The following is a 56,497-nucleotide window of genomic DNA, read 5'->3' on the forward strand; positions in this document are numbered from 1 at the left end:
GATCACCCTACGGCCACGTTCCCGGGCCAGCCTGCCTGCGACCTGTTCGGGTGACCAACCGCGGCTCAAGCCTGCCAAGACCTCGCGGCGCAAGCTGGCGTCCCACTCGAGGCGAGAGCCCTTCCAGCGCCGCGCCCGGGTCTGCTGCTGAGCATAGCTTGGCTTGTAGCCGACTTGCCTGCCACGGTTCCGCCTCAGCTCCCGAGAGATCGTTGATGGCGGCCGATCCAAAGCTGCCGCGATTTGCCCGACCGAGCCGCCATTGGCCGAAAGGCGGGCAATCTCGCATCGATCGTCAAGAGAGAGCTGTTTGTAAGTCCGCCCCATGGCAACACCTCCAGATGGAAGTGTTGCACTTCGTTTGTGAACTCAGGGGACCCATTACCCCAGGGAGGAGTCGTGGCGCGAGGTGACGGCCACAGTCTTCGCCAAACCGCGCCCGGCGGTAATGGGTCCTGGATCGGCGCTCACTTCGTTCGCTGGTCCAGGACGACGCTAAGGCCTGCACTAGATCTTGAGTTCGCTTCCCGTCACGCGGCGATATGCTTCCAGATACCGCTTGCTGGTCGCGTCCACCACGCTTGCGGGCAAAGGCGGCGGCGGGGCGTCGCCGTTCCAGCGGCCGGCGCGGCGCTCGACATCGAGATAGTCGCGCAAGGGCTGCTTGTCGAAGCTCGCCTGCGGCTGGCCGGGTTTGTAGGCATCGACGGCCCAGAAGCGCGAACTATCCGGCGTCATGACTTCGTCGATCAGGATGATGCGGCCGTCCTTGTCGCGGCCGAATTCGAACTTGGTGTCGGCGATGATGATGCCCTGTTCGCGGGCGAGCTCCTCGCCGAGCGTGTAGATCGCGCGCGTCATGCTCTCGAGCGTGTAGGCCGTCTCGTCGCCGACGACCTCGCGCATTTTTGCGATGGTAATGTTCTCGTCATGGCCGGTCTCGGCCTTGGTCGCCGGGCTGAAGATCGAGGGCTCCAGCTTCTCGCTCTCGACAAGTCCCGCCTTCAGCTTCTCGCCGGCCAGCGTTCCGCTTGCTGCATATTCCTTCCAGGCCGAGCCCGAGAGATAACCGCGGATCACGCATTCGATCGGAAACACCGTGGTCCGGCGGCACAGCATGGCGCGGCCGAGAATTTCGGCGCGATGCGGCTTCAAGGCCGGCACGGCGGCGATGATCTCGTCGGTGTCGGCGCTGATCATGTGATGCGGCACCACGCCTTCGAGCTCGTTGAACCAGAAGGCGCTGATTTGCGTCAGCACCGCGCCCTTCATCGGGATGGTCTCGCCCATCACGACATCGAAGGCGCTGATGCGGTCCGTGGTGACGAGCAGCAGGCGGTCGTCGTCGACGGCGTAGATATCGCGCACCTTGCCGCGCCCGATCTTGGGCAGGGGCAGGTCGCTGGAGAGCATGGTGGTCATCGGCAGAACTTTCGGAGCAAGGCCTTGCGACGGGACATCCGGCCGCGCCTGATCGCGCGACCGGAAACCGGGATAGCCTATTCCGGCAGCGGAATGAACTCATGTTCCTGCGGAACCGCAGCGAAGCGGCCGGTTTTCCAGTCCTGCTTGGCCTGCTCGATCCGCTCCTTGCTGGAGGAGACGAAATTCCACCAGATGTGGCGCGGGCCCTCCAGCGCGTCGCCGCCCAGAAACATCATCCGCGTGGCTTTGAGCGCCTTCACCGTGATGCGGTCGCCCGGCCGGAAGATCAGGAGCCGCGGCCCCTCGTAGCGCTCGTTCGCGATCTCGACCTCGCCGTCGACGACATAGATGGCGCGCTCCTCGTGATCGGGGTCGAGCGGCACGATTGCGCCCGCGACCGCGGTGACCTCGGTGTAGAACCAGGGCGAGACCATCGAAACAGGGGAAGTGACGCCGAAGGCCGAGCCCGCAATCACCTTCGCGGTGAAGTCGCGCTCGGAGACCATCGGCAGGTCACCCGCGCCGTAGTGCTGAAACGACGGTGCGATCTCTTCCGATCCCGCCGGCAGCGCGATCCAGCTTTGCAGGCCCAGCATCTTCTGCCCCGAGGCGCGCTGCACATCCGGCGTGCGCTCGGAATGCGCGATGCCACGGCCTGCCGTCATCAAATTCATCGCGCCGGGCTGGATCTCCTGGATGTTGCCCTCGCTGTCACGATGCATGATCGCGCCGTCGAACAGATAGGTGACGGTGGCAAGCCCGATATGCGGGTGCGGCCGCACGTCCATGCCCTTGCCTGAGACGAACTGCACCGGCCCGAAATGGTCGAAGAAGATGAAGGGGCCGACCATCTGCCGCTTGCCGTGCGGCAACGCGCGGCGTACCGCGAAGCCGTCGCCGAGATCGCGCGTGCGCGGCACGATGACGAGATCGAGCGCATCGCAGGACATGGGATCGCCGAGCACGGGATCGTTCGAGGGTTGCCAGCTCATGGTAAAACTCCGTCTAAATTGCTTGGGCTCGATACTAGCAGGATTCCGCGCCAGCGTCGCGGCTAAGCCCGCTGTCATGCCCCGCGAAGGCGGGGCATCCAGTACGCGGCGGCCTATCCGTTCAATCATGGCCGTCTCGGAGTACTGGATCGTCCGGTCAAGCCGGGCGATGACAGAGTGCGCGCGGCGAGCGATGGTGCTTGAAAAAACAGGCGCTACGAAGGATGTTCGGCCGATGTCAACCGCGACCCATCGCAGCACCCGATGACCCCAGCCGCAACCGAACTCGCCTTTCGCGCCGCCGCCGTGGCGCTGCTGCTGGTGCTGGCAGCGTCATTGCTCTCGGATTTCCGCAATGTGCTGGCAGCCCGGCTCGGTGCGGCCTTTGCGCTCGGCTCGGCCGCGCATGCTGTGAGCTATTCTGTCGGAACATCATCGCTGGTACCGGCATGGCATGCGCCGCTGATCGCGTTGTCGACCGGCAATATCGTGGTGTTCTGGCTGTTCACGCGGGCGCTGTTCGACGATGAGTTTCGCCTGCGCCGGTGGCACGGATTGACCTGGGGGCTGGTGACAGCCTTCAGCTTCGTCAGCTGTCTCTGGATCGCACCCGGCGGACATGTCCGGGTCGCCGTCACCGCGGTGAACCTGATCGTGCTCGGCTTCATTGCGCTCGCGATCGTGCAGACGATCGGCTCATGGTCGGCCGATCTGGTCGAGCGCCGCCGCCGCGTCCGTGTCTTCATCGTCTGTGCTGCCGCGCTCTATGGCGGATTGAACGCGCTGCTCCAGATCCTCGCCGGCAGCGACGTCGGCGATGTTGCCAACACCGTCAATACCGGCGTGCTCGCCAGCATCGTCGCGGCCATCGCCTATGCGATGATGCGCGTCGATGGCGCCGACCTGTTTCCGGCTGCCGCGGAGGCTGCGCCCGCGATCGCGGCGAGCCAGCCTATCATCGGCGAGGATGCCGCCGACCAAAAGCTCATCGACGCCCTGATGCGGCTGATGGCGGACGAACGGATCTATCGCCAGGAGAACATCAGCATCGGCGTGCTGGCGGGCCGGCTGAAAATTCCCGAATACCGGCTGCGCCGGCTGATCAACCAGGGGCTCGGCTACCGCAATTTCAATGTGTTCCTGAACAGCCACCGGATCGAGGAGGCCAAGGCCGCGCTGGCCGATCCCGCCCAGGCCGAGGTCCCGGTCATCACCATCGCGATGGACTCCGGCTTCCAGTCGCTCGGTCCCTTCAACCGCGCCTTCAAGGCCGTGACCGGCGTGACGCCGACGGAATATCGTCGGCTCAAGATGAATGCTATTCAATCTATAGCGCACTGAAATATCTAGCTTATTTCAGAATCGGCGAGCGTCTCGCTGCTTTCGGCTCTGCCGTTTTCCAAATCCGGCGAGCGGGCATCGCGTGAATGCCGCTTCGTCTCCGGCACGCGCCTCAAGCCGGAGCAAGCCCGTGACCCGCCGCCGCAAGATCGTCCTTCTCATCACCACCGTCGCCTTTGCCGGCCTCGCGCTCGGCGCGGTTCGCGCCCATGACCTGCCCAAGGTCGCCACCGGCTTCATCGCCGACGTGCTCTGCTCGGAGACGTTTGTCTCGGGCCTCGATATCAGGCGCAACCTGACCGAGACCGCCGATGCGATGCCGGGCGCCGGTCTGCTCACCTGGGCGATGGACTATCAGGTCGATCGCGCGCGCAAGGACGTCACGGTGACGCTGTTCGGCATTGGCCGCAGCCATGCCATCTATCGCGAGGGCCTCGGCTGCACACTCGAGCACGGTGCTGAGATCGCCGACGTCAGGCTGCCGCCTGGTGACAGGCAGCCGGCGTTGCTGCCCGAGATCGCCGGCCCCGCGGTCGTGTCGCCGCAAAGCCCGGAACTGTCAGCCGCGCTCGATCGCGCCTTCGCCGAGCCGACATCGCCGCCATTCCGCCGCACCCGCGCAATTGTCGTCATGAAGTCGGGCCGCATCATCGCGGAGCGCTATGCGGACGGCATCGGACCGGAGACGCCGCTGCTCGGCTTCTCCATGACCAAGTCCGTGATCTCGGCTCTCACCGGGATCCTCGTGCGCCAGGGCCGACTGAAGCTCGACGGGCCCGCACCGGTCGCCGCCTGGACAAATCCGGACGATCCGCGTCACGCCATCACCGTCGATCAATTGCTGCGCCACACCGCGGGCCTGGCACTCGGCAGCTCGCTTCAGGCCTCGCTTGGCTCCGCCTTCGAGCCGGTCAATCGCATGAAATTCGTGGAGGCCGACATGGCCGCCTATGCAGCGAGCATGCCGCTTGCGACCGCGCCGGGCACCGTGTGGAATTATCACGATGCCAACACCATCATGCTCGCGCATCTGATCCGCAATGCCGCCGGCGGCAATCCCGAAGGAGCGCTTGCCTTCGCGCGCCGCGAATTGTTCGCGCCGCTTGGCATGCGACACGTCACGCTCCAGCTCGACGGCGCCGGCACGATCGAGGGGTCGAGCGAGATGCTCGCATCCGCGCGCGACTGGGCACGCTTCGGCCAACTCTATCTCAACGATGGCGTCGCCGGCGGCCGACGCATCCTGCCCGAGGGCTGGGTGAATTACTCGGCGTCGGCGACGCCCAATGCCTGGGTCGGTATCGGCGCCGGATTCTGGACCAACCAGGGCGACAGCTTTGGCGCGACCTTTCGCGTCGATCACGGCTGGCCGCGCGATGCCTTCTTCGCCAAGGGCACGATCGGGCAGTATACGATCGTGATTCCGTCGGAACGACTCGTGATCGTGCGGCTCGGCCGTTCGCCGAACTCACCGCCGGAAGCGGACGGTGTGTTTGATCTGGTGCGGGATGTGATTGCGGCAACGCGCGCTAAAGGGAAGGTGGCGGGGATGGATTGAGGTGCTTTACCTTCCCAGCTCCGTCGCCTTTGCCACGCGATCGAACCGCTCCAGCGTCATGATCGCGTCCGCGAATTTCTCCGCGCGCGCATTCAGCACCGGGCGTGCCAGCGTCAAGAATTTTTGCTGCATCGCCTGTGCATCCGGGAACGAGGTCGGCTCTCCCGAGGGATCGGCGTAGAGCCGCTCATGCACGCCGTCGTCCGTCGTGATACTCACGCGCGCGCCAAAGGGGTGGGTGCGGCCGATTTCGAGGCGATCGTCCTGCACTACGTCGAACTTGTCGGCGAGTGCGTCGATGGCGGCGTCGCCAAGACGATTGTAGTCGTCCCAGCCAAATGAGCCCTGGTCGAGCGCGAGCGCGCCGGTGAAGAACATCGAGAACTGGCCGCCGACGATCGAGGTCGGGTGGCGCTTGGTCGCGGCGTCGCCGGTGAGCGTGATGCCGTTGCGATGCAGGCCGATTTCGACCCGCTTGACCTGATCGGGCGTCAGATTGTGCTCGCGCCGCATTGCGATCAGCGCGTCGATCGCGGCGTGAGTGTAGCGGCAGCTCGGATACGGTTTGACGCCGATCTTCATGGTCTCGTAGGTCTTGCCGAGCTCGGCGACCGCCTTGTCGGGATGCGCATCGTCGGTGTAGCCGGCGAGCAGGCCATGTTTGCCCTCCACGGATTCCGTCGCCCCGACGAAGTCGTTGCGCGCCAGCGTCGCGGCGATCACGCCATTCATCGCGGCGGCTCCGACCTGGTAGCGCTTGTTCCAGGCGCCATTGACCAGGAATTGCAGCGAGCCCGCGGCCTGGCTGCCGGCGACGCCGAAGGCGGCGATGAGCTGTTGCTCGGACAGGCCGAACAGTTTTCCGGCGGCCGCTGCTGCGCCATAGGTGCCAGCGGTGGCGGTCGGATGGAAGCCGCGCGCATAATGCGAGGTCGGGTCGAGCGCGTTGCCGAGCCGGCAGCAGACCTCATAGCCCGCAACGATCGCGGTCAGCACGTCGCGGCCCGACGCGCCGACCATCTCGCCGATGGCGAAGGCGGCCGGAACGACCGGCGCGCTCGGGTGCAGCGAGGAGTCCGCATGGGTGTCGTCGAAGTCGAGGGAATGGCCGAGCGCGCCGTTGAGCAGCGCCGCGACCGCCGGCGTCCAGGTCTTGCTGTCGCCGAACACGGTGGATTCGCCGCTGGTGTCGAGCGCGAGCGCCTCCAGCATCTTCAGGATCGAGGGGGTCGATTCCGCTTCGCTGCGGGCGCGGATGGCGCTGCCGAGGAAGTCCAGCGTCAGCACCTTTGCGCGATCCAGCACTTCCGCCGGAATATCCCCGTATTTCAGATTGAAGACATAGGCAGCGAGCGTTGCGGTTTCGTGGGCCATCGTGTTTCCTCGTTTTGGCGCGCAAGTTAGGCGGGCTGATTTGGCCTTTCAAGCGGCCATGGGCTGCGGGCATCAGCTATGCTTTTGGCAGGCTCCAAGAGGATCGGGATATTCCACGATGGGACTTCCAAAAGATGTGTTCGACCGGGTCCGGGCGCGGCGAACGCAACTGGGCCTGGCGATCCGGGTCACGGTCGCGGCCACCGCGGCCTACGCGATCGCCACCGCGCTGCATCTGCTGCTGCCGCTCTGGGCGGTGCTGACCTCGCTGATCGTGACCCAGTTGAGCGTCGGGCGCTCGCTGAAGGCGACGCGCGATTACGTGCTCGGCACCATCGGCGGCGCCATCTATGGGGGCGCCATCGCGATCCTGATCCCTTATTCGACCGAGGCCGGCCTGTTGGGCCTGCTGGTGCTGGCGGTCGCGCCACTCGCCTTCGTCGCCGCGATCAACCCGAGCCTCAATGCAGCGACGGTCACCGCCATCATCGTGCTGCTGGTTCCGACGATGCATCATTCCGATCCCATGACATCGGCAATCGATCGGGTCAGCGAGGTCGGGGTCGGCGCAATCACGGGATTGCTGGTCTCGTTCCTGGTGCTGCCCTCGCGCGCGGTGCGCCAGATCCGCGCCAGCGCGGCAAGGCTGCTCGAGCTGATCGCGGACGCCTTCACCGAGCTGCTCGCGGGTCTCACGCGCGGCCGCGACAACGATGCGCTGCACCGGATCCAGGACGGCATCGGCACCGCGATGGTGGGCATGAATGCGATCGGTGCCGAAGCCGAGCGCGAGCGGGCCGCGCGCCTGTCAAGCGGGCCCGACACCGGTCCCTTGCTGCGAACGATCCTACGGCTGCGCCACGACGTCGTGATGATCGGCCGCTCGACCGTGGTGCCGTTGCCGGCCGAGGTGCAGATGCGGCTCGCCGCGCCGCTGGCGGAGGTCAGTGCGGCGATCGTGCGCTTTCTGCGCTCGGCGGCCGAAGCGTTGCGGGCTGGTGCCGGCGCGCCGCCGATTCATCCCGTGCACGTCGCGCTCCAGCATTACGCCGAGGCGGTTGCCGCCGTTCGCCAGGACGGCCTGATCCGCGGCCAGCCGAGCGACACCGCCGAGCGCTTCTTCGCGATCGGCTTCTCGCTGGAGCAGATGCACCAGAATCTCTGCGATCTCGATCGCGTCGTCGGCGAGTGGTCGGAAGCCTCGTCGGACAAGTCAGCGCGCTTGGCCGAGTGAGCTAGCGCCGCATCAGGTCCTTGCCCTGCATGCGCCAGACCAGCAAATCGATGCGGTCCTGGCCGAAGAACGGCTCGTTGTCGAACACGAAGGTCGGCACGCCCCAATGGCCGGAGGCGGCGTGGTCCTTCTCGTTCTCCGTGATCACCTGCTCGTAGCGATCAGGGTCCGCGGTGATTGCGGCATCCATCGCGGCGAGATCGAAGCCGGCCTTTTCGGCGCCGCGCCCGAGATGATCGCCTTCGTTCCAGCCCGACACCGAGCCGTCCCACAGCACGCGGGCGATTGCATCGGTGAATGCGAGCGAGCGTCCCTCGAGCTGCGCCATGGCACCAAGCCGGGTCAGACGGTGGATGTAGGGCTGCTCCGCCGCGACCTCGAACGTCACCTTGTCCTGCACGATCGGATCGGGCCTGGGAAAGCGGAACGGAATGCCTTCGTGCTGCGCCACGCGCGTGCTGTCGAGCACCACATAGCGAATGAAGTTCGGGCTGGCCTTCTTGAAAAACCCGGGCACACGGACTGCGAGCGGATAGACCGGCCGCAAATTCACCGTCAGATCGTAGGTTTCGACCAGGTTGAGCGTTTTCGGCAACGCCAGATAGCTGAACGGGCTGCGAAAGGAGTAGAAGAGGTCGACGGAGAGCGTCATCGGGCCGGCTCCGCGAGCCGCCCCATCATGCTGCGGGCGACGAGCTTGTGGAAGGGCGTGATGAACGCGAGATAGGCGCGGCCCAGCCGATTGTTGGTCCGCACCAGCGTCGTCAGGGTGACGTGGCGCAGCACCGCTTCGCCGGCGACATCGACCACGATGCGGAAGTCGAGATGATAATCATTGAAGCCGGCGACCAGCTGCTCCGGCGTTTCGCTCAGCACCGGAAACAAGCCGATCAGGCCGCCCGGCGCTGGTGCGCCTTCACCCGATGTCTTCAATCCAAAGGGCCTCACGAGGATGTTGCGCAGGCGTGTCAGTGCACCGATCCAGCGCGGTCCGTGCAACAGCATCCTGGTGCAGGCCTCGCGGGCATTCACCGGTGCTGTGCCGATCTCCACGCGAAAGGCGTCGATGAATTGCGCACCGGCCAGCAGCGTGCCGGCGTCGACATCGGGGATGACTTCGCGGACGGTCCCGTTCATCCCGCCAGTTTGCGCGTCAGCATCCGGAAGCGCAAGATCAGAAGTCCGGCATAGACGAACGATCCGATCGACAGTCCGATCCAGACACCGACCGCGCCGAAATCAGCGTGAAAAGCGAGCAACCAGGCGATGGGAAAGCCCACGCACCAGTAGCCGATCGCGGCGAATACCAACGTCATTCTGGTGTCATTGATGCCGCGCAGTGCGCCGCCCATGATGGTCTGGATGGCATCGGCGATGAAGAAGGTCGCGCCGACCAGCAGCAGCGTTGCAGTCAGCTCGACGGTCGCCATGCTCGCCTCGCCGCTGCCGAAGAACAGCCGTCCGAGCTCATAGCGGCCGAGAATGATTGCGACGGTGAGGGCCGAGACGAACGCGATCCCGATCACGGCTGCCACGAGACCTGCGCGCCTCACCGCAGCCGGGTCGCCCCGGCCGAAGGCGTGGCCGACCCGCACCGTGGCTGCCATGCCGATGCCGAGCGGGACCATGAACAGCACGGCGGTGACCTGGAGCGCGATCTGATGCGCCGCGAGCGCCGTGGTCGAGATCAACCCCATCAGCAGCGCCGCCGAAGAGAAGAGGCCATATTCCAGCAGCAGTGAGAACGAGATCGGGGCGCCGATCGCGATGAGCTTGTGCATCAGGGGCCAGTCGATCCGCCAGAGATGGGCAAGCGGACGATAATCCGCGAACGGCTTGCGCAGCCCCGCAATGGCGAGCGTGGCGACGAACGTGCCGAGATTGACGATGGTGGTCGCAAGCCCTGCGCCGAACAGACCGAGCTCCGGCAGGCCGAACAGGCCGTGGATCAGGGCGTAGACCAGCGCGGCATTGACGGGGATCGCCGCGAGCGTGATCCACAGCGGGGCCTGCGGCCGGTTCACCGCGCTCATCATGCTGCGCAGCGCGATGAACCCGAGCGCCGGCGCGATGCCCCAGGCCAGCCCATTCAGATAGCGCTGGGCGAGCGCGGCCGAGTGCGGCGCCTGACCGAGTGCGACCAGGATGTGCTCGCCATAGAGCGGCGAGGCCATCATCGGCAGCGAGATCAGCAACGCGACCCACAAGCCGACGCGCAGAGAGCGGCGGATGCGCCTGACATCGCCGGCGCCGAAGGCTTGCGCGACCAGCGGCGACACCGCCGCCATCAATCCGAGCCCGAAGGTGAAGCTGACGAAATAGACCGTGTGCGCCAGCGCTGCTGCTGCGACCGCGCTCTCGCCGAGCCGCCCGATCAGCGCGAGATCGGTCGTGATCATCGCGATCTGCCCGAGCTGCGTCAGCATCATCGGCACGGCCAGCCGCAGCGTCGCGACGAATTCGTCGGCGAGAGGATTTGGCGGCACGCCGGCTTGCGGCTGCGAACGAGGCTGGACGGTGTCGAGCATGGCCGGGTCAATAGCACAGCCGGGCGACGAAAACATGGCTTGGTCTTCTCCCTCTCCCCTTGCGGGAGAGGGTGGCTCGCCGCAGCAGCGGCGAGACGGGTGAGGGGGATCTCTCCGCGTACGGCCCTCAAGCAGCAGGACTCGCTGAAGCAACCCCTCATCCGGCGCTATAGCCGATGCGAAGCTTCGGCGTTCTCAAAAACGGCGGCCGAAGGCCGCCTACGCCACCTTCTCCCACAAGGGGAGAAGGGAAGAAGCGCCTCAGCCCTTCCGTTCAGGCACGCGCCTGATCTTCGCGCCGAGCGCGTTGAGGCGCTCGTCGATGCGCTCGTAGCCGCGCTCGATCTGGTCGGCGTTGTTGATCGTGGAGGTGCCCTCGGCGCAGACGGCCGCGAGCAGCATGGCCATGCCGGCGCGAATGTCGGGCGAGATCATCGATGCACCGCGCAGGCGGCTGGGGCCGGCGATGATGGCGCGATGGGGGTCACAGAGCACGATACGCGCGCCCATCGCGATCAGCTTGTCGACGAAGAACATCCGCGATTCGAACATCTTCTCGAACATCAGGATCACGCCCTCGCATTGCGTGGCGGTGACGATCGCGATCGACATCAGATCGGCCGGGAAGGCCGGCCAGGGCTGGTCTTCCAGCTTCGGCACGTGGCCGCCAAAATCGTCCTGGATCTTCAGCGTCTGGTTTGATGGCACGATGAGATCGTCGCCCTCGATGCGGCAGACGATGCCGAGCCGTTCGAATCCCATGCGGATCGAGCGCAGATGCTCGACGCCCGCGCGCACGATGCGAAGCGGCGACCGCGTCACGGCCGCGAGTCCGATCAGCGAGCCGACCTCGATATGGTCGGGCTGGATCCGGTAGGTCGCGCCGCCCAGCGTCGCCGGACCGTGCACGATCATGGTGTTGGTGCCGATGCCCTCGATCCCTGCGCCGAGCGCGACCAGGAAGTTGGCGAGGTCCTGCACATGCGGCTCGGACGCGGCGTTGCGCAAATAGGTGGTGCCTTGGGCGGCGACGGCTGCGACCAGCGCGTTCTCGGTCGCGGTCACGCTGGGCTCGTCCAGGAACACGTCGGCGCCGGTCAGTTTCGAAGCGCGGAATTCGAGCCGGTCGGTCGCGGTGACCTTGGCTCCCAACTGCTCGAGTGCGAGCACATGCGTGTCGAGCCTTCGGCGGCCGATGACGTCGCCGCCGGGCGGCGGTAGCATCACTTCGCCGCAGCGGGCGAGCAGGGGGCCGGCGAGCAGGATCGAGGCGCGGATGCGCACGCACAGATCAGGATCGAGATCGGCGGCGCGGATGCTCTTGGCGTGAATATGAAGCGTGTTGCGGGCGGTCCATTCCGCCGCCGCGCCGACCGAGCGGATCAGCTCGACCAGCGTCTCGGTGTCGCGGATCCGCGGCACGTTCTCCAGCGTCACCGGATGCTCGGTGAGCAGGGCTGCCGCGATGATCGGCAGGGCCGCATTCTTGTTGCCGGAAGGCTCGATCGAGCCCGAGAGCCGGTGACCGCCCTCGACAATGTACTGGATGGGCGCCACGGGGTCTCTCGCTGTCGTGTTGGGTGGGCGGGTTTTCGAGGCGGAAACTACCGAGAATTGAGCGCGGGAGCAATTCTGCACTTGTCGCGAGGGCGGGGGAGGTTCAGCCGTGTCTCTACGTCATGGCCGGGCTTGTCCCGGCCATCCACGCCTTTGCCAGATGCACGGAGAACCTAGATGCCCGGGACAAGTCGGGGGCATGACGACCGTCCAAGCCATCCGATCTCAGATATCGATCGTCGCGCTCAGCGAATGTTCCTGGATGAAGTCGCGGCGCGGCTCGACCACGTCGCCCATCAGCTTGGTGAAGATGTCGTCGGCCTCGTCGACCTCCTTGACCTTCACCTGGAGCAGTGATCGCGCATTGACGTCCAGCGTCGTCTGCCAGAGTTGCTCCGGATTCATCTCGCCCAGCCCTTTGTAGCGCTGCAGCGAGACGCCCTTGCGGCCGGCGTCGGTGACGGCTTCGAACAGATCGACCGGGCCGTAGACCATGTGCTCGGTGTCCTTGCGCCGCAGCTTGCCGGGGCGGGCATAAACGTCCTGGAGCTTGACGGTGTACTCGTCGAGCTTGCGGGCTTCGACCGAGCCCAGGAACGCGTCATCGATGAGGGCGACGTCCTTGACGCCGCGCACGGTGCGCTCGAACTGGAAACCATGGCCTTCGACGTATTGACCGATCCAGCCGCGCTCGACCTCGTCGGCGAGCGTGTCGAGGCGGGCGGCGATGTATTGGGCTGCCGCGGCGGCTTTCTCCGGATCGCCGTAGATCGCCTTGTTGAGCACGCCGGTGATGGCGGCCTGCTCGATCACCTTGCGATTGTAGCGGGTGTGCAGGCTGCGCAGGACGCCGCGGACGGCGCGGGCGTCATCGACCAGCGAGCGCAGGTCGCGGCCGGTGCGATCGCCGCCGGTGCCGGGAATATAGACGCAATCGTCCAGCCCGGTATCGATCAGATAATCTTCCAGCGCCCGCTCGTCCTTCAGATATTGCTCGGACTTGCCGCGGTTGACCTTATAGAGCGGCGGCTGGGCGATATAGAGATAGCCGCCGTCGATGATCTCGCGCATCTGCCGGTAGAAGAAAGTGAGCAGCAGCGTGCGGATGTGGGCGCCGTCGACGTCGGCGTCCGTCATCACGATGATCTTGTGATAGCGCAGCTTCTCGATCGAGAATTCGTCGCTGATGCCGGTGCCGAGCGCGGTGATCAGCGTGCCGATCTGCTCGCTGTGCAGCATCTTGTCGGGACGCACGCGTTCGACATTGAGGATCTTGCCGCGCAGCGGCAGCACGGCCTGGAATTCGCGGTTGCGGCCCTGCTTGGCGCTGCCGCCTGCCGAGTCACCCTCGACGATGAAGAGCTCGGATTTCGCCGGGTCCTTCTCCTGGCAGTCGGCGAGCTTGCCGGGCAGCGAAGAGACCGAGAGCGGGCTCTTGCGCGTCAGCTCGCGCGCCTTTCGCGCGGCTTCGCGGGCAGCCGCCGCCTGGATCACCTTGCCGACGATCATCTTGGCTTCGGAAGGGTGCTCCTCGAACCAGGCCTGCAGCGCCTCGTTGAGCACGTTCTCGACCACGGGGCGCACTTCCGAGGACACCAGCTTGTCCTTGGTCTGCGACGAAAATTTTGGGTCCGGCACCTTCACCGACAGCACCGCAGTGAGGCCTTCGCGGCAGTCGTCGCCGGTGAGCGCGATCTTTTCCTTTTTCGCGTTGGCCTCGGCATAGCCGTTGACCTGGCGCGTCAGCGCGCCGCGGAAGCCGGCGAGATGGGTGCCGCCGTCGCGCTGCGGGATGTTGTTGGTGAAGCACAGCACGTTCTCGTGGTAGCTGTCGTTCCACCACAACGCGGCCTCGACACCGATGCCGTTGGATTCCGCGCGCACCATGATCGGCGCCGGAACGATCGCCTTCTTGTTGCGGTCGAGATATTTGACGAATTCCTCGACGCCGCCGGAATAGTGCATCTCCTCGCGCTTCTCGACGGCGTGACGCATGTCGGAGAGGGCGATGTTGACGCCGGAATTGAGGAAGGCGAGCTCGCGCAGCCGGTGCTCCAGCGTGGCGAAATCATACTCGATGTTCTTGAAGGTTTCCGTCGAAGCCTGGAACGTCACCTCAGTGCCGCGCCTGCCGGGCGCGTCGCCGACCACCTTGAGCGGCGCGACCGCATCGCCATGGGCGAATTCGATGTAGTGTTCCTTGTTGTCGCGCCAGATGCGCAAGCCGAGCTTGCTTGACAGCGCGTTGACGACGGAGACGCCGACGCCGTGCAGACCGCCGGAAACCTTGTAGGAATTCTGGTCGAACTTACCGCCGGCATGGAGCTGGGTCATGATGACCTCGGCTGCCGAGATGCCTTCGCCCTTGTGGATGTCGACGGGAATGCCGCGGCCGTCGTCGCGCACGGTGACGGAATTGTCGGCGTTGAGGATCACGTCCACGCGCGTGGCGTGGCCCGCGAGCGCCTCGTCGATCGCGTTATCCACGACCTCGTACACCATGTGATGCAGGCCCGAGCCGTCATCGGTGTCGCCGATATACATGCCGGGACGCTTGCGGACGGCGTCGAGACCCTTGAGCACGCGGATCGATTCCGCCCCGTAATCGCTCGGATTTGAGGGTTCGTTTTCGGCAGGCGTCTGCCGAGCAGGTTCTGTCATGAGAGGCCTTCGAGATGTCGCCCGAATCAGCGGCGCAAAAGGCGCTGATATGCGGGCTATTTGTGCCACGAAAGACGGATTGCGCCTAGCGCAAAGTATCCCCCGGCAAGTCTTTGATTAAATAGAATTTTTTGGCCGATTTTCAAGGCCTTCGAAGCCCGATTCGGCGGCTTGGAAAAAGCGCGATTCGGGAAGCCGTTTCGGGCCGTGGAAGGCGTGGATTTTGCGGGGACGAGGGCGTTCCGAGGCGCCTGGAACGCCCCGGAACGGCCTTGCAGCTCAATACATCTGAAGCGGCAGCACATCTCCGTTTGGCCCCACCAGGAGGCCCCAGGCATCGCCGGCGGCCACTGTGAGAATCTCGGTGCGAGCGGGGCGTCCCGGCAGACGCAGCGCGTACTGGTACTTGCCTGGCGGCAGATCGAGCATCGGGCCTTTCGGCGATTGCGGACCGCCGGCGCCGGCCGCGATCTTTACGGTCTGATTGTTGATCGTCAGCGATGCTTCTTTCGGCCCAATATTGCCGAGCATCAGCCTGGCCTGTCCGGCCTTCGGCATGATGTCGGCCTTGGCCGCGGCCTGCGGATTTCGCTGCATCAGGCTGACCGTGGTCTCGTCTCGGGCGCGGCCAAGCTTCAGCACGGCCGGCCCCTGCGGCGAGGTGAACGCGAGCTCCGCCCGCTCGGCCGTCACGATCGCGCCGTCGGCCTTCTCTTGCCAGCCCCGATTGGTCAGCTCCGCGCGATAGAAGGCGAGGACCTCGCCAAGCTCGGCGGGGATGCTGGCTTCGAGCTCGGTCCGGAACGACTGGTCGCTGCCGGGAAATTTCGTGGAGCTGATGCCGGTCGAGCTGTGCTGCGTCGGCACCGGCAGGGCCGAATCGGGATCGGGCGTGAGCGGCTCCTTCGATTTGGTCTGGACCGCCTTGGCTTGGGTCGATTTGGCCTCGACGGGCTTCGCCGCGGCGACGACCAGACCGGAGCCGTTGGCGCTAACGTTCACCTTCGGTCCCATCTGCATCACGGTCATCGAGATCGACTTGCCGCTCTTTGCGAACTCCATCACCGCCATGTTGGGCTGATTGATGACGGAGGGCTGCTCTTTCCAGCCCGCTGGCTTGAGCGATGCGCGATAGAACGCAGTGAGCGCCTTCACGCTCGAGGTCGAGGAGAACTCGAGCCTGCCCTCGTCGCTCTCGAACTTCACACCCTCGGCGTTTTCAGGCAGCGGCACCGGAATCTTGCTGTCGGCCTGCGCGTTGAGCGGCGCGTCGGACAATGCGGCCGCCTGCACCTTGCGCCTGGCTTCGTCGGCGGTGATGAGCTGCTTGGCCGCACCTAACGCATCCCCAAGGAACTTGTCGTCCGCCTCTTTCTTCGCCTTGGCACGGGCGGCAAGCGCGGAGTCCTTCACCTGCGCGGTCAGGCTGACCATGGTGAAATCATATTTGCGGCCAAGCCGCAGCACGCCGGTTTCCTCCGCCGAAGAGATCTTGATCGCGACCTCGTCACCGGGTGCGAGCTGCGCGCTTCCGTCCTCCTGCCAGCCGCGCGCGGCGAACTCGCGGTGATAGAAGGCGAGCACGGCCGGCAGCTCGGCCATCGCGGCGGCCGACATTTCGCGCTTGTTGTCGCTCGCGCCGCCGAGCCCCCTGGCCGTCTTGGTCGGGCTCGGCCGCGGCAGGCCGGCCAGATCGCTATCGGCTTTGAGCTCGCTCGGCAGCGCGAAGGGGGCGACCCGGATATCGACATTGGTGCGGCCATCGTCGCGGCGCGTCAGCGTCAGCATCACGGGCTTCTGCTGATAGAAGCCGGTCTCCTTGCTATCGGCATGCGCGTAGAACGCGCGCAGGCCGTTGGGAACGGTTTCATTCAGGCTGGTGGTCCAGCGTGCGGCGGTTTCCGGCGTGAGCTTCTGCCAGCCGATCGCAGCCATCTGGCTGCTGTAGAAATCCGACGTTGCATCGAGCGGCGTCGGCGCGATGCAGCCGAGATAGGGCCGGGTCCCGTCGAACACGATGTCACTTGCGCCTTCCGGAAATGGCACGTTCCCGTAGATCCGGTCGGTGGTGTAGTAAACCACGGACTGGTCTGGCCGGCCGAGCGCCTGCGTGAAATGAACGGAAAGGCCCTGTCGTCCCTTCCTGAACTTCAGCAGGCTGCTTTTCTCCTCAAGCGGCATCACATAGGGCACCCATCCGTTGTCGCGCAGGAGCTTTTGGACCGCGGGCAGCGTCACGGCCTGCCGCATCGGTACGCGATATTCGACGCTATAGGGATCGGGGCGCGAAATGTCTTCCACCGCACCTTCGAGCTGGGGCAGCGCGTGGACGTCGACGATGCCCTCGTCGGCGCCGGCCGCGATCGAGCAGCTCGCCATCAGGAAGAGACCGCATGCAAGCAGCTGCCATCGTGCCGGGACTTGCATCCCGCGCGGGATCATCGCCATCGTTACGTCTCCAGGATGCCGCGCGGCGCTTGGGCGCGCGCGATTGCAACGGCTGCGACACCGTCGGCGGGGCCTCAGACCAGAAGTCGCGGCAGGAACCGGGCAGGTTCAAAGATTCGGACGGCTCAATACAGCTGGAGCGGCGACCATGCCTCGCCGTCGCGCCCGACGGTGAGCTCCCAGGCGTCGCCGGCCGCGACGGTGAGGATGTTGCTGTGGGCCGGACGGCCGGGCACGCCCAGTTCGTAGGAATATCTGCCGGGCGCCAGATCCAGCGAGACGGCGTTAGCGCCGGCGGAGCGCTTGATGATCTGCGCGTTGATCCCGAGCACGGCTTCCGTCTCGCCGATGTTGCTGAACACCAGCTTCGCCTGGCCCGGCTCGGGCATGACGTTCGCCCGGGTTGCAGTATCCGAGTTCTTCTGCACGAGATGAACCAAGGTGCTGCTGCCCTTGCGGCCGAGCTCCAGCATCGCCGGACCGAGCGGAGATGCGAACGCGAGCTGGACGTGATCGGCGGAGACGACGGCGCCATCGTGCTGCTCCTGCCACCCGAGCTTTCCGAGCTCCCTGCGGTAGAAGGCTAGGACGTCGCCGAGTTCGGCGGGCACGGTGGCTTCGAGCTTGACCCGAAGCGGCGCTTCGACGCCCCGCATCAGGGTGGTGTGGATTCCTCGAAAGCTGTAGCGGGTCGGTGCGAGCAGCCTGGCATCGGGATCCGGCGTGAGATCGGCGGAAAACAGCGCCGCGAGATGCGGCATCCCGGCGCCGCCGCTTGCCGCCAGCATGCATGTCGCGAGCAGGACGAGGCCGCACGCAAACGCCCGCCATCGTGCCGGAGCTTGCGCCCCGGACCTTGCCGTCCGCATCTCACTCTCCAGGGGTCTCGCGCGGCATGTCATTGCGCGATTGCAAAACGGCTGCGACGCCGTCGGCGCGGCCTCCGGCAACTAGTCGCGGCAGAAATGGGGCCGGTTCAACGGCGGCGACTAGCGCCGGGCCGATACCTGGCCGCTTTCGACGTCAAAGATCTCGCCCCCGGCGCCGATCTCGGCGAAGGCGGCAGGGTCTGCGCCGGTCAACCACACCTGCGCGCCGAGCTTGCGCAGCTCGTCGAACAGCGCCGCGCGCCTGCCGGGATCCAGATGCGCGACGACCTCGTCGAGCAGCAGCAGCGGCACGATGCCGGTCATCTCGGCGACCAGGCTCGCATGCGCCAGCACCAGCCCGATCAGCAACGCCTTCTGCTCGCCGGTCGAGGCATCGCGCGCCGGCATGCTTTTCGGCGCGTAGATCACCTGCAGATCGGTGAGATGCGGTCCATCCGTGGTACGGCCGGCGATGGCGTCACGCGGACGGTTGTCGCGCAGGATCTGGCGGTAGCGGTCCTCGACCGACGTCGCGGTCTCCGTCAGCAGCGCGTTCTCCATCCAGCCGTCGAGCGCGATCTGCGCCGAGGGGAAGGCGGAGGCCTGCGCGCGTGCATTCAGCATGCCGGTGAGACGCGCCGCCGTCTGGCCGCGGGTTGCGGCGACCGCGACCGCAAGCTCCGCGGTCTCGCGCTCGATCGCGTCACACCAATGGTCGTCGTAATTGCGCGTCTCGAGCAGGCGGTTGCGCGAACGCAGCGAACGTTCGAGCGCGGAGATGCGGCTGGAATGGTCGCTGTCGATGGCGAGCACCAGGCGGTCGAAGAAGCGCCGCCGCTCGGACGCCGCTCCCATGAACAGCCCGTCCATCGCCGGCGTCAGCCATACCATGCGGATGTGGTCGCCGAACGCCGCCGCCGAATTGACCGGTTCGCGGTCGATGCGGCAGCGCCGGCTCACCGGGCTATCTGCGCGCGGCGGATCGATGCCGGTGCCGAGCGTGGCAAGGCCCAGCGCGCCCTCGACCTGTGCCGACACCGCCCAGGAGCCGTCGCCCTGGTTGTCGGCGACGTCGTCCAGCGTCGCGCGCCGCAGGCCGCGTCCCGGCGACAGGAACGAGATCGCCTCGATGCAATTGGTCTTGCCCGCTCCGTTCGGCCCGACCAGGACCACCATGTCGGCCGCCGTCTCGAGCCCCGCCGCCCGGTAATTACGAAAATGCGTCAGCGTCAGGCGATGAATGCGGGAGGGGGTCATCAGATCTTTGTCGTGGCCGCGATTCTTCCCCTCTCCCCTTGTGGGAGAGGGTGGCGCCTCACAAAGTGAGGCGACGGGTGAGGGGTATCTTACCGCTCGGCGAGCTTTGCAAGGATGTCCTCCAATACAGAAGTGGGTCGCTGGAGCACGTCGTTGTTCCAGTAGCGCGCGATGACAAAGCCTTCGGCGAGAGAGCTGCGTCACGCGCTGCATCGCGTCGTGATTCTCCGTGCTGACCGCCGTCGATCTCGATCACCAGGCGCTTCTCAAAGCAGACGAAGTCGAGAATGTAGGTGTTGAACGGGACCTGCCGGCGAAACTTGAAAGCGGAGAGTTGCCGGTGCCTGAGCAGGCGCCACATTGCCGCTTCCGCATCCGTCGGTTCGTGCCGCATATTCTTCGCGAATTGGCGAAGACGTTTGGAGACTGGCCGATGGGATGGTTCCTGCGGCACGAACCCCTCACCCGACTGAGTATGTATCCGCCCGTGGAGATGCCCTCTCCCACAAGGGCAGAGGGCGCAGCAACGTGCATTGCGCTTGTTTCGGCAGGCGAAGCTGTAGCTTCACCCTCTCCCCTTGTGGGAGAGGGGGGCTTCGCGCAGCGAGGCCGGGTGAGGGGTTGTCTCCGCATAAAAGGAGTCGCGAGAGGAGGACCACGTCCCTCACACCCGCATCGGCATCAGCACGTAGAGCGCGCTCTTGTCGTCGCGGTCTTGCACCAGGGTCGGCGAGCCCGGATCGGCGAGCCGGAGCGTTGCGACGTCGCCTTCGATCTGGGCGGCGATGTCGAGCAGATAGCGGGAGTTGAAGCCGATATCGAGGGCGTCGGAAGCGTATTCGACTTCGAGCTCTTCGGTCGCGCTGCCGGAATCCGGATTGGTCACCGACAGCACCAGCTTGCCCGGCGACAGCGAGAGTTTCACGGCTCGCCCGCGCTCGCTGGAAATCGTCGAGACGCGGTCGACCGCGTTCTCGAAATCCTTCTTGTCGACGACGAGCTCCTTGTCGTTGCCCTGCGGGATCACGCGGCCGTAGTCGGGGAAGGTGCCGTCGATCAGCTTCGAGGTCAGCACCACATTGCCGATGGTGAAGCGGATCTTGGCCTGCGACAGCTCGATCGTGACCTCGGCCTCGTTGTCCTCGATCAGGCGCTGCACCTCGCCGACGGTCTTGCGCGGCACGATCACGCCGGGCATGCCCTCGGCACCCTTGGGCTGCACCAGGTCGAGCTGGGCGAGGCGGTGGCCGTCGGTGGCGACGCCGCGCAGGGTGGCGGCTTTGGCGGAGCCCGCGGCATGCAGGTAGATGCCGTTGAGATAATAGCGGGTCTCCTCCGTGGAGATCGCGAACTGGGTGCGATCGATCAGCCGCTTGACGTCCTTGGCGGCGAGGCTGAACGAATGCGACATGTCGCCGGCGGCGAGATCCGGGAAATCGTTTTCCGGCAGGGTCTGCAGCGTGAAGCGGGAGCGCCCGGCACGGATCGCCAGCACGGCGCGGTCGCCGTCGGCTTCGAGCACGATCTGCGAACCGTCCGGCAGCTTGCGCACGATGTCGTAGAACATGTGCGCCGGCACGGTGGTCGAGCCAGCGGTCGCGGTTTCCGCCGCGAGCGTTTCGGTGACCTCGAGGTCGAGGTCGGTCGCCTTCAGCGACAATTTCGCGTTCTCGGCCCTAACAAGCACGTTGCCGAGGATCGGAATCGTGTTGCGGCGTTCGACCACGCGGTGGACGTGGCCCAGCGACTTCAGGAGTTGCGCGCGTTCGACCGTAACCTTCATTGCACTACTCGCCCGATCCCCAAGGAAACACAAATCTGGAAAAGCCGGGCGGCGGGACGCGCGCCACGGCACCGAAGACCCCGGAAAGCCGGATCATCCAGCCGATATGACCAAAGCCGTCAGGGTCGCGCAAGGTGGCGCGGATGGCCCCCGGATTCAAGGGATTGCGGGCAGTTCCCCACGATTTACCTATGTTTCCGCAACGCGCTGAACGCCTCGCCGGCCAGGGACGTCTCTGCGCCCGTCACGGCCGGGCTTGTCCCGGCCATCCACGTCTGGGTTCGCGGTCCTAAGAACGTGGATGCCCGGGACAGGCCCGGGCATGACGACCTCCGATGCAGCTTGGATGTGGTCGCACCCGCGCAGAAGCAAATAGGCGTTTATTCCTGAAGCTGGCGCTTGAGCGATTCGACCTCGTCCGACAGCGCCGTGTCCTTGGAAACCAGGGCCTCGATCTTGCGCACGGCGTGCAGCACCGTGGTGTGGTCGCGCCCACCGAAGCGGCGGCCGATCTCGGGGAGCGATCGCAAGGTCAGCGTCTTGGCGAGATACATCGCCACCTGGCGCGGACGGACCACGTTGGCGGTCCGGCGCGAGGACAGGAGATCGGAGCGGCTGACATTATACTGCCGTGCCACCACGCGCTGGATGTCCTCGATCTTGATCCGCTTCGGTTCCTGCGGCCGGATCAGGTCGCGCACCTCGTGCTCCGCCATCTCAAGCGTCACCGGCCGATTGTTGAGCTTCGAATGCGCGAGCAGGCGGTTGATCGCGCCTTCGAGATCGCGGCCGTTATGGGTGATGGCGCGGGCCAGATAGGTCAGCACCTCCTCCGGCACCTCGAAGGTCGCATGATGGGCGCGGGCGGCTGCGACGCGCGACTTGAGAATACCGTGCCGCAGCTCCTCGCCGAGCGAGGCCATTTCGACCACGAGGCCGCCGGCCAGCCGCGAGCGCACGCGGTCGTCGAGGCTTTCGAGGTCGGACGGCGGACGGTCGGCCGCGATCACGACCTGGCGGCCGGCATCGATCAGCGCGTTCAGCGTGTGGCAGAACTCGGCCTGGGTCGACTTGCCCTGCAGGAACTGGAGATCGTCGATCACGAGCACGTCGATGCCGCGCAACGCTTCCTTGAAGGCGAGCGCCGTCTGCGTCTTCAGCGCGGCCACGAAGCCGTACATGAATTTCTCGGCGGTGAGATAAAGCACCTTGCGCTCGTTGCCGGAATTGCCGGCCCAGGTCACCGCCTGCAAGAGATGCGTCTTGCCGAGGCCGACACCCGCATGGATGTAGAGCGGATTGAACATGACGGGATCGCCGCGACGACCCTCGGCGACCTGACGCGCAGCCGCATGCGCCAGCGTGTTGGAACGGCCGACGACGAAGCTCGCAAACGTCAGGCGCGGATCGAGCGGCGAGCCGCCGAGTGCATCATGATTGGCCGAGACCGGCGCGGTCGCGGTCGAGCGCAGCTCCGGCGCAGGCGAGCGGCGCGTTTCGACCGGCGCGGGCGCTTCCTTCTGCTGCACCACGGGGCGCACGGCCGAGCGCACGGTGAGATCGATGCGATGCACTTCCGGCATCTCGGCCTGCCAGCACGACAGCACGCGCTCGGCATAATGGGCCTGGATCCAGCTCTTCAGGAAGCGGGTTGGCACCGACAGACGCACGCTCTCGTCCTGGACGCCTTCCAGATCCATGCGCGCGAACCAGCTCGTATAGACGTCCTCGCCTACGTTCGAGCGCAGCCGACTCTTCACGCGTGACCAGCGATCCTGTTCCGGGGTTGTCATCATTTGAGAACTTTTCTTGAGAGATAAGGTTGCGTGGTGAGCGCCATGCTGAGTTCCTGCCAGGGATACCTGCTCAGGGATATTTGCGATGGCGGGACCTCAAGCGATTTCACCTGCAGGCATGGCTCGACCGTTCGGCGGAAACGCCGCGTCCGATCAGCAATGTCTAGAGATGGAGGGGTCGCGAGGTCAGCGCGTACTCGGCGCTCCGTTACACGCGGGAGGCTTGATGTCCGACGGATCTAAAACGGCATCGCTGGAAGTCGAAATGCTGGAAGTCGAAATGTGTTTCAATACCGCGTTGAGTTCGTAAGACATGATACCTCCCCGTCCTGCCGTGATTGCTCACGACAAGGTCCTGCGTGTCCAAACGACACCCGCTTCGTAGTCGGATGCCTGCCCGTGTACTCGTCGTCCGCTCGGCTTCGCCATCATGCCTGTCGGGGCAGCTTTCAAGATGTCTCTTAAGCGCGAGAGAAAGATCCCGCTTGGAGACATTCAGACAAAGAGCTACCGTTCCCACATTGCTGTGGGTTTTGATCCGACAATCGCTTGTTGAAGCGTCGCCTACGTGCACACCGCCGCCGATTTGCACGCTCGCCCCGTTTCCGATACCGCGCTGGTCTCAAGATCGTGGGCGCCGCTGACGTCTTAAGGAATACACTATGCGGAAAGACTCGCAACGGAATTGATTCACACTTGAGGCATCAAAAATCTTGATCTGCGTTAACGCCACGCGGCACTTGTGCACAGGCTTCAGAGCAAGTTTTTGGATTCGTGCACAGAATCGAAGATGCCGCGTCCGATGTGACAATTCTCCGCCACCGCCAAAAATTTTTTACAAAAGCGTCACGCGCGCGACGCGCGGGTGAATTTTCCAAATGCTTGGCCTCACTATGTCGATAAGTTGTTAGCGAGCCATCGTTTTTTGAGTCTCGTTTCACAGGGTAACTCCATCGCGTGACGCGATCCGGGGAAACTACGGTGTGCAGAACTCGCAAGCCCGCGAATTCAACTTGCGCCCGCCTCGCAGGGGCTTTTTGCACCGCGGTGCAAGTTTCCGCTGTTGCAAAACCATTCGCAGGTAAAACTACGGACGCGTCATGGTGCAAACGCCGCAATCCTCCGTTCGAAGGTCGTTCGACGCGTGACTGCTTGCGTGAATATGAGGGCAACAAAAAAGCCCGGCGCGATGCCGGGCTGTTTGACGCGTGTGATGTGCGATGTGATCGCCCGATCGAATGACTCGATCGGACGGCGGCAGAACGCTCGCGAGTTTACTTGGCGAGCTTGGCGATCTGCGCGGTGAGCCGCGAGACTTTGCGGCTGGCATTGTTCTTGTGAATGATGTTTCGCTGCGCGGCGCGCATCAAGGCGGGCTCGGCATTCGCCAGCGCCGTCACGGCGGCGGCGCGGTCGCCGGTCTTGATCGCTTCTTCGACGTTACGCACGGCACCGCGCATCTGGGTGCGGCGCGACTTGTTGACGGCGGTGCGGCGGGCGATCTTGCGCGTCGCTTTCTTGGCGGAAGTGGTATTGGCCATGGTCTCAATGTCCTTTGCGGGTACCGGTCGCGTCTTGGTCGGGTAGCGCCGGCTTGCTTGACCGCGTAATCGACGCTCGGAATTAGGGTGTTCGGTTGCTAGGCTGTTCCCGGAACATGAGCGACGGCCTTGCGGCTGCCTCTGAGGCCCAAGGAGCCTCTCAGCCCAAGGAACCTCTCAGCTCAAGGAGCCTCTAAGCCCAAAGAGCCTGCATCTGCTCAAAGAACAGCGGCGGCAGGATTGCGCCCGCCGCCAGTTGGCGCCCTTATAGAGAGGGTCTTCGGCACCGTCAACGCTTTCCCGGGCTGCAAAAGCAGCCCCTCAGAACCGGGGTGAGTGCCGTAACGCCCTGAAGAGGTTGAATTTCTGCCGTCTCCCTTGTATTGGCTGGCGGCGTTCCGAGGGTCGTCCGATCGGACGACTATATAGGGTGAGGCATGATCCGCGGCTTTTTCCGACTGATTGGGCTGTTGCTGCTCGCCGGCGGGTTCATCTTCATGGTCTATGATGGCGCCCGCTGGGTGGCCGACCAGACCCTGCGGTTCACCCGCTTCGGCCAGTTCTGGAACGACATCAATCAGGCCAGCCAGACGGCATTCCGGACCTGGGTCGAGGCCAAGGCGCCCTGGCTGTGGACCTCGGTGATCCGCCTGGTGCTGGATCAGCCGGTTTTCGCCGTCCTCGGCATTCTCGGCATCCTCCTGATGATCCTGTTCCGCCCGCGCAAGCCGTTGATCGGCTATTCCCGGGATTGAGCTTTCGAGCATGCGGCGCTGTAACAGGGCTGCCGCTCCGTGCGTAAAGACCTATATTCCCACCTGATCGCGAGCACGCCGCCTGAGTAATTAGCCCAGGCGATGCACGGCTCGTTCGGAGATCCGTCCATGCTGTTCATGCGCAAGACCACCGCATTGCCGAGTGCCGCGGAAGCGCTGCCGGGCCGTGCGCAAGCCATTCCGACCGCGACCACCCATTTCGTCAACGGCGCGAAGTTGCAGCCGCCTTATCCCGCCGGTCTCGAGCAGGCGGTGTTCGGGCTCGGCTGCTTCTGGGGCGCCGAGCGCAAGTTTTGGGAGCTCGGCGACGGCGTTTACACGACTGCTGTCGGCTATGCCGGCGGCCACACGCCGAACCCGACCTATGAAGAGACCTGCTCGGGCCGCACCGGTCACACCGAAGTGGTGTTGGTCGTGTTCGATCCGAACAAGGTGTCGTACGAGAAGCTATTGAAGACGTTCTGGGAGAGCCACAACCCGACGCAGGGCATGCGTCAGGGCAACGACGTCGGCACGCAGTACCGGAGCGCGATCTACACCTATTCAGACGCGCAGAAGAAAGCGGCCGATCAATCGAAGGCGCTCTATCAGAAGGCGCTTGCTGCAAAAGGTCTCGGCACCATCACCACCGAGATCGCACCCGCCGGCGAATTCTACTTTGCCGAGGACTATCATCAGCAATATCTGGCCAAGAATCCCGCCGGCTATTGCGGCCTGGGCGGCACCGGCGTGTCCTGCCCGATCGGCGTCGGTGTGAGCGCGTAAGCTGGTCCCTCGTCATGGCCGGGCTTGTCCCGGCCATCCACGATATTTCGTGCGGCACCAAGAACGTGGATGCCCGGGAAGAGCCCGGGCATGACGGAGTGTTTGGTACCATTGCCAAGCCACCCGCCCCCTCAACGCTTTATTAACCATAACCGGTGCATCACTGGATCTGTCTCGTTTCGAGGGATAAGTCCGGTGCCGGTTGCACGCGCGTTTCGATGGTCGATCTCGGCAGCATCCCTGGCAGCGTCCGCCGCGCTGACCCTTGGCGGCTGCATGCAAACCGCTGGTCCCGTCGCCTATGTGCAGCCACGCGCCGATCTCGATTCGATGGCCTATGACCAGCCGTACAACGCGCCGCAGCCCGTCGTCGTCGGCAGTGGCGGCGGTGCCATCGCAGCACTCAGCAATTCCTTTGCCTCGCCTGCGCCCATGCCGGTCGGTTATGCCGCGCCGATGGCGGCGCCGGTCCGCTACGATTCCTCCTACCATCTCGACGCCGGCGACAGGCTGCGCGTGGTTGTCTACGGCCAGGAAGGTCTCACCAACAGCTACGCAATCGACGCCGGCGGCTCCATCACCATGCCGCTGATCGGCGGCGTGCCGGCACGCGGCCGCACCCCCGCGGGTCTTGCCGGCGAGATCGCCGCAAGGCTGCGCAACGGCTACATCCGCGAGCCCTCGGTCGCCGTCGAGATCGAGGCCTATCGTCCGTTCTTCATTCTCGGCGAAGTCTCTGCGCCCGGCCAGTATCCTTACGTGCCGAACATGACGGTCGAAAGCGCCGTCGCGATCGCCGGCGGCTTCTCGCCCCGCGCCAAGCGCGACGTGGTCACCGTCACGCACACCGAAGCCGGCGGCGCCATGCGCGCCGTGGTGCCGCTCGGCACCCCCTTGAGCCCCGGCGACACGGTGTTCGTCGGCGAGCGCTGGTTCTAGAGCGTTTTTGAGCGAAGTGGATGCCGGTTCACGTAAAGAAAGCGCGTCAGAAAAGAATCTAGAGCCTCGGTTCTGATGCAATCAGAACCGAAGCTCTAGCTCACCGCCTGAAATCCAGACGCCCGTTCGGAAAACATCCGTCGATCCTGGTGGCGTCGACCACCAGTCCAACCCATGGCCGTGTGATCGCCGGGTTGGTCAGGTTGATATATTTCCCGATTAGGCGACCCGCGCGATCACGCGCCGTATCGATCAGCCCGTGCCGGCGGCCGTGGTCCCAGTCGAAGCGCAGGAAGATGCGCTCGCCTGTGACCCGCACCTCCGCGCGTCCTTCTTTCCAGGCTTGTGGCGTATCGCCGGCAATGGTCGGATCTGCGCCGCCATTCCAGCGGCTGGCCCAGATGCCGTCGAGCGGGTCTGACTGTGCCGCGATAATTGCCCATGCCGCCGCGTTGACGTCAGCCGCATCGCCGGCAAGCGCGGCGGTTGCGGCATAGTCCATGACGTCGCGATCATCAGGCGCGGGCACGTCCATGGTGCCGAACGGATTGCGGATGACGATGTTCGTATTGGCCTGCTGCATCATGATCTCCCGGCGCGAATTGGCTTGATCAGTCAGCTCTATCGCCGGGCAGCAGGATGCAGCCACCCGATTCCTGCTCGTCATCCGGGGCGCGCGAAGCGCGAGCCCCGAATGACAGCGAAGACAGCCGCGCGCGCTACGATTTCAAATGCTTCGCGAAAAATTCCATGCTGCGCGGCCAGGCGATGTCGGCGCTGGCCTTGTCGTAGCTCGCCCGCTCGTCGCAATGGAAGCCGTGCTGCGCGCCCGGATAGACGAAGACCTCCACGTCCGGCCGCTTCGTCTTGATGGTCTCGACGTCGGTCAGGGGAATGCCGGCATCCTTTTCGCCAAAATGCAGCTGTGTCGGAACTTTTGGTGTCTCGTCGGCAAAGCGTACGACGGCGCCGCCGTAATAGCCGATCGCGGCCTTCAGGCCCGACAGCCGCGTCGCCGCGACGAAGGCGACGCTGCCGCCCAGGCAAAAGCCGATGATGCCGACCGGGCCGACGCTCTTCACCGCATCGATCGCCGCCTGCGTGTCGCGCAGCATCGCGTCCCAATCTGGACTGGCGACGAACTTGCGCGCTTCCGCGATCTCGTCGGGCGAGTAGCCGGACTGGAAGCCCGGCGAGGTCCGGTCGAAGATCGACGGCGCGATCGCGACATAGCCTTCCCCGGCGAGGCGATCGCAGACCGAGCGGATGTGATGGTTGACCCCAAAAATCTCCTGGATCACCACCACCGCGCCCTTCGCCGTGCCGGCGGGGTCAGCGCGATAGGCACTGAGCTGGAATTTGTCGGAGGCCGTCAGCTTGATGTCCTGTCCCACGCGGGTTGTCCTTTTGGTTAGCTTCGATTGCGGGTTCCGCTCGTTCCACAAACTCGTCATGCCCGGGCGTAGCCGTCCGAAGGACGGCGTCGCTTCCGCTCGCCTATGTCCCGGGCATCCACGTTCTTGGTGCGGTAGGAAAGATCGTGGATGGCCGGGACAAGCCCGGCCATGACGATGTGGCAGCTCCAACGCATGATGGCGCAGAGACGATTGCTCTGCGTCATGAAAAGCCACTCTCACTCCCACATCCAGTTCTCGCCATAATCCTCCTTCCAGCCCGCCAGCCGTCCGTGGCGGAATTGCAGGAACAGGCGGTGACGGGTGGGGATCAGTCTGCTGCCGCCGATGTTGCGAAGGGCGAGATAGATCTCGTTGCCGGGGCGTCCCCGCACATATTGCAGCGGTTGCCCCAGCGCCCGCGCAGTCTGGTCGGCATCCATGCCGAAAGCGAGCGGCGTGTTGTTCGACAAGGTCGCGACGAAGGGCAGGCGGGGCAATGTCCCGCCGAATTGCTCGGCTTGCGCGGATGCTGACAGCAACACCGCGCCCGCAGCCAATATAGCTCGCTTCATCGCCACTGTTCCTGTCCGACCTATTCCGGCAAGTTCTTCAGGAAAGGCAGCACCGCGTCAACAAAAGCCTGTGGCTGGTCGATGTTGACGGCGTGTCCGGCGGCGGGGATCACGACTTTTTGTGCGCCGGGAATTTTCGCGGCCATGTAGTCCGAGGCAGCGAGGAACGGCGTGTCGTCGGCGCCGACTACGATCAGGCTGGGCACCTTGATCTCCGGCAGCAGCTCAATCACCTTGGCATCGCGCTGGGTCAGCATGCCGCGTGCGGCGAGCGCCAATCCCTTGGCATCGCGATGGCTTGCGGTGGCGCGCTCGCGCGTTGCCGCCTTCAGCACGTCGAGCCCTTCGCGATCGAATTTGTCGGCAGTGGCGAGCGCGCGCGCATTCCAGGCCTCGCGTGCATCGTCCTTCTTGAAGCCGGGGCCGGTGTCGATGATCAGCAGCGCGCGGACGCGCTTTGGATGCGCGCGAGCGAAGGCAAGCGACATGTAGCCGCCGAGCGAGAGCCCGCCAATGATGGCGCGCTCCGTGCCGACCAGATCGAGGATCGCGGCGATGTCGCCGACGGTGAGTGCTTCGCTGTAAGCGGCGGGATCGTCGGGATAGTCGGACTGGCCGTGACCGCGCATGTCCCACAAGATCAACTTGTGATCCCGGGCAAGCGCCTCGACCTGCCCATGCCACATTGCCGAAGTCGATGAGTAGCCGTGGGTGAGCAGCAGCGGCGGGCCCTCGCCATGAACCTCGTAATGGATTCCGACGCCGTCCCGATCGATCTTAGGCATTGCATCCACCTTATTATCTTGTCTTCCCCCATCCTAACGCGCCGGGTTACTCGGAGGAAACTGCCTGAATGCGATGGCCTGCCTGCTTGGCGTGCACTCTGTTGCGTTCAGCCGCTGCATCACCGCTGTTCTCGCAACGCACAAGATGCGCGCGCCTCGTTTGTTTCGATCGATTCCAAATTGCATTTGCCTCCGCGCCTGAACGCGATCATTCTTGCGATCAAGGCTGGCGCCGGCCCGGTGGGCGTCCGCTACTCAAGTTGCCGCCGTAAGCGGCTTCATGCACCGGCAGGGGAAGACGCCTATGCCAACTCTCACCATCAACGGGCGGAGTCTGTCCGTGGATGCGGCGAACGACACGCCGCTCCTCTGGGCGATCCGCGAGCAATTGCAGATGACCGGCACCAAATTCGGCTGCGGTGCCGGCCTGTGCGGGGCCTGCACCGTGCACGTCAACGGTGAAGCCGTGCGTTCGTGCCAGACCATGGTCGGCGATGTCGCCGGCAAGAAGATCACCACCATCGAAGGCCTCGCCGCCAAGGGCGACCATCCCTTGCAGAAGGCATGGATCGCCGAACAGGTGCCGCAATGCGGCTACTGTCAGTCCGGTCAGATCATGCAGGCGGCCTCGCTGCTGGCGAAGAATCCCAACCCGACCAAGGAAGAGGTCGTGGCGCATATGGACGGCAATCTTTGCCGTTGCATGACCTATTCGCGGATCCAGAAGGCAATCATGCGCGCCGCAACCGAGATGCGCACCGCATCCGCCTCCGGCAACGAGCGGAGGCCCACATGAACAAGCACGTGAACAACGTTGCGCCCGAGGCGACCGATCTCAGCCGCCGCTCCTTCCTGGTCGGCACAGCGGCCACCGGCCTCGTGCTCGGCTATGCCGGCGTGCCCGGCATCGGTGAGGCGCTTGCGGCGCCTTCGAACTTCGAGCCGAGCGTTTGGTACGCGATCGCGCCCGATGGTCTCGTCACCGTCACCTGCGGCAAGGCCGACATGGGCCAGCACATCGCATCCACCATGGCGCAGATCGTGGCCGAAGAGCTGGGCGCGAAGTGGAGCGACATGCGCGTACAGCTTGCCTCCAACGATCCGAAGTTCAACGATCCCGTGTTGGGCGCTCAGATCACCGGCGGCAGCTGGTCGACCATGATGAACTTCGAGGCCATGAGCCGCGCCGGCGCTGCCGGGCGGATGGCGTTGACAGAAGGCGCGGCCGCCGCGATGGGCGTGCCGGCGTCGGAGCTCGTGGTGCGCGATTCCATGATCTCGCACCCGAAGTCGAAGAAGGCGATGTCCTTCGCCGATGTCGTCAAGAGCGGCAAGGCGACAAAAACCTTCACGCCGGACGAGCTGAAGGCGATCAAGCTGAAGACGCCGGATCAATACACCATGATCGGCGTGTCGGTGCCGCAGCTCGACATTCCCTCCAAGACCAACGGCACGGCCAAATACGGCATCGACGTGATGCTGCCAGGCATGGCCTATGGCGCGGTCGTGACGCCGCCCGTGCGCTTCGGCGCCACGGTGAAATCGGTCGACGACAGTGCCGCCAAGAAAGTGCCGGGCTTCATCAAGGCCGTCACCCTCGACGACAAGACCGGAACGACCTCGGGCTGGGTCGTCGCGGTCGCCGGCACCTATGCCAACGCCAAGAAGGCGGCGCAGGCGCTCAAGATCGCCTATGACGGCGGTCCAAACGCGAAGGTGTCGAGCCAGTCGCTGCTCGACGAGGCCATGCGGCTTCAGAAGCAGGAGGATTCCGGCCAGTTCTTCGTCAAGGACGGCGATCCCGCGGCGGCGTTCGGCACGGCGGCCAAGGTGCTGGAGGCGGAGTACACCACCAGCATCAATATCCATGCGCCGATGGAGCCGATGAACGCCACTGCGGAGTTCAAGGGCGAGATCCTGCACATCTATTCCGGCAACCAGTTCGCAACGCGCTCCGGCGCGATCGCGGCGGGTGCGGCCGGGATCGATCCGAAGTTCGTGGTCATGCATCAGATGTGGCTCGGCGGCGGCTTTGGCCGCAGGCTCGATGCCGACATGATGATTCCGGCGGTGCAGGCGGCGAAGGCCATCGGCAAGCCGGTGAAGGTGATCTATACGCGCGAGAACGACATGACGATGGATTTCTCGCGTCCGCTCACCTACCAGAAAGTGAAGGCAGGCGTGGACGGCGACGGCAAGCTCATCGCGCTCAGCCACGACGTGGTTTCGGCGTGGCCGACCCAGCGCTGGGGAATACCCGATTTCCTGACGCCCTCGGTCGACAAGAAGGGTCCGCTCGACTCCTTCACGGTGAACGGGGCCGACTTCTTCTACACCGTGCCCAACCATCATGTGCGCGCGATCAAGAATGAGATGGCGCACAACGCGACGCCGTCCGGCCAGCTCCGCTCGGTCGCGCCGGGCTGGACCTTCTGGGCGGTCGAAAGCATGATCGACGAGATCGCGGCGGCGGCGGGCAAGGACCCCGCGCAGTTCCGCATCTCGCTGCTCGACGGTGCAGGCAAGAACGACGGCGGTGCGCAGCGGCTGCGCAATACGCTGCTCGCCGCGATGGGTCTTGCCGGCTACGGCACCAGGAAGCTGCCGAAAGGTGAGGGCATGGGCGTGGCCTGCGTCTCGTCGCAGGAACGCGCGACCGCAAGCTGGACGGCCTGCGTCGCTCACGTCGCCGTGGCGCCATCGGGCGAAGTGACCGTGAAGAAGCTCACGGTCGCCACCGATGTCGGCACGCAGGTGCATCCCGACAACATCCGCGCCCAGGTCGAGGGTGCGGCGCTGTGGGGCCTGTCACTGGCGATGTACGAGAAGGCGACGCTGAAGGACGGTGGCATCGAACAGACCAATTTCGACAGCTACACGCCCTTGCGCATGAGCCAGGTGCCGGAGGTCGCGATCGCCGTGATCGCCAATGGCGAAAAGGCCACTGGCGTCGGCGAACCCGCGGTGACAGTGATCGCACCCGCGATCGGCAATGCCATCTTCAACGCCTCGGGCGCCCGCGTCCGGGCCCTGCCGATCACGGCCGAAGCCGTGAAGGGCGCGATGAAGGCGTAAGGCTGGTTGCGATTGTTGACCTGACATGATCCGCCGGGGGCAGCCCCCGGCGGATTCGTCGTTAAAAAAGCCCTGTGTTTGCAACCACATCTCTACTGTGCATGGGGTTGTTTTCGAGGTTTTTGATTGGAACCGCCGGGGACGCGAATTCCGTAAAATTGTCCCAGATTCCGCAGGGTTCCATTGAGCACGCCTCTTAAGGGCCGGAGAACCTGATCCGGCTTAGGCTTTTGCCCGAAACACGCCCGTGCTCTTGGGGAAGCCATGAACGCCTCAGCCAAACCCGCCGCCAAACGCCGGCTTCTGCTCGCCTCCGACCGGAGCGACGAGAGCACCGAGCTCGCCAGCATTCTCAAGGCGGTCGGCGACGTTGCCACTGTAACGACGCAGGAGCTCCCCGAGCAGCCCTCGCGCGATCTCTCCGGCCTCGTGGTTGACATCAATCTGCGCTCGCCCGACAGCGTGCAGCGGGTGCGCAACAAGCTGCGCGGCGACGCCTATCGCGCCATGCCTCGTCTGTTCGTGCTTGCGGACGCCCTGCATCACGGCACCATGCAGGCCTGGGCGCTGGGCGCCACCGACACCATCTCGCGGCCGCTTCAGCCCGAGGACATCCTGCAGCGCATCCGTGCGGCCTTCCCCGACACCGCCGTCTATGACGCGACCGATCGCGGCAAGACGCTCAATCGCGGCGTCGAGGCCGCGCACGCGGTACTGAAGAAGATGTTCGAGAAGCTGCCGCTCGGCGTACCCCTGACCTTCGACGACATCATCGCCGCCGAGAGCAAGATCCTGAAGGCGATCAAGCACTCCTCGCTGCGCGAGTGGCTCACCACGGTTGGCTGCCACCATGTCGGCAGCTACCGGCATTGCCTGTTCGTGACCGGATTTGCGGTCTCCTTCGCCCAGCACCTCGGCATGCGCGAGGACGACCAGCGCCGGCTGACCCGTGCCGCGCTGCTGCACGACGTTGGCAAGGCGTTCGTTCCCTCCGCGCTGCTCGACAAGGCCGGCAAGCTCACCGACGAGGAGATGGCCGAAGTCCGCCAGCATCCGCGCCGCGGCTATGACGCGCTCGCAGCTCAAGGCGGCTTTCCGCCGGAGATGCTGGACGTCGTGCTGCATCACCACGAATTCCTCGACGGCTCGGGCTATCCCAACAATCTCTCGTCGAACCAGATCAGCGATATCGTGCGGGTCACGACGATCGTCGACATCTGCGCGGCACTCGTGGAGAAGCGCGCCTATCGCATGCCCTTCACCCACTCGCGCGCGTTTGCGATGATGGAAGGCATGGGCGGCAAGCTGGACCAGCAGCTGTTGCAAGCGTTCCGCCCGGTGGCGCTGGGATCGTTCTGAACTCCGGTGTCGTCCTGGCGAAAGCCAGGACGACATTGTGGTAATCGCTCGTGCTACCCCACCATCTTCCTCAGCTCCGCCTTCGTCACCTTCTCCAGTGTCGAGCGCGGCATGTCGTCGACGAAGCGGATCTCGCGCGGCATCTTGAAGTCGGCAAGGCCGGCGCGGCAGGCGGCCATCACGGCGTCGTGCAGATCAGGCCGGGCACCGGCGACGCCACCCTGCGGGATGATGAAGACGACCGGCACCTCGTCCAGCATTGGATGCGTCTTCGCCACCACGGCGGCCTCGCGCACGCCGGGGACCAGTGCGACCACCTGCTCGATCTCCGACGCCGCGACGTTCTCGCCGCCGACCTTCAGCATGTCCTTGCTGCGGTCTGCGAAGCGAATGTAGCCGTTCTCCAGCCGCCCCACGCGGTCGCCGGTGAGAAAGAAGCCGTGCTCGTCGAAGCTCTCGCGCGTCGCCTTTTCGTTGTGCAGATATTCGGCGAACAGCGACAGGCCGACAATGCCCTTGATCGAGAGATTTCCGGTGCCGTCGATTTCGGTCGGCCGCCCGTCGTCGTCGGTGATGCGGATTCATATTCCGGCGCGGCGCGGCCGATCGACATCGGGATGTTGGGCTGGTCGATCTCGCCGACGATGCCGTGGGTGATGGTCTCGGTCATGCCCCACCAGCCGATGATCTTGACTCCGAAAGCGGCGAAGGCCGGCGGCTCGTTGATCGCGGTGCCCCACAGACGGAATTTGTGATCGCGCGGGATGTCCTGTTCGAGCAGCGCCTTCATGCAGAACGGGATCGTCGAGGTCCAGGTCGAGCCGTGCTCGCGCGCAGCGCCCCAGAACCGGCTGGCGGAAAAGCGCGGCTGGATCACGCAGGTGGCGCCGACCCATAGCGTCGCCAGCATCGAATAGGCCAGCGCGTTGGTGTGGAACAGCGGCAGATAGGCCTGATGCACGTCGCTTGCGTGCAGGTCTTCGTGCGCGGCGTTGATCTTGGCGCCCCACAGCGCGTTGGCGTGGGTCCACAGCACCGCCTTGGGGCGCGATGTCGTGCCCGAGGTGTATTGCACGCTGCACGGCGCGAGCGGATCGATCGCGCGCCTGGGACGGTCGGCGCTATCGGCGAACAGCTCCTCAAAGCTGTCGCCGCGTGAGACCGGGTTCCCGGGCGGCGCGCCCGCATCGTGCGAAGTCACCGCCATCCAGCGGATGTTGCGGCAATTCTGCGCGACGATCTCGGCATAGGCCGGCTGTGTGATCGCGGCGACCGCGCCGCAATGATCGGCAAAATAGTCGAGTTCGGCCGGCGCCGAGCGCGTGTTGGTGGTCACCGCGATGGCGCCGAGTTCGACACAGGCGAACCAGGCCAGCAGCGCCTCGATGCAATTGTCGAGGTGAATGAGCACATATTCGCCCGGCTTCACGCCGCGCTTCGTCAGTCCCGCCGCGAGCGCGCCGACCCGCTCGTGAAACTCGCCATAGCTCCAGCGCCGCGCAGGCGCGTCGAACGGCGCCCAGATCAGGAACGGATGTGAGCTGCGCACGTCAGCCCGCATCTTCAGCAGCCAAGGCACATCGAGCCCGTCGAATGGGCCGACGATTCCGGCGGCGGCTTGCGAAGTCGGCATATGTCCTCCCGTGCAGCCTGCATCTTGCCGGCGGCCGCGTTTTGATGATTGCGTCTTCCTGCTCTCTCAGCCCTCATGCGACGGTGCGTGGGGCAGGCGGCTTGGCCTTACCGGCCGCCGTCCTCGTATGACGAAATCTCGATCAGGCTGCCATCCGGATCCCTGCAATAGACCGAGCGCAGCGTGCCGCGGGCGCCCTGCTTGGGAACCGGGCCCTCTTCGATCGCAACCCCATGTGCCTTCAAATGCGCCACCACCTCGTCGGGGCTGGCGGAGGTGAGGAAGCACAGATCCTCGCTGCCGGCGGTCTGGTGGTCCGCGGTGAACCACTCCACCTTGTCGGCATCGCGCGGCCGGACGTTGATCTTCTGGTTACCGAATTGTAGCGACGTCCGCGGCGCTTTGCCGCCGCCGGGGTCGAACACCTTGACTTCCATGCCGAGAATCTTGCCGTACCACTCGGCGGTCACTGCGACGTCCGCGACGTTGATCACGAGATGATCGAGGGCTTCGACCTTGACCGCCATGCCTTATCCTTTCGTCGTGATGCGCCCCGTGTACTTTCCGCCTGCGGCAAGCTTTGTTACAACCGCGCCGACGCCATTTTCAAGCTATCTGGCTTCAAGAACAACACGTTGGGAGAACCCTTGAGATGATCACACGCCGTACCGCGCTGAGCCTGCTCGCCGCCAGTCCGCTTGCAGCCAGCCCGCTGTCGAAGGCCCTTGCCGCCGATTACCCGACCCATCCGGTGAAATGGGTGGTCGGCTATCCGCCGGGCGGAGCCACCGACATCCTGGCGCGCCTGATCGGCCAGCGGTTGTCGGAGAAGTTCGGCCAGCAATTCGTGATCGAAAACAAGCCGGGTGCCGGCAACAATATCGCCACCGAATCGGTCGTCAACGCCGAACCCGACGGCTACACGCTGCAACTGGTCAATCCGGCCAACTTCATCAACGCCTCGCTCTACACCAACCTGAAGTTCAACTTCGTGCGCGACATCGCGCCGGTCGCCTCGTTCCAGCGCGTGCCGAACGTGATGACCGTCAACAAGGACGTGCCGGCCAAGACCGTCGCCGAGTTCATCGAATACGTGAAGGCCAACCCCGGCAAGGTCAACATGGCCTCCTCGGGCAACGGCACCTCGGTGCATCTGTCCGGCGAGATGTTCATGGCGCTGACGGGCTGCAAGATGCAGCACGTGCCCTATCGCGGCGCCGCACCGGCGATCACCGACATGCTCGGCGGCCAGGTGCAGGTGATCTTCGACAACATGCCCTCGATCATCCAGCACATCCGCTCCGGCTCGCTCCGCGCCATCGGCGTCACCACGGCGGAGCGCTCGCCGCAGCTGCCCGACGTGCCGGCGATCGGCGAGACCGTGAAGGGCTATGAGGCGAGCGCGCTGTTCGGCATGGGGGCGCCGAAGAACACGCCCAAGGAGATCATCGCCAAGCTCAACAGCGAGATCAACACGCTGATAAAGGAGCCGGACATGGCCAAGCGCCTGGTCGAGCTCGGCGGCGAGCCGCGGGCGCAGACGCCCGAGGCGTTCGGCGAGGAGATCAAGGCCGAGACCGAGAAATGGAAGAAGGTGGTCGAGTTCGCCGGCCTGAAGGTCGAGTAGCGATCTTGTGATGTCCGGGAATGGAGCCCTGCCGTTCGGCAGGGCTTTTTTCTTGGATGCCGTGCCATTGAGCTGGAATAAAGCGGCTTCGTGAAACCTGATGGGTATATGGCGCGTATGATGCGCTGTGAGGAGAGGAGTAGATCATGCGTAAGACGCAATTGGTGCTGGTGGCACTCGGCGTGACGGCCCTTGCCGGCTTCGCGACGGTTACGCCGGCAGCGGCGCGCGACTATCCTTGGTGTGCCCAGGGCGGTGAGTATGATTATCCGGGGGAATGCTCCTACAGCAGCTATGAACAATGCCAAGCCAGCGTGTCCGGCCGGCTGCTGTACTGCGATCGCAATCCCCGCTTTGCCGACAGCCAGGTTTCTCCGGCGCAACCGCGATCGCACCGGCGGCCGCGCCCCGTCGCGCCGTACTAGCGAGCTGGCTGACTTCAGCCCGGTTGGAGCGCCTCGTACAGGCTCGACGCCTCCAGCCGGCCCGCGTTGCCGCTACCGCTTCGCGTCGGCCTGCTCGATTCCGTTGCATGAGATCAGCATCGTGTAGGGCCGCGCATTGCCCGCGATGTCTGTGGTCTTGATCTCGCCTTTCGGTTCGGCAGTCTGGTAAGGCACCACGGAGTTGTCGAGGAAGTCGCGCAACGCGCCGGTCTTGATCGCGAAGTTGATGTTTTCGGGGATGTTGCCGGTCGCAGCGGCCATCCGTAATCCGTCCAGCTTTCCCGTAACGACGCCAACGATCTGCCCGGTGGTGTCGAACAGCGGGCCGCCGCTATTGCCGGGCTGCACCGGCGCACTGATTTGCAGGAAACGCGAATCGTTGCGCATGCCGCTGAGCGAGCTGACGATGCCGGTCGTGACGGTGAAGTCCGAAGTCAGCAGCCCATGGAAGGGAAAGCCGATCGCGACGACGGAATCGCCGGAGCGGATCGAGCGGTCGCGGATCCGGGCGAACTCCTTGAACATGGTCGTCGACGGCGCCTGCAGCAAGGCGAGGTCGTTGTTGGCGTCGCTCGACACCACGCGCAAAACCATTCCGGCTTCGCCCGTGAGATTGCCCTTGATGTCGCCGACGCAACCATTGATCACATGGTTATTGGTGACGACGTGTCCGCTGGCACTCACGACGAACCCGGTGCCGCTCTTGGCTCTGGCAGGTTTGCTGCCGTTGGCTGGCGGTCCCTGCTTGTCCGGCGGTGGCTGCGGCTTGGCGGCGATCTTGGTGAAGTCGCCGGCCTTGTCGAGCCCGTCGGCTTTCACCTTGGTGACGCAATTGGCCAGTGCCGCAATCACGGGCCCGGCCGAGGTCAGGTCGAAATTCAGCACGGTGCGGCCGCTCGTCGCGACCATCAGGCTTGCCTTCTGAAACGTTCGTACCACGTTGGCAGGCATGACGGAGCTGAGCATGTTCGTCTGGTTGGCCGTGGCGAACAATCTGGCTTGCTCCTGTCCGTCAAAGATGACGTCGATCGCGGCATTCTCGCCCTGCTTGAAGCGGTAGCTGGGACTGGCAAAGCTCAAGATCCACGAGCCCCCAGCATTCTGGCCGACGACGAGAATGACGCCGTTGGCATAAGGCGCCGTCGCGGCACAATGCGAGAAGGCTCCCGTTTCGTCATTGCTGAACGCGCCGCCGACCCAGTTGCCGATTTTGACGCTGCCGAATGGGCCGGCTGCCTGTGCTGCGGTGACGACGCTCACCTGCAATAATGACGCAACGATGAATGGCTTAAGCCACATACTCTCCCCCCAGCGCGTTCGCGCGCATCTTATCTGCGGGAGGACGTCTCGCGCAACCGGCAGTTGTCTGTTGAGGACGGATCCTCTCGGGCGACCTTCGGGACTTGCCTTTACTTTGCAATCCGATATACTTTGCGGTACAAAGTAACGGACGGATAGACCCAGCAGGGATAGGCGGAGCGAGGTTTTGGCGTTGCCAATGCGCGATCTCGACAAGGCACTGGCCGACATCGTGGCGATCCGCAGCCAGATTGCGGCAGGCACGGCATTTCGCGGTTACGGCCCGGCGACGATGGCCGCGACCGGCGCGGTCGCGCTTCTCACCGCGATCCTGGAATTCTGGCTGCTTGGTGATGCCACCAGCGAACCGCTCGGCTTCTTCTTCGGCTGGTTCATTGCCGCCGCGCTCTCCGGCCTGATCATCGGCATCGAGATGCGCGCGCGTTCGCGCCGCCATCATTCGGGCCTCGCTGATGCCATGATCCACCAGGCTGTCGAGCAATTCCTGCCCGCTGGCGTTGCCGGTGTGCTGCTTGCGGTGGTGATGTGGAAGTTCGCGGGCGAAACGCTGTGGCTGCTGCCGGGCCTGTGGCAGATCCTGGTGTCGCTCGGCATTTTTGCCTCCGTCCGTTCGCTGCCGCGCACCGTGGCGCTCGCCGGCGCCTGGTATTTCATATCCGGCTTTGCGGTGGTGGTGCTCGCGAGCCAGACCCATACGCTGTCGCCATGGACCATGGGCCTGCCCTTCGTGATCGGGCAATCGGTGATGGCGGGCATTCTGTATTTCGCATCGGGAGACCATGATGTCGAAGATTGACAGCGCACCCTTCTCTTATGAAGGACTGGACCGCGTGATCCACGAGAAGGCGAGGCTCGGACTTCTGACCTCGCTGATGGCGCATCCGAAAGGTCTGGCGTTCGCCGATCTCAAGCAGCTCTGCGGCCTCACCGACGGCAATCTCAGCCGGCATCTCGCCGTGCTCCAGGAAGCCGGCCTCGTCGAGGTGACCAAGGGCTATGAGGGCAATCGCCCGCACACGACCTGCCGCCTGACCAAGGGCGGCCGCCGCCGCTTCCTCGACTATCTCGCCGTGCTCGAACGCCTGGTGCGCGACGCAGCCAAGGCTGCCGGCCGCGAGGCGGCGCCGCTCGGCCGTCTCGGTATCGTCTCGACCTGATCCTCCCCCTTTTTTGACCGGAGACTTTGCAATGCAAAGTGACCTTGTGTCCCGCAACGAGAAGCTTCACGTCGGCATCATCATGGATGGCAACGGCAGATGGGCGACGCGGCGCGGCCTGTCGCGCGTGCGCGGCCATGAGGCCGGCGTCGAGGCGATCCGCCGCATCGTCGAGGCCGCGCCCAAGCAGGGCATCGGCACGCTGACGCTCTACGCCTTCTCGACCGACAATTGGCGAAGGCCGAAGGCCGAGGTCGCCGCGCTGATGACGCTTCTGAGATTCTACCTCGGCAACGAGGTGCAGAGCCTGGTCAAGAACGGCGTGCGCCTCACCGTGATCGGCCGGCGAGACCGCCTGCCCGACGGTATCGCCAATACGATCGCGCGCGCGGAAGATGCCACCGCGCACGGCGGCACGCTTCATCTGCGCATCGCCGTCGACTATTCCGCCCGCGACGCCATCCTCAACGCGGCGGCGAAGGCGGCGGCGCTGACGAGTCTCACCCGCGAGGCGTTCTCGCAGCTCGTCACCGGCGAGGCCGGTTTGCGCGACGTCGACCTCATCATCCGCACCTCGGGTGAGAAACGGCTGTCGGACTTCCTGCTCTGGGAAGGTGCCTATGCCGAGCTGCACTTCACCGAGCGGATGTGGCCCGAATTCGACGCGGGCGATCTCGCTGCGGCCCTGGCCTCCTTCCACGGCCGCGAGCGTCGCTTCGGCGGCCTCCAGGCGATCGTGCCGGAGGAGGTGCCTTCACTCTCTCGCGTGTGACGCCCGGCACCGAGCAACGAACTGTTCGTTTTCGGCCGCAAGATTGGCAGCACCGTCCAAGCGGTAAGCGCGCCGTCTCGGCTAGGTGTGCATTCGATGCAACCTGCCGAGAGCCGCGCGCATGTCACAGCCGTTGCTGGATGCCATTGTCGAGTCAGCCGAAGGCAACGCCACGCTTCGTATCAGGCCGGCCAGCGCGTCCGATGTCGAGATCCTCTCGATCTATTTCACGAGCCTCTCCACGACATCGCGCAACAAGCGCTTCATGGGCGCGCGGGCGGACTTTGCTGATCGCGGCCGAATGCGTCGCCAAGACCAGCAATCCCGGTCATTTCACCCTGCTCGCCGAGATCAGGCACGAAGGGCAGGGCACGATCATCGGCGAAACCAGATACGCCTACGATGCGGCTGCACGGCATGGTGATTTCGCCATCTCTGTTGCCGATGGCTTTCAGCGCCAGGGCGTCGGCCTCCAGATGATGACGGCGATGGAGAGGCACGCGAGCGATCTCGGTCACGAGATGATTGCAGCCGAGACCGCGCGCGTGAACGCCGAGATGCGCGGTCTTGCGAAGAAAGCGGGGTTCGAGGACACCGGTCTCGGAGACTGGCAGTCGGTCCATCTCGCGAAGCGTCTGTCGCGATAGCCGGGCTTGCCGCGAACCGAGCAAGCGCGACCGAAGTCGGCGGACGTGGCGGAGCTGGACCCGAGCGTCGAATTCTGGTGTCGTGGCACACCCTCAATCGCGTGTCTCCCAATGACCTCCTTCAAGACCATTCGTGCGCGCGCCGAAAAACGCAAGGGCGGGCCCAAGGCGCTCGAAAAGCTGATGCCGGAAAAGCCCGACCTGAAGGGCCTCGCCAAACGCGGCGACGACCGCATCCTCGCAGAGATGACGAAGCGTGTGTTTTGCGCGGGCTTTGCCTGGAGCGTGATCGAGACGAAATGGGACGGGTTTGAAGACGCCTTCCTGCGTTTCCAACCGGCCAAGCTCACCTTCCAGCCGGAGGATTATTGGGAGGACCTGCTGCGCGACGCGCGCATCGTGCGCAACGGTGCCAAGATCATGTCGGTGCGCGACAACGCGGCCTTCGTCCAGGAGATCGCAAGAGAGCACGGCAGCTTCGGCAGGTTTCTGACGAAGTGGCCGCCGTCCGACCAGATCGGCCTGCTCGAGCTTCTAAGCAAGCGCGGCAGCCGTTTGGGTGGCAATACCGGCCAGATGCTGCTGCGGTTCGTCGGCTGGGACGGCTTTGTGACGTCCAGGGACGTCGTGGCCTGCCTGCGCGATGCCGGTCTCGACATTGCCGAAGAGGTCAAGTCGAAGGGCGATCTCGCCAAGGTGCAGGCGCAGTTCAACGCCTGGGCCGAGGAGACCGGGTTGTCCTACACATATCTGTCACGCATCTGCGCGCTCTCTGTTGGCGAGAACAGAAGCGAGTAACGAATTCGGCTCTTGAAATCAGCTCTTGGAATTTGGCTCTTGGGATGTTGAATCATGTGCATCCTGTGGCGATCTGGTGCCGCAAGCGCGGCAGACGCGACGCGCGATCACGAAATGCATTTCTCCGGAACATTTGTGCGCAGCACCTGTTCGGGAGATTGGACCAGGCGAACATCAGCGCAGGGAACGCCCGCTCTGGCTCAGCTCAGTGAAACCGACGTGACAGAAACGGAGCAGCTCATGAAGCTCACATCCGAACAGGTGAAGCAGACCGTCAACCAGCTCGGCGCTCAAGTGCTGCCCGACGAGCATCCCGCCATGCCGCAGCTCAACAGCATGTTCGGCGAGCACACTTTCTTCGTCGATGAGACGGGGCTGAAGGTCGTCGAGCCCACGGCGCCGCCGGGCACCGAGCGCCAGAGCGGCGAAGTCGTCAGCCTCGCCGATTGGGGCGATTCCGAGCTGACCCGCCTGATGGCACACGAGCCCGAACCGACGGGCGTGATCGTCGTGTTCGAGCACGTGAGGCATTGATCGGGCCCCAGCGGAGCGACCTTGGGTGGCAAGTCTGAAAACCCGCCACCGTAGATTCGCGTTGCGAGCGCGCTCTACGTGGCTGTCTGCGTCCGCCGAAAGCCCGTCGGTTTGGTTCAGATGCCGAGAGTCAGCTGCGGCGGCTCCGCATCGTCCCCGGCTTGGAGCGAAGACAGCGAGACCCCCAGCAGCCTGACGCTCTTGGGCAGCGGAATCTCGACTTCGAGCAGGCCGCAAGCCAGCCGCTCAAGATCGTCCCGGCCTGCAACCGGCGAAAGAGCGGACCTGCTGCGCGTGATGATCTCGAAGTCGGCAAACTTGATCTTCAAGGTGACGGTGCGGCCACGGCTGCCCGTCGCCTCGCAATGGCGCCACACCTTGTCGACGAGCGGCTTGAGCTCGGCGACCAGCGCGTCGAATTCGGTGAGATCGCTTGAGAACGTGGTCTCCGCGCCGATGGACTTGCGGACCCGGTTGGCCCGGACCGGCCGTTCGTCGACACCGCGCGAAATCCAGTAGTAATAGGCGCCCGACTTGCCGAAATTCGCATTCATGAACTCCAGCGTCTGACGACGAATATCGAGACCGGTGAACATGCCGAGCGCGTTCATCTTCGCACCCGTGGCCGGGCCTATCCCATGGAACTTTCCGACCGGCAGGGTCTCGACGAAGGCGGGTCCCATCTCCGGTGAAATCACGAACTGACCGTTGGGCTTGCGATGATCGGAGGCGAGCTTGGCCAGGAACTTGTTGTAGGAGATGCCGGCCGAAGCGTTGAGGCCCGTCTCGGCCTTGATCCTCTCGCGGATCCTGAGCGCAACATCACGCGCCAGCGGGATGCCCTGCAGGTTTTCCGTCACGTCGAGATAGGCCTCGTCGAGCGACAACGGCTCGATGAGCGGGGTATGCTCCGCGAAGATGTCGCGGATCTGCCTAGAGATCGCCTTGTAGACCTCGAAGCGCGGCTTGACGAAGATCAGATCGGGACATTGTCGCTTCGCCGTCACGGATGGCATGGCAGAGCGAACGCCGAACTCGCGGGCCTCATAACTGGCGGCCGCGACGACGCCACGTTCCGCGGAGCCTCCGACGGCGACCGGCTTTCCGCGCAGTTCCGGATGATCGCGTTGTTCCACGGACGCGTAGAAGGCATCCATGTCGATATGGATGATCTTGCGGACGGGCGAAGCTTCGCCGGTCGCCGTGTCGGATTCGCTCATGGCAAGATGATACAATCGAGCGATGAGAAGCGCGAGGTGGGTGTGGTTCAGCGCTCGAGACAGGCTGGCCGCCGCTCCGGGATGTCCCACTTCATCAAAAACAATCTCAGGCTTGTGAGTGGCCAGCATGGCCACGCGCTCTAATATGAGGCTGCGGAGGACAGCCCATGCAATACAGCTCCGAACTCATTCGAACGATGCGTCAGGCGCTGGAGGCCGTGATGGCCAGCGTGCCGCCCGATCAGTCGGTGTTCGGCCTGAAGGCGGCGGTCGCCGAATGCATCCTGAAGGCGGCCGCACACGGTCAGACGTCCTACGACGGACTGGTCACGTCGGCTTCCGACCAGGTTCAGGCGATCATCTCGATGCTGAATTGAGGTGGGCTTGCGCCGAGCAGGCGATGACCTGAGCGGGCGGGGTAACAACGCAAATCGGGTGAGGGTGCCTCCAGCGCGCACTGGAGGAGACTGGCGCACCCGACACGATTCGAACGTGTGACCTTTGCCTTCGGAGGGCAACGCTCTATCCAGCTGAGCTACGGGTGCTAGTCGAGGTTCATTTAGCCGATTGGCGGAGGGTGGGCAACCGCTTCCGCCGGCTTCGTCCAGGCTGATTTGGGCTAGGCTGATTTACGAGTCGCGCGGTCAGGAACCGGCACGCCGTCCCGCCCGAGCTTGGCGAACTCGGCGAGCAGCCGTTCGGAGCACATGACGCGGTTGCGGCCGAGCCGTTTGGCCGCATAGAGCGCCTGGTCGGCCGCGCCCAGCAGCCGTTGGGGGCTGTCGTCGGTTTCGTCCGGAATGTGGCTGGCGACGCCGACACTCAGGGTGACGTGCTCGCCGGCCCCGATGGCGCCGTGGGTGACCCGCAAGGCCATCACCGCGCAGCGGATTTCGTCGGCGATGGCGCAGGCGGCATCGCAACCCATGTCCGGCAGGATCAGCGCGAATTCCTCGCCGCCATAACGGCTGGCGAGATCGAGCGGGCGCACGGCATACCGGCTGACGACGGACGCGACCGCGCGCAGGCATTCGTCGCCGCTCTGGTGGCCGTGGCGGTCGTTGAACAGCTTGAAATGATCGACATCGACGAACAGCAGCGCCATGGGCTTCTGCGTCCGCTGGGCGCGGGCCCATTCACTCATCAGCATCTGGTCGAACGCGCGGCGGTTCGACAGGCCGGTCAGCCCGTCCTTGGTGGCAAGCTCCTTCAGGGCCATCTCGGCGCGCTTCTGGTCGGTAAGGTCGCGCAAAGTCTCCACCACCGCGATCAGATGGCCGGCCTCGTCGTGAATGGGGCCGGCGTCGATGGCGAGATAGAGCTGGCTGCCGAGCTTCGGCATCACGCACCAGTTCTCGGCGCTGAAGCCGAGCCCGTTATGACCGCGCGCGGCATATTCCGAATAGAACTCCGGCAGCTGTTCCGGGCGGTCGAGCGCGACGAGGTCGGCGAGGCAAGGGCGCCTGGTCTCGTAGAAGGCCTGCCAGTGCTTATTGGTGCCGATCACTTCGGAGGCGGCGACACCGGTCAGCCGCTCGCAGGCTCTGTTCCAGATCACGACGCGGCGCTTGGGGTCGATCACGAAGGTCGGCACCACCAGATGCTGCATCAGCCGCACGGCATAGGAATCCGCAACGTCGACCGTCGTGGCTGGCGTTTTCCCCGGCTTCGCCATCTCAGGCCACCGCCGCCACCGGCAAGGCATGGCTCGGACCGAACAGCTTTCGCACTTCGCCGGCCGGCTTCGGTCTGCTGAAGAGATAACCCTGCATCTCCGTGCAGCCGAGCGCACGCAGCATCTCGCGCTGCGCCTCGGTCTCGACGCCCTCCGCGACCGTGGTCATGTTGCTGGCGGCGGCGATGTTCACCACCGCCTGCACGATCACGGGCGCGCCGCTCGTCTCGGCGATATCAGCGACGAAACAGCGGTCGATCTTGATCTTGTCGAACGGAAAGCGCTTCAGATAGCTGAGCGAGGAGTAGCCGGTGCCGAAATCGTCGAGCGCGATGCGCACGCCGATGGCGCGGAGCTGGTGCAGGATCGAGAGCGCCGCCTCGTCGTCGCGGATCAGCACGGCCTCGGTGATCTCGAGCTCGAGCCGGGAGGGGGCAAGTCCGGAAGCGGCGAGCGCGCCGGCGATCCGCAGTGCCAGCGTGTCGCATTTGAGCTGCACCGGCGAGACGTTGACCGCGACACGCACATGCGCCGGCCAGGTCGCGGCCTCGTTGCAGGCCATGCGCAGCACCCAGTCGCCGAGCTCGTTGATCAGGCCGGTGTCCTCGGCAATCGGAATGAACTCCGCCGGCGACACCATGCCGCGCTCGGGATGCCGCCAGCGCAGCAGCGCCTCGCAGCCTGTGACCTCATTGGTGCGCAAGTCGACCAGCGGCTGATAGTGGATCTCGAAACCGCCGTTCACCAGGGCCTGCCGCAGATCCTGCTCCAGGCTCAGGCGCGCCTTGGCGCTCGCATCCATCTCCGGCTCGAAGAAGCGGTGAGTGCGGCGTCCTCCGGCCTTGGCGCCGTACATCGCGAGATCGGCATTCTTGATGAGCTGGTCGAGATCGGTGCCGTCCTGCGGCGCCATCGCGATGCCGATGCTGGCGTCGGTGGAGAGCTGATGGCCGAAGCAGTGATAGGGCCGGCGGATCGCCTCGAAGATCCGCGTCACGAATGACACCACGTCGGCGGACGACTTGATGCCGGTCTGGATCACCGCGAATTCGTCGCCGCCGAGCCGCGCGATCAGGTCGTCCTGTCCGAGGCAGCCGCGGATGCGGGCGGCGATTCCCTTCAACAGCTCGTCGCCGACGTGATGGCCGAGCGAATCGTTGATGCCCTTGAACTCGTCGACGTCGATATAGAGCAGCGCGAACTGACTGCCGCCGCCGACCTTCTCAAGTTCGCGCTCGATCTGCTCGCGGAATAGCGTCCGGTTGGGCAGGTCGGTGAGCGCATCGTAATGCGCCATATGCGCGATCTTTTCGTCGGCGCGCCGTCGTTCGGTGACGTCCTCGACCACGTTGATGAGGTAACGCGGCTCGCCGGAATTGTCGCGGATCCCGATCCGGGTCGAGGTGATGTAGCGCATCCCCTTGGCCTGGCTCTGCCAGGCATGTTCGTCTTTGAACAATCCCTCGGTCATCTGCAGCGCCTTGCTGTCGTCGTCGGTGACGACTCTGGCGGAGGCATCCGGGTAAATGTCGAAGGGAGTCTTGCCAACGATGTTTTCACTCGATTGGCCGAATTGCTCTTCGGCGGTCCGGTTGACGAGCAGATATTGCCGCGTTTGAGCATCCTTCACCGTGATCTGCGATGGGATGTGGTCGATGATCTCGCGTAGGAACATGTAGTTGCGGTCGCGTTCCTGCTCCAGATTGCGGCGTTCGGTGATGTCTTCGATCGTGGCCACCCACCCGCCCTGCGCGAGTGGGGTGTTGATGACCTGGAAAGCGCGGCCGCTCGGCAAGTGATGGCTTCTGGTGGAGACCGTGCCCTCCGCGACGATCCTCATGACGTCGGCGCAAAATGCCTCGACATCGCCTTCGAACGCGCCGCGCTCCTTGCGATGATACATCGCCTCGCGGATGTGACAGCCGGGCTTGATGACGTCGTGGGAGAGGCCGAACATGTCGGCGTAGCGGCGGTTGCAGGTGACGATGTATCCGGCTGCATCGTACAGGATCAACCCTTGCGACATGTTGTTCAAGGCGGTGTCGAGCCGCCCTCGCTCCGCTTCCAGCCGCTGCTGCGCCTCCCGATTCTGACGGCTGATCTGGCGAACTATCAGGAACAGGATCAGCGCAATCACAGTCGCCGAAAGCGCGGCGGTGGTGACCATGAAACCGGTCTGCTGCCGCCAGTCGGCCAGCGCCGCGCTCGTGGTGTTGGTCGCGACGATGACCAGCGGGAAATGCGAAAGCGAGGCGCCGGAGCCGAGGCGCTCGTCGCCGTCGATCGGGCCCCTGACGCGCAGGGTGTGCCGGCCACCTTCGGCCAGCATCTTGCGCATCAGCGGCGCGTCCTTGAAGTCCCTGCCGATCAGCTCTTCGACATGCGGGTAGCGCGACAGCATCTTGCCATTGCGGTCGAACAGCGAGATCGCCGTGCCCTCCGCAAGCGCAACGGATGCGAAATAGTTCTGGTAGCTGTCCGGATCGATCCGGCGGACCATCGTGCCGAGGAAGCTGCCGTCCACGCCGTTCAGCCGACGCGCGACAATCGTGGTCCATTTGCCGATGATGAAACTGCGGACCGACTCCAGAATTACCGGTTCGGCCATCGGATCGGATTTGAAGGTCTGGAAGTAGGCGCGCGAGGAGATGTTGATCTTGGGCAGCGGCTGGGCTCGCGACCAGTTGATCAGTTCGCCATCGGCATCGTAGATCGCGATGTCGCCGAGATAAGACACCGAGCTGATCTTGCTCCGCAGCATCTGGTTCGTCGCAGGTCCGGACATGCGCTCGCGGAACATCGCGGCGGAACTGATCTCCGGCAGGTTCATCTGCCCGATCACATCGGCGGCGACGACGTCCGCATCTTCGAATTGCTGATCGAAGTGCCGCGCGATCAGCTGCACGGTATTTTCCAGCTCGCGCTCGCGGTTGGCCAGGGTACGTTCGCGAAATTCGCCGACGGCCATGGCGGTCACGGCGAAGATCCCGGCGACCAGCAACACGCCGCACAAAGTGAGCCACAGCACCGGTCCGCGCCGAATGGCTGCCTCCCAGCCGTGCTTCGCGGCTAGGAGCATTCGTGACGCAATCTCTGCAAAGACCTGGCGCATTCCCTCCCCCTGGAAGGACAGGAATACACCGCACAAATGGCGTAAAGCTTAGGAAAGCCAGTTACCTGGGCGTTAATCTCGTTGCGAGAATACGGTTGCGCCGAGCGAGCCGCCGCGCTGCATCATGAATCGCGCGTTAACGCGCGCTGCCCGCACTCTTGTGGTCGCCGGCACTGCGCAGCCGTCCCACCACGCCGGTCGGAAAGAAGTAGACGCTGGCGATGAAGAGCAGCCCGAGCCACAGCAGCCAGCGATCGGGATGCAGCAGCCCTGGCAGCAGCGGCAGGCCGGCTTCCGAGGCCGCCTTGGAGGCGACGCCCATCAGCGCCTGCAGATAGTTCTGGGCGAGGATGAAGATGGTGGCGCCGATGATCGCGCCGTAGATCGTGCCCATGCCGCCGATCACGACCATCAGCAGGATGTCCAGCATGATCGAGAAGCTGAGCGAGGTATCGGGACCGGCATAGCGCAGCCACAGTGCATTGAGAATGCCGGCGCCGGCGGCGACCAGTGCGGCGATGCAGTTGGCGTAGCTCAGGTGGAAAACGGTGCGGAAGCCGAGCGCCTCGGCGCGGAAGCGGTTTTCGCGGATCGCCTGCAGCACGCGCCCGAACGGCGAGTTCACCACCCGCAGCAAAGCGAGGATCATCAGGGCCGAGACGGCGAACACCAGATAGTAGGTCAGGAGGCGGCCGTTGACCTCGAATCCCAGCACGTTCTTCGAGATCAGCACCGTGCCGGGCCTGAGCAGCTCGGGCAGCTGAAAGCTGCGCCCGTCTTCGCCGCCGGTCAGCCAGGACAGCTGCGAGGCCAGCACCTGGAAGGCGGATGCGACCGCGAGCGTGATCATGGCAAAGAAGATCGCGGCAACCCGCAGCGAGAACAGTCCGATCGCAAGCGCAAGCAGCGCGGCAAGCGGCAGGCCGACCACGATGCCGGTTGCGACCGCGCCCCAATTCGGGCCCATCCCGTACAGCGCGATCGCGATCGCGTAGCTGCCGATCCCGTAGAACATGGTGTGTGCGAATGACACCGAGCCGGTATAGCCGAGCAGGAGGTCGTAGGAGGCGACCAGCGCGGCGAAGACGCAGATCTTGGCCGCGACGTTCAGCGCCTTCGCCCCGGGAAACAGGAACGGCGTCGCCACCAGCGCCAGGATGATGAGGACGAGAACGAGCGTGAGCACGCGGCTGCGCGGCGGATCGCCTGACAGGATCATCATCGGCTGGTCACCGCATAGAGGCCGCGCGGCCGCCACATCAGAATGGCGACCATCAGCAGGATATTGGAGACGAGGGCGAGCTTAGGCACCAGGAAGCCGCCGTAATTGGCAATCATCGCCACCAGGATCGCGCCGATGAAGCAGCCGCCGATCGAGCCGAGGCCGCCGATGATGACGACGATGAAGATCAGGACGGTGAGGTCGTCGCTCATGGAGGCGTGGACTTGCTCGCGATACAGCGCCCACATCACGCCGCCGAGGCCGGCGAGCGCCGATCCCGTCATGAACACGCCGAGGAACAGACGGCGAATGCGATAGCCGAGCGCCTCGACCATCTCGCGGTTCTCGACGCCGGCGCGGATCAGAAGGCCAAGCTTGGTTCGGTTGAGCACGAGCTGGATCGCGATGAAGACGGCGAGGCCGATCAGCGTCGCCAGCACGCGGTATTTCGCGATCGCGACGTCGCCGAGGATGAAGGAGCCGCGCAGCGACGTCGGCAGCGGCGTCGGGATGATCTGCGGCCCCCACACCGCATAGAGCGTCTGCTCGGCGACGATCAGGCCGCCCGTCGTCATCAGGATCTGCTTCAGATGCTGACCGTAGACGGGCAGGATCAGCACCCGCTCGACAACCAGCCCGAGCGCGCCGGATACCGCCATCGACAGCAGTGCCGCCGGCGCCAGCACCGCGAGGTTAGTCCACAGTGAATCCGCCTGGAGGGAAGCGGCGAACGGCGCCAGCACCAGGGTCGCGACATAGGCCCCGACCGCGATGAAGGCGCCATGGCCGAAATTGAGCACGTCCATCAGGCCGAACACGAGCGTCAGGCCGGAGGCCATGATGAAGATCATCATGCCCATCGCGAGGCTCGCGGCCGTCAGCGTCAGCCAGGTGCTGGGCGAGCCGATCAGCGGGATCATCACCAGGGCGACCGCGATCGGCAGCAGGATCGGCGCGATGTCGCGCTTCGGCTTCGGCAGCGGATCGGTTGCGGCGAGCTCGGTCATTGATGCGTCTCCAGGCTCAGGCCGAGCAGCCGCTCCTGCAGCGGCACGTCTGAGGCCAAGGCCGCCATCTCGCCGCGATGAACGATGGTGCCGTTGTCCATCACCAGCACGTTGTCGCCGAGCTCGCGGGCGGCAAAGAAATTCTGCTCGACCATCAGGATCGTGGCGCCCTTGCGCTTGATCTCCTTCAGGCACTCGATCAGCGCCATCACGATCGCCGGCGCCAACCCCTTGGTCGGCTCGTCGATCAGCAGGAGCTTGCGGGGTTCGATGATGGCGCGGGCAATCGACAGCATCTGCTTCTGTCCGCCCGAGAGACTTCCCGCGCGCGACAGCCAGAACCGGCGCAGCGCGGGGAAGAAGCCAAAAATCCAGTCCAGCTGGGCGTCGTCGAGTGGTCCGTCGCGCGCCGCCAGCACCAGATTTTCCTTCACCGTGAGGTCCGAAAACACCGCCATGCTCTCCGGCACGTAGCCGACGCCGAGCCGCGCGATGTCGGGCGTCGCACGGCTCTCGATGCGCTCGCCGGCGAGGCTGATCTCGCCGGAGGAGGCCTGCCAGAGGCCCATGATGGTGCGCAACGTCGTGGTCTTGCCGGCGCCGTTGCGGCCGAGCAGCATCGTGGTCTGCCCCTGCGCGACAGCGAGATCGATGCCCTGGAGGATGTGATAGCGGCCGATATGAGTGTGAACACCGGAGAGCCTCAACAGATCGGTCATGCTGCGCTCCCTCCAGCCGTCTTCCCTTCAACGTTCTTTGGCGCGACGCCGAGATAGGCTTCCTGCACGATCGGTGACGCAATCACCTCGGCAGGCCTGCCGTCCGCAACAAGCTGCCCGTTATGCAACACGATGATGCGGTCGGCGAGCGATCGCACCACGTCCATCTTGTGTTCGACCAGGAGAATGATCCTGCTTTTGTCCTGCTTGAGCTGCGCGATCAGGTTCAGCACGACCGGCACCTCGTCGATGCTCATGCCCGCGGTCGGCTCGTCGAACATGAACACCTTTGGCTCGAGCGCCATCATCAGCGCGACCTCGAGCTTACGCTGATCGCCATGCGACAGTGCGGTCGCGGCGACGCCACGGCGGCCGCCGAGCGCGACCTGATCCAGGATAGCATCGGCGCGGGCGATCAGATCACGGCGGACCATCCAGGGCCGCAACATGTCGTAGTGAGTGCCGTTGGCGGCCTGCACCGCGAGGCGGACGTTTTCCTCCACCGACAGATTCGGAAAGAGGTTGGTGAGCTGGAAGGCGCGCCCCAGGCCTGCGCGCGTCCGCATCGGCGCGGAATGCTGGGTGATGTCGGTGCCGTCGAACAGAATGCTGCCGCTCGATGCGCGGAGCTGGCCGGAGATCAGGTTGAAATAAGTGGTCTTGCCGGCGCCGTTCGGGCCGACGATCGCGGTGAGTTCGCCCGGGCGGAAGCTGCAAGTGACGCTGTTGACCGCGACATGGCCGCCGAAGCGGATGGTGAGGTCGCGGGTTTCGAGGGTCAGCGTCATGGCGGATCTGGCAAATGATGAGAGGAGAATTTGTCCGCGATCAGGCTGCGCTCCCTCTCCCGCTTGCGGGAGAGGGTGGGAGAGGGTGTCTCCTCAGGCGAGAACCCCAAGAGGACAGAGCCTTCTCCCGGCCTCTCCCGCAAGCGGGAGAGGTGAAGGAAGAAAGATCAGCGCTTGTTCTTGATCGGAACGTCCATGTCTTCGATCTTCAGTTCGCGCACCGGCTCGAGCACGGCCCAGGCGACATTCGGATCGACCTTGACCTTGAAGTGATACATGCTCTGCAGCGCCTGATGGTCTTCCTTGCGGAACATCATCTTGCCCTTCGGCGTGTCGAACTCCAGGCCTTCCATGGCCGTGATCAGCTTCTCGGTGTCGGTCGACTTCGCCTTGGTGACGGCGGCGACGACGGACATCGCCGCAGCGAATCCGCCCGCGGTGAAGAAGTCCGGCGGCGCGTTGAAGCGCTTCTGGTGCTCGGCGACGAGCCAGTCATTTACCGGGTTCTTCGGGATCGCGTAGAAATAGTAGGTCGCGCCTTCCATGCCGGGCAGGCCCTTATAGGCAGCGAGCGCCGGCAGGATGTTGCCGCCGGTGGACAGTTCGATGCCGTAGCGCTTCGGATCCATGTCCTGGAGTTTCGCCAGCGGATTGCCGGCGCCGGCCCAGATCACCCAGATCACCTTGCGGCCCGGCTTGTCCTTCAGCGCGTCGAACAGGCGCTGGCCGACCGCGGTGAAGTCGGTGGTCGAGGTCGGGGCATATTCTTCGGCGGCGAGCGTCGCGCCGGTCTTGCCGAGCGCCTCCTTGAAGGCGGCGACGCCGTCGCGGCCGAAGGCGTAGTCCTGCGCCAGCGTCGCGACGGTGACGCCCTGCTTGCCGATCGCGACCGCGTTCGAGATCGCGTCCTGCGACGAGTTGCGCGCGGTGCGGAAGATGTAGCGATTCCACTTCTCGCCGGTAATCTGATCCGCGACCGCGGGCTCGACGATCAGGATCTTCTTGTTTTCCTCGGCGACGGGCAGGATCGCGAGTGCCGCGGCCGACGAGGTCGTGCCGATCGCGATGTCAACCTTGTCGTCCTGATAGGCTTCCGCGAGCGCGGCCTTGGAGAGATCCGGCTTGCCCTGGTCGTCCTTGGTGATGACGACGATCTTGCGCCCGTCGAGCGTCATGGTGCCCTTGGTGGCGTATTCAAACCCCATCTGCAGGCCGGTCTCGGTCTGCTTGGCATAGGCCTCGAGCGGGCCGGTCTTGCCATAGATCAGCGCGATCTTGAGATCGTCGGCCTGTGCGGAGGTGCCCGCGGCGAGGGCGAGGATGGTTGTTGTTAAGATGAGCGATCGGCGCACGATGGTCCCTCCTGATGAGTTCTTTGGCCATAGCGATTTGCACAACCGTGCGGACATTGCAATTCCACCTTCCGGCGGACCACGCGACGGGCATGTGTGATATTGTCCGGCCCGGCCGCGCCGGATCGCTTCTGCCGAGGAAATCGGCAGATGCAATTGTTGACCTCACCCGTGGAACGGGTCGCTCAGGCTTTGCAAAGTAACGATCAGGCCGGGGGTTACCGTCGGTATCCGTTCGCGCGGGAATAGCCCTGCCGGTTCTGCTGCGTCGAGCGGTTTGTGACGCTGGCGCGTGCTTCGCTGGAGACGGGCGTTGCGAGCTTCAGCTCCTCCAGGAAGATCGGCCGGGAGAAATAATAGCCCTGCGCGTAACGGATCTTGGTCGCAGCCTGGAGGTAGGCGAGCTCCTCGTAGGATTCGATGCCTTCGGCAATCACGGTCATGCCGAGCGCTTCGCTCAGGGATTCGATCGCGCGCAGGATGCCCTGGTTGCGCGGACGCTTATGGATATCGGTGATGAAGGAGCGGTCGATCTTGATCTCGTCCGCGGTGATGTCGGCCAGCGCCGAGAGCGAGGAATAGCCGGTGCCGAAATCGTCGATCGAGATGGCGACGCCGAGCTTGCGGAACATCGGCAGGATCTCGGCCTGGAAATGATTCTTGGCGACGAAGGCGTCTTCCGTCACCTCGATCATGAAGCGCTGCGGAAAGCCGGTGTAGTCGAGCGCTTGGGCAAAGCTGCGCATGAACTCCGGGTTGCCGGCCTGCTTGGCCGCGACGTTGATGCTGATGGTCGCTTCCGCACCGAACGTCTCGTTGATGAGGTCGATCGACTTGACGATCTCGGCGAGCACGAGATGGGTCAGCTCGTCGATCAGCCCCAGCTCGGTGGCAAGATTGATGAACGAGCCGGGCGCCTGGATCACGCCCTCGTCGTCGCGCAGCCGCACCAGGGCCTCGATGCCCTTCACGTCCTGCGTGCGGATGTCGACCTTGGACTGGAAGGCGCAGCAGAAGCGCTTCTCCAGGATGGCCTGCCGCAGCGACTGCTCGATCTTCATCCGCGCCAGCGCCTCGCGTTCCATGCTGGAATCGAAGAAGGCCGCCGATCCCTTGCCGTCATTCTTGATGCGGTACATCGCGATGTCGGCGTTCTGGCGCAGTGTCTCGAAGCTGCTTCCGTGATCGGGGTAGAGGCTGATGCCGACGGAGGTTGAGGCGAACACTTCCGAATTGTCGATGAAGAACGGCGCCGTCAGCCGCTCCAGCGTCGACTGCATGAATTCGGCGACTTCCTCCTGGTTCTGGATCGGCGATAGCAGCAGCAGGAATTCGTCCCCGGAGATGCGCGACAGCATGTCCGAGTCGCGCAAGCCGCGTCCAAGCCGCTTCGACAGCTCGACCAGCAGGGCGTCGCCCACGGCGTGGCCGTAATAGTCGTTGATGTGCTTGAAATTGTCGACGTCGAGAAAGGCGAGCGCAAAGCGATCGCCGGTGCGACCCTGCGCGAGCAGGCTGGTGGCGCGATGCTCGATCACGCGTCGCGAGGGCAGGCCGGTCAGATCGTCGAAATAGGCCGAGCGGAACAGCTGGTCCTCGAAATTCTTCTGCTCGGTGATGTCGGAGGAGGCCGAGATCAGCAGCTCGCGTCCGTCGAGGCGGACCGGACGATGGGTGGTCAGCAGCACCTGGCGTGCGGCTCCGTCGTGGAGCGCTTCCTCGGCGACGACCGCCTGGCCGGAGCTCAGGGCCTGCCGGCAGGCTTCGAGGCGCGACGCGAGATCGCGCGAGGGGCGGCTGCCGTCCATGCCGAGCTGGGCAGCCGCGACATCGTTGACCAGGAGAAGTTCGCCTTGCGCGTCCTGCACGGTCAGGCCGGCAGGCAGCATTCTAACGATTTCCTTGAGAAATCCGAGTTCGGCTTCGCTCGCGCCGGAATATTTGTTGTCGTTCATAGAAGTCATGAATCTTGTTGTTTCAGCGCGCCTTTGCAATGGCCGCGATCTTGCGCGGTTCCCTCTTAAGTTTGGTTAAGGGGCCCGGAGAATTACGGTGGTGTTTTGCGGCGATGCGACGCGCGCAGCCTATCGTCATTAACAGGGCGTCAACGCGTCCGGTGAAACCGCGAACGACGCGCGCGAACGGGTTTCGTTGGCGCCGCGTCTAACCGTCCTTGGGGATACGGCATTGCATGGTGCAATGAAGTCCGGTCCTGAGATAGGAGACCTCCGTCTTGCCGTCGAAGGCCGACAGCGCCGACTTCAACAGCTTGGTGCCGAAACCCGGCTCGGAGATCTTGTCGACGCTCGGACCCTCGGTTTCATCCCAGGTCACGGTCAGGCGATCGTCGCTGACGGTCCATGACACCTGCAACAGCCCGCGCGGCGCGGAGAACGCGCCATATTTGCCTGCGTTGGTGGCGAGTTCGTGAAACAT

50 protein-coding genes, 1 tRNA gene and 2 pseudogenes (1 of these 53 cut by a window edge) are annotated in these 56,497 nt (G+C 64.6%); 18 read left to right on the plus strand and 35 right to left on the minus strand.

Annotated elements, in window-relative coordinates; translation table 11 throughout:
• The 3 genes from ACFQX9_RS08350 to ACFQX9_RS08360 all read right to left on the minus strand — a co-directional run.
• The coding region (locus tag ACFQX9_RS08350; protein ID WP_377787717.1) for a transposase at positions 1–327 on the minus strand (327 nt) is incomplete at its 3' end.
• 180 nt (positions 328–507) lie between these two features.
• Complete coding sequence (locus tag ACFQX9_RS08355; RefSeq protein WP_018455824.1) at positions 508–1,422, minus strand: phosphoribosylaminoimidazolesuccinocarboxamide synthase; 915 nt, start codon at positions 1,420–1,422, stop codon at positions 508–510.
• 77 nt (positions 1,423–1,499) lie between these two features.
• Positions 1,500–2,417 (minus strand): pirin family protein, encoded by a 918-nt coding sequence (locus ACFQX9_RS08360; RefSeq protein ID WP_204513057.1) that lies wholly within the window; start codon positions 2,415–2,417, stop codon positions 1,500–1,502.
• A 264-nt stretch (positions 2,418–2,681) separates the two neighbouring features.
• Between ACFQX9_RS08360 and ACFQX9_RS08365 the strand changes: the two genes are divergently transcribed.
• Complete coding sequence (locus ACFQX9_RS08365) at positions 2,682–3,758, plus strand: helix-turn-helix domain-containing protein (RefSeq protein WP_204513058.1); 1,077 nt, start codon at positions 2,682–2,684, stop codon at positions 3,756–3,758.
• 130 nt (positions 3,759–3,888) lie between these two features.
• Complete coding sequence (locus ACFQX9_RS08370) at positions 3,889–5,316, plus strand: serine hydrolase (protein WP_204513059.1); 1,428 nt, start codon at positions 3,889–3,891, stop codon at positions 5,314–5,316.
• Between the two features lie 6 nt (positions 5,317–5,322).
• Here the strand turns inward: ACFQX9_RS08370 and ACFQX9_RS08375 are convergent, their stop codons facing one another.
• Complete coding sequence (locus ACFQX9_RS08375) at positions 5,323–6,690, minus strand: MmgE/PrpD family protein (protein WP_204513060.1); 1,368 nt, start codon at positions 6,688–6,690, stop codon at positions 5,323–5,325.
• A 118-nt stretch (positions 6,691–6,808) separates the two neighbouring features.
• Between ACFQX9_RS08375 and ACFQX9_RS08380 the strand changes: the two genes are divergently transcribed.
• Positions 6,809–7,924, plus strand: a complete 1,116-nt coding sequence (locus tag ACFQX9_RS08380) for an aromatic acid exporter family protein (RefSeq protein ID WP_018455829.1) — start codon at positions 6,809–6,811, stop codon at positions 7,922–7,924.
• A gap of 1 nt (position 7,925) precedes the next feature.
• Here ACFQX9_RS08380 and ACFQX9_RS08385 read toward each other — a convergent pair whose 3' ends face one another.
• From ACFQX9_RS08385 to rpsT, 12 genes and pseudogenes are all read right to left on the minus strand, one after another.
• The gene (locus ACFQX9_RS08385; RefSeq protein WP_204513061.1) at positions 7,926–8,576 is read right to left on the minus strand and encodes a 2-hydroxychromene-2-carboxylate isomerase; all 651 of its coding nucleotides are present in this window, start codon (positions 8,574–8,576) and stop codon (positions 7,926–7,928) included.
• Positions 8,573–9,061, minus strand: coding sequence for a DUF2867 domain-containing protein (locus tag ACFQX9_RS08390; RefSeq protein ID WP_204513062.1), 489 nt, complete (start codon positions 9,059–9,061; stop codon positions 8,573–8,575). Before ACFQX9_RS08390 ends, ACFQX9_RS08385 begins: the two co-directional genes overlap by 4 nt.
• Positions 9,058–10,452: an MATE family efflux transporter gene (locus ACFQX9_RS08395; protein WP_377787721.1), complete on the minus strand. Its 1,395-nt coding sequence runs from the start codon at positions 10,450–10,452 to the stop codon at positions 9,058–9,060. The genes ACFQX9_RS08390 and ACFQX9_RS08395 overlap by 4 nt, the downstream gene beginning before the upstream one ends.
• Positions 10,453–10,713: 261 nt before the next feature.
• Complete coding sequence (murA, locus tag ACFQX9_RS08400; protein ID WP_018455833.1) at positions 10,714–12,009, minus strand: UDP-N-acetylglucosamine 1-carboxyvinyltransferase; 1,296 nt, start codon at positions 12,007–12,009, stop codon at positions 10,714–10,716.
• Between the two features lie 225 nt (positions 12,010–12,234).
• The gene (gyrB, locus tag ACFQX9_RS08405; RefSeq protein ID WP_018455834.1) at positions 12,235–14,670 is read right to left on the minus strand and encodes a DNA topoisomerase (ATP-hydrolyzing) subunit B; all 2,436 of its coding nucleotides are present in this window, start codon (positions 14,668–14,670) and stop codon (positions 12,235–12,237) included.
• A 279-nt stretch (positions 14,671–14,949) separates the two neighbouring features.
• Positions 14,950–17,118, minus strand: coding sequence for a hypothetical protein (locus ACFQX9_RS08410; RefSeq protein WP_377787724.1), 2,169 nt, complete (start codon positions 17,116–17,118; stop codon positions 14,950–14,952).
• A 125-nt stretch (positions 17,119–17,243) separates the two neighbouring features.
• A complete protein-coding gene (locus tag ACFQX9_RS08415) occupies positions 17,244–17,987 on the minus strand; it encodes a hypothetical protein (protein WP_377787727.1) in 744 nt (247 codons plus the stop codon).
• A 120-nt stretch (positions 17,988–18,107) separates the two neighbouring features.
• On the minus strand, positions 18,108–19,244 hold the full coding sequence (gene recF / locus ACFQX9_RS08420; protein WP_085361994.1) for a DNA replication/repair protein RecF: 1,137 nt from the start codon (positions 19,242–19,244) through the stop codon (positions 18,108–18,110).
• An 89-nt stretch (positions 19,245–19,333) separates the two neighbouring features.
• Positions 19,334–19,698: pseudogene (locus tag ACFQX9_RS08425) on the minus strand (endonuclease domain-containing protein).
• Positions 19,699–19,908: 210 nt separating this feature from the next.
• Complete coding sequence (dnaN, locus tag ACFQX9_RS08430; RefSeq protein WP_007598262.1) at positions 19,909–21,027, minus strand: DNA polymerase III subunit beta; 1,119 nt, start codon at positions 21,025–21,027, stop codon at positions 19,909–19,911.
• 380 nt (positions 21,028–21,407) lie between these two features.
• On the minus strand, positions 21,408–22,820 hold the full coding sequence (gene dnaA / locus ACFQX9_RS08435; RefSeq protein ID WP_026233035.1) for a chromosomal replication initiator protein DnaA: 1,413 nt from the start codon (positions 22,818–22,820) through the stop codon (positions 21,408–21,410).
• Between the two features lie 1,277 nt (positions 22,821–24,097).
• The gene (gene rpsT / locus ACFQX9_RS08440; RefSeq protein ID WP_007598259.1) at positions 24,098–24,364 is read right to left on the minus strand and encodes a 30S ribosomal protein S20; all 267 of its coding nucleotides are present in this window, start codon (positions 24,362–24,364) and stop codon (positions 24,098–24,100) included.
• A gap of 437 nt (positions 24,365–24,801) precedes the next feature.
• On the opposite strand from rpsT, the gene ACFQX9_RS08445 reads away from it, so the two are divergent.
• The 3 genes from ACFQX9_RS08445 to ACFQX9_RS08455 all read left to right on the plus strand — a co-directional run bounded on the left by ACFQX9_RS08445 (position 24,802) and on the right by ACFQX9_RS08455 (position 26,844).
• A complete protein-coding gene (locus ACFQX9_RS08445; protein WP_007616084.1) occupies positions 24,802–25,119 on the plus strand; it encodes a hypothetical protein in 318 nt (105 codons plus the stop codon).
• A gap of 129 nt (positions 25,120–25,248) precedes the next feature.
• On the plus strand, positions 25,249–25,905 hold the full coding sequence (msrA, locus tag ACFQX9_RS08450; protein WP_204513065.1) for a peptide-methionine (S)-S-oxide reductase MsrA: 657 nt from the start codon (positions 25,249–25,251) through the stop codon (positions 25,903–25,905).
• Between the two features lie 195 nt (positions 25,906–26,100).
• Positions 26,101–26,844 (plus strand): polysaccharide biosynthesis/export family protein, encoded by a 744-nt coding sequence (locus ACFQX9_RS08455; protein ID WP_377787732.1) that lies wholly within the window; start codon positions 26,101–26,103, stop codon positions 26,842–26,844.
• A 100-nt stretch (positions 26,845–26,944) separates the two neighbouring features.
• Here ACFQX9_RS08455 and ACFQX9_RS08460 read toward each other — a convergent pair whose 3' ends face one another.
• The 5 genes from ACFQX9_RS08460 to ACFQX9_RS08480 form a co-directional block, all read right to left on the minus strand.
• The gene (locus ACFQX9_RS08460) at positions 26,945–27,427 is read right to left on the minus strand and encodes a hypothetical protein (protein ID WP_085349792.1); all 483 of its coding nucleotides are present in this window, start codon (positions 27,425–27,427) and stop codon (positions 26,945–26,947) included.
• A gap of 136 nt (positions 27,428–27,563) precedes the next feature.
• Complete coding sequence (locus ACFQX9_RS08465) at positions 27,564–28,238, minus strand: dienelactone hydrolase family protein (RefSeq protein ID WP_377787735.1); 675 nt, start codon at positions 28,236–28,238, stop codon at positions 27,564–27,566.
• A gap of 56 nt (positions 28,239–28,294) precedes the next feature.
• Positions 28,295–28,465: a hypothetical protein gene (locus ACFQX9_RS08470; protein WP_158091539.1), complete on the minus strand. Its 171-nt coding sequence runs from the start codon at positions 28,463–28,465 to the stop codon at positions 28,295–28,297.
• Positions 28,466–28,477: 12 nt separating this feature from the next.
• Entirely contained in the window at positions 28,478–28,813 is a 336-nt protein-coding gene (locus tag ACFQX9_RS08475) for a hypothetical protein (RefSeq protein WP_085349731.1), read from the minus strand.
• Between the two features lie 20 nt (positions 28,814–28,833).
• Positions 28,834–29,598, minus strand: coding sequence for an alpha/beta fold hydrolase (locus ACFQX9_RS08480; RefSeq protein ID WP_377787739.1), 765 nt, complete (start codon positions 29,596–29,598; stop codon positions 28,834–28,836).
• 304 nt (positions 29,599–29,902) lie between these two features.
• Here ACFQX9_RS08480 and ACFQX9_RS08485 point away from each other — a divergent pair, with 304 nt between their 5' ends.
• The 3 genes from ACFQX9_RS08485 to ACFQX9_RS08495 all read left to right on the plus strand — a co-directional run bounded on the left by ACFQX9_RS08485 (position 29,903) and on the right by ACFQX9_RS08495 (position 34,032).
• On the plus strand, positions 29,903–30,394 hold the full coding sequence (locus tag ACFQX9_RS08485; RefSeq protein WP_007616069.1) for a (2Fe-2S)-binding protein: 492 nt from the start codon (positions 29,903–29,905) through the stop codon (positions 30,392–30,394).
• Positions 30,391–32,673, plus strand: a complete 2,283-nt coding sequence (locus tag ACFQX9_RS08490; protein WP_204513067.1) for a molybdopterin cofactor-binding domain-containing protein — start codon at positions 30,391–30,393, stop codon at positions 32,671–32,673. The genes ACFQX9_RS08485 and ACFQX9_RS08490 overlap by 4 nt, the downstream gene beginning before the upstream one ends.
• Before the next feature lie 264 nt (positions 32,674–32,937).
• Positions 32,938–34,032, plus strand: a complete 1,095-nt coding sequence (locus ACFQX9_RS08495; protein ID WP_377787744.1) for an HD-GYP domain-containing protein — start codon at positions 32,938–32,940, stop codon at positions 34,030–34,032.
• Positions 34,033–34,085: 53 nt separating this feature from the next.
• Here ACFQX9_RS08495 and ACFQX9_RS08500 read toward each other — a convergent pair.
• Positions 34,086–35,665 (minus strand): annotated as a pseudogene (locus ACFQX9_RS08500) (AMP-binding protein).
• Positions 35,666–35,772: 107 nt separating this feature from the next.
• Positions 35,773–36,192, minus strand: a complete 420-nt coding sequence (locus ACFQX9_RS08505; protein WP_204513070.1) for a VOC family protein — start codon at positions 36,190–36,192, stop codon at positions 35,773–35,775.
• 125 nt (positions 36,193–36,317) lie between these two features.
• Here ACFQX9_RS08505 and ACFQX9_RS08510 point away from each other — a divergent pair, with 125 nt between their 5' ends.
• The gene (locus ACFQX9_RS08510) at positions 36,318–37,292 is read left to right on the plus strand and encodes a tripartite tricarboxylate transporter substrate binding protein (protein WP_204513071.1); all 975 of its coding nucleotides are present in this window, start codon (positions 36,318–36,320) and stop codon (positions 37,290–37,292) included.
• Between the two features lie 146 nt (positions 37,293–37,438).
• Positions 37,439–37,717, plus strand: coding sequence for a DUF3551 domain-containing protein (locus ACFQX9_RS08515; protein WP_377787748.1), 279 nt, complete (start codon positions 37,439–37,441; stop codon positions 37,715–37,717).
• Between the two features lie 72 nt (positions 37,718–37,789).
• Here ACFQX9_RS08515 and ACFQX9_RS08520 read toward each other — a convergent pair whose 3' ends face one another.
• Entirely contained in the window at positions 37,790–39,037 is a 1,248-nt protein-coding gene (locus ACFQX9_RS08520) for a S1C family serine protease (RefSeq protein ID WP_377787873.1), read from the minus strand.
• Between the two features lie 199 nt (positions 39,038–39,236).
• Between ACFQX9_RS08520 and ACFQX9_RS08525 the strand changes: the two genes are divergently transcribed.
• From ACFQX9_RS08525 to ACFQX9_RS08550, 6 genes are all read left to right on the plus strand, one after another.
• Positions 39,237–39,854 (plus strand): hypothetical protein, encoded by a 618-nt coding sequence (locus tag ACFQX9_RS08525; RefSeq protein ID WP_018455854.1) that lies wholly within the window; start codon positions 39,237–39,239, stop codon positions 39,852–39,854.
• On the plus strand, positions 39,841–40,215 hold the full coding sequence (locus tag ACFQX9_RS08530; RefSeq protein WP_377787752.1) for a transcriptional regulator: 375 nt from the start codon (positions 39,841–39,843) through the stop codon (positions 40,213–40,215). The genes ACFQX9_RS08525 and ACFQX9_RS08530 overlap by 14 nt, the downstream gene beginning before the upstream one ends.
• 31 nt (positions 40,216–40,246) lie before the next feature.
• Positions 40,247–40,987, plus strand: a complete 741-nt coding sequence (locus tag ACFQX9_RS08535; protein ID WP_377787755.1) for a di-trans,poly-cis-decaprenylcistransferase — start codon at positions 40,247–40,249, stop codon at positions 40,985–40,987.
• 284 nt (positions 40,988–41,271) lie between these two features.
• Positions 41,272–41,634: a GNAT family N-acetyltransferase gene (locus ACFQX9_RS08540; RefSeq protein ID WP_377787758.1), complete on the plus strand. Its 363-nt coding sequence runs from the start codon at positions 41,272–41,274 to the stop codon at positions 41,632–41,634.
• A 111-nt stretch (positions 41,635–41,745) separates the two neighbouring features.
• On the plus strand, positions 41,746–42,432 hold the full coding sequence (locus ACFQX9_RS08545) for a DNA-3-methyladenine glycosylase I (protein WP_018455857.1): 687 nt from the start codon (positions 41,746–41,748) through the stop codon (positions 42,430–42,432).
• Positions 42,433–42,672: 240 nt separating this feature from the next.
• Positions 42,673–42,966, plus strand: a complete 294-nt coding sequence (locus ACFQX9_RS08550) for a hypothetical protein (protein WP_007598221.1) — start codon at positions 42,673–42,675, stop codon at positions 42,964–42,966.
• A gap of 116 nt (positions 42,967–43,082) precedes the next feature.
• Here ACFQX9_RS08550 and dinB read toward each other — a convergent pair whose 3' ends face one another.
• Complete coding sequence (gene dinB, locus ACFQX9_RS08555) at positions 43,083–44,186, minus strand: DNA polymerase IV (RefSeq protein WP_377787762.1); 1,104 nt, start codon at positions 44,184–44,186, stop codon at positions 43,083–43,085.
• Positions 44,187–44,353: 167 nt separating this feature from the next.
• Between dinB and ACFQX9_RS08560 the strand changes: the two genes are divergently transcribed.
• Positions 44,354–44,563, plus strand: a complete 210-nt coding sequence (locus ACFQX9_RS08560) for a hypothetical protein (RefSeq protein WP_007598219.1) — start codon at positions 44,354–44,356, stop codon at positions 44,561–44,563.
• Positions 44,564–44,654: 91 nt separating this feature from the next.
• Here ACFQX9_RS08560 and ACFQX9_RS08565 read toward each other — a convergent pair.
• The 10 genes from ACFQX9_RS08565 to ACFQX9_RS08610 all read right to left on the minus strand — a co-directional run.
• Positions 44,655–44,731 (minus strand) — tRNA-Arg (locus tag ACFQX9_RS08565).
• 74 nt (positions 44,732–44,805) lie between these two features.
• A complete protein-coding gene (locus ACFQX9_RS08570; protein ID WP_377787765.1) occupies positions 44,806–45,861 on the minus strand; it encodes a diguanylate cyclase in 1,056 nt (351 codons plus the stop codon).
• 1 nt (position 45,862) lies between these two features.
• Positions 45,863–48,973 carry an EAL domain-containing protein gene (locus tag ACFQX9_RS08575; RefSeq protein ID WP_377787768.1) on the minus strand — a complete coding sequence of 1,037 codons (3,111 nt, stop codon included), beginning with the start codon at positions 48,971–48,973 and terminating at the stop codon, positions 45,863–45,865.
• A gap of 136 nt (positions 48,974–49,109) precedes the next feature.
• Entirely contained in the window at positions 49,110–50,195 is a 1,086-nt protein-coding gene (locus ACFQX9_RS08580; RefSeq protein ID WP_377787771.1) for a branched-chain amino acid ABC transporter permease, read from the minus strand.
• Positions 50,192–51,202 carry a branched-chain amino acid ABC transporter permease gene (locus tag ACFQX9_RS08585; RefSeq protein ID WP_247295907.1) on the minus strand — a complete coding sequence of 337 codons (1,011 nt, stop codon included), beginning with the start codon at positions 51,200–51,202 and terminating at the stop codon, positions 50,192–50,194. Before ACFQX9_RS08585 ends, ACFQX9_RS08580 begins: the two co-directional genes overlap by 4 nt.
• Positions 51,199–51,921, minus strand: a complete 723-nt coding sequence (locus ACFQX9_RS08590) for an ABC transporter ATP-binding protein (protein ID WP_018455863.1) — start codon at positions 51,919–51,921, stop codon at positions 51,199–51,201. The genes ACFQX9_RS08585 and ACFQX9_RS08590 overlap by 4 nt, the downstream gene beginning before the upstream one ends.
• Positions 51,918–52,709: an ABC transporter ATP-binding protein gene (locus ACFQX9_RS08595; RefSeq protein ID WP_085349747.1), complete on the minus strand. Its 792-nt coding sequence runs from the start codon at positions 52,707–52,709 to the stop codon at positions 51,918–51,920. Before ACFQX9_RS08595 ends, ACFQX9_RS08590 begins: the two co-directional genes overlap by 4 nt.
• A 167-nt stretch (positions 52,710–52,876) precedes the next feature.
• The gene (locus ACFQX9_RS08600) at positions 52,877–54,061 is read right to left on the minus strand and encodes a substrate-binding domain-containing protein (RefSeq protein ID WP_204513081.1); all 1,185 of its coding nucleotides are present in this window, start codon (positions 54,059–54,061) and stop codon (positions 52,877–52,879) included.
• A gap of 218 nt (positions 54,062–54,279) precedes the next feature.
• Entirely contained in the window at positions 54,280–56,016 is a 1,737-nt protein-coding gene (locus tag ACFQX9_RS08605) for a bifunctional diguanylate cyclase/phosphodiesterase (RefSeq protein ID WP_204514042.1), read from the minus strand.
• Between the two features lie 208 nt (positions 56,017–56,224).
• Positions 56,225–56,497 carry the end of a sensor histidine kinase gene (locus tag ACFQX9_RS08610; RefSeq protein ID WP_085349750.1) on the minus strand. The gene runs 693 nt beyond the window's last position, so the window shows 273 of its 966 coding nt (coding positions 694–966); the start codon falls outside the window, past its right edge — the gene reads right to left on this strand; the stop codon is at positions 56,225–56,227.

Source organism: Bradyrhizobium sp. GCM10028915 (genome assembly GCF_042666195.1).
Classification (GTDB): domain Bacteria; phylum Pseudomonadota; class Alphaproteobacteria; order Rhizobiales; family Xanthobacteraceae; genus Bradyrhizobium; species Bradyrhizobium canariense_D.

What these genes read in the sequence shown, in the direction of transcription:
- ACFQX9_RS08355 (WP_018455824.1), bottom strand. Translation starts at nt 1,422, where the DNA reads ATGACCACCATGCTCTCCAGCGACCTGCCCCTGCCCAAGATCGGGCGC.
- ACFQX9_RS08360 (WP_204513057.1), bottom strand. Translation starts at nt 2,417, where the DNA reads ATGAGCTGGCAACCCTCGAACGATCCCGTGCTCGGCGATCCCATGTCC.
- ACFQX9_RS08365 (WP_204513058.1), top strand. Translation starts at nt 2,682, where the DNA reads ATGACCCCAGCCGCAACCGAACTCGCCTTTCGCGCCGCCGCCGTGGCG.
- ACFQX9_RS08375 (WP_204513060.1), bottom strand. Translation starts at nt 6,690, where the DNA reads ATGGCCCACGAAACCGCAACGCTCGCTGCCTATGTCTTCAATCTGAAA.
- ACFQX9_RS08380 (WP_018455829.1), top strand. Translation starts at nt 6,809, where the DNA reads ATGGGACTTCCAAAAGATGTGTTCGACCGGGTCCGGGCGCGGCGAACG.
- ACFQX9_RS08385 (WP_204513061.1), bottom strand. Translation starts at nt 8,576, where the DNA reads ATGACGCTCTCCGTCGACCTCTTCTACTCCTTTCGCAGCCCGTTCAGC.
- ACFQX9_RS08390 (WP_204513062.1), bottom strand. Translation starts at nt 9,061, where the DNA reads ATGAACGGGACCGTCCGCGAAGTCATCCCCGATGTCGACGCCGGCACG.
- ACFQX9_RS08395 (WP_377787721.1), bottom strand. Translation starts at nt 10,452, where the DNA reads ATGCTCGACACCGTCCAGCCTCGTTCGCAGCCGCAAGCCGGCGTGCCG.
- gyrB (WP_018455834.1), bottom strand. Translation starts at nt 14,670, where the DNA reads ATGACAGAACCTGCTCGGCAGACGCCTGCCGAAAACGAACCCTCAAAT.
- ACFQX9_RS08410 (WP_377787724.1), bottom strand. Translation starts at nt 17,118, where the DNA reads ATGGCGATGATCCCGCGCGGGATGCAAGTCCCGGCACGATGGCAGCTG.
- ACFQX9_RS08415 (WP_377787727.1), bottom strand. Translation starts at nt 17,987, where the DNA reads ATGCGGACGGCAAGGTCCGGGGCGCAAGCTCCGGCACGATGGCGGGCG.
- recF (WP_085361994.1), bottom strand. Translation starts at nt 19,244, where the DNA reads ATGACCCCCTCCCGCATTCATCGCCTGACGCTGACGCATTTTCGTAAT.
- dnaN (WP_007598262.1), bottom strand. Translation starts at nt 21,027, where the DNA reads ATGAAGGTTACGGTCGAACGCGCGCAACTCCTGAAGTCGCTGGGCCAC.
- dnaA (WP_026233035.1), bottom strand. Translation starts at nt 22,820, where the DNA reads ATGACAACCCCGGAACAGGATCGCTGGTCACGCGTGAAGAGTCGGCTG.
- rpsT (WP_007598259.1), bottom strand. Translation starts at nt 24,364, where the DNA reads ATGGCCAATACCACTTCCGCCAAGAAAGCGACGCGCAAGATCGCCCGC.
- ACFQX9_RS08445 (WP_007616084.1), top strand. Translation starts at nt 24,802, where the DNA reads ATGATCCGCGGCTTTTTCCGACTGATTGGGCTGTTGCTGCTCGCCGGC.
- msrA (WP_204513065.1), top strand. Translation starts at nt 25,249, where the DNA reads ATGCTGTTCATGCGCAAGACCACCGCATTGCCGAGTGCCGCGGAAGCG.
- ACFQX9_RS08460 (WP_085349792.1), bottom strand. Translation starts at nt 27,427, where the DNA reads ATGCAGCAGGCCAATACGAACATCGTCATCCGCAATCCGTTCGGCACC.
- ACFQX9_RS08470 (WP_158091539.1), bottom strand. Translation starts at nt 28,465, where the DNA reads ATGACGCAGAGCAATCGTCTCTGCGCCATCATGCGTTGGAGCTGCCAC.
- ACFQX9_RS08475 (WP_085349731.1), bottom strand. Translation starts at nt 28,813, where the DNA reads ATGAAGCGAGCTATATTGGCTGCGGGCGCGGTGTTGCTGTCAGCATCC.
- ACFQX9_RS08480 (WP_377787739.1), bottom strand. Translation starts at nt 29,598, where the DNA reads ATGCCTAAGATCGATCGGGACGGCGTCGGAATCCATTACGAGGTTCAT.
- ACFQX9_RS08485 (WP_007616069.1), top strand. Translation starts at nt 29,903, where the DNA reads ATGCCAACTCTCACCATCAACGGGCGGAGTCTGTCCGTGGATGCGGCG.
- ACFQX9_RS08490 (WP_204513067.1), top strand. Translation starts at nt 30,391, where the DNA reads ATGAACAAGCACGTGAACAACGTTGCGCCCGAGGCGACCGATCTCAGC.
- ACFQX9_RS08495 (WP_377787744.1), top strand. Translation starts at nt 32,938, where the DNA reads ATGAACGCCTCAGCCAAACCCGCCGCCAAACGCCGGCTTCTGCTCGCC.
- ACFQX9_RS08505 (WP_204513070.1), bottom strand. Translation starts at nt 36,192, where the DNA reads ATGGCGGTCAAGGTCGAAGCCCTCGATCATCTCGTGATCAACGTCGCG.
- ACFQX9_RS08510 (WP_204513071.1), top strand. Translation starts at nt 36,318, where the DNA reads ATGATCACACGCCGTACCGCGCTGAGCCTGCTCGCCGCCAGTCCGCTT.
- ACFQX9_RS08515 (WP_377787748.1), top strand. Translation starts at nt 37,439, where the DNA reads ATGCGTAAGACGCAATTGGTGCTGGTGGCACTCGGCGTGACGGCCCTT.
- ACFQX9_RS08520 (WP_377787873.1), bottom strand. Translation starts at nt 39,037, where the DNA reads ATGTGGCTTAAGCCATTCATCGTTGCGTCATTATTGCAGGTGAGCGTC.
- ACFQX9_RS08525 (WP_018455854.1), top strand. Translation starts at nt 39,237, where the DNA reads ATGCGCGATCTCGACAAGGCACTGGCCGACATCGTGGCGATCCGCAGC.
- ACFQX9_RS08530 (WP_377787752.1), top strand. Translation starts at nt 39,841, where the DNA reads ATGTCGAAGATTGACAGCGCACCCTTCTCTTATGAAGGACTGGACCGC.
- ACFQX9_RS08535 (WP_377787755.1), top strand. Translation starts at nt 40,247, where the DNA reads ATGCAAAGTGACCTTGTGTCCCGCAACGAGAAGCTTCACGTCGGCATC.
- ACFQX9_RS08545 (WP_018455857.1), top strand. Translation starts at nt 41,746, where the DNA reads ATGACCTCCTTCAAGACCATTCGTGCGCGCGCCGAAAAACGCAAGGGC.
- ACFQX9_RS08550 (WP_007598221.1), top strand. Translation starts at nt 42,673, where the DNA reads ATGAAGCTCACATCCGAACAGGTGAAGCAGACCGTCAACCAGCTCGGC.
- dinB (WP_377787762.1), bottom strand. Translation starts at nt 44,186, where the DNA reads ATGAGCGAATCCGACACGGCGACCGGCGAAGCTTCGCCCGTCCGCAAG.
- ACFQX9_RS08560 (WP_007598219.1), top strand. Translation starts at nt 44,354, where the DNA reads ATGCAATACAGCTCCGAACTCATTCGAACGATGCGTCAGGCGCTGGAG.
- ACFQX9_RS08570 (WP_377787765.1), bottom strand. Translation starts at nt 45,861, where the DNA reads ATGGCGAAGCCGGGGAAAACGCCAGCCACGACGGTCGACGTTGCGGAT.
- ACFQX9_RS08575 (WP_377787768.1), bottom strand. Translation starts at nt 48,973, where the DNA reads ATGCGCCAGGTCTTTGCAGAGATTGCGTCACGAATGCTCCTAGCCGCG.
- ACFQX9_RS08580 (WP_377787771.1), bottom strand. Translation starts at nt 50,195, where the DNA reads ATGATGATCCTGTCAGGCGATCCGCCGCGCAGCCGCGTGCTCACGCTC.
- ACFQX9_RS08585 (WP_247295907.1), bottom strand. Translation starts at nt 51,202, where the DNA reads ATGACCGAGCTCGCCGCAACCGATCCGCTGCCGAAGCCGAAGCGCGAC.
- ACFQX9_RS08590 (WP_018455863.1), bottom strand. Translation starts at nt 51,921, where the DNA reads ATGACCGATCTGTTGAGGCTCTCCGGTGTTCACACTCATATCGGCCGC.
- ACFQX9_RS08595 (WP_085349747.1), bottom strand. Translation starts at nt 52,709, where the DNA reads ATGACGCTGACCCTCGAAACCCGCGACCTCACCATCCGCTTCGGCGGC.
- ACFQX9_RS08605 (WP_204514042.1), bottom strand. Translation starts at nt 56,016, where the DNA reads ATGAACGACAACAAATATTCCGGCGCGAGCGAAGCCGAACTCGGATTT.